This window comes from Roseomonas marmotae (assembly GCF_017654485.1).
GTDB lineage: Bacteria > Pseudomonadota > Alphaproteobacteria > Acetobacterales > Acetobacteraceae > Pseudoroseomonas > Pseudoroseomonas marmotae.
The window spans coordinates 1650781-1707482 of record NZ_CP061091.1 but is presented as its reverse complement, the minus strand read 5'-3'; the positions used below and the strand labels follow the sequence as shown (position 1 = coordinate 1707482).

Annotated in this window: 52 protein-coding genes and 1 tRNA gene (2 of these 53 only partly in view); 29 read left to right on the top strand and 24 right to left on the bottom strand. The window is 68.4% G+C overall.

Annotated elements, in window-relative coordinates; translation table 11 throughout:
- The 5 genes from IAI58_RS08075 to IAI58_RS08055 form a co-directional block, all read left to right on the top strand.
- On the top strand, positions 1-226 hold the final stretch of the coding sequence (locus IAI58_RS08075; RefSeq protein WP_207446632.1) for an ABC transporter ATP-binding protein. It extends 752 nt beyond the left edge of the window; 226 of the gene's 978 nt are visible here — the last part of the coding sequence; its start codon lies beyond the left edge, outside the window; its stop codon occupies positions 224-226.
- A gap of 39 nt (positions 227-265) precedes the next feature.
- The gene (locus tag IAI58_RS08070) at positions 266-1534 is read left to right on the top strand and encodes an ABC transporter substrate-binding protein (protein WP_207446633.1); all 1269 of its coding nucleotides are present in this window, start codon (positions 266-268) and stop codon (positions 1532-1534) included.
- Between the two features lie 10 nt (positions 1535-1544).
- Positions 1545-2396, top strand: coding sequence for an ABC transporter permease (locus IAI58_RS08065; protein ID WP_207446634.1), 852 nt, complete (start codon positions 1545-1547; stop codon positions 2394-2396).
- A 3-nt stretch (positions 2397-2399) separates the two neighbouring features.
- Positions 2400-3206 (top strand): ABC transporter permease, encoded by an 807-nt coding sequence (locus IAI58_RS08060; RefSeq protein ID WP_207446635.1) that lies wholly within the window; start codon positions 2400-2402, stop codon positions 3204-3206.
- Between the two features lie 116 nt (positions 3207-3322).
- Positions 3323-5116, top strand: coding sequence for a putative bifunctional diguanylate cyclase/phosphodiesterase (locus tag IAI58_RS08055; protein WP_207446637.1), 1794 nt, complete (start codon positions 3323-3325; stop codon positions 5114-5116).
- Here IAI58_RS08055 and IAI58_RS08050 read toward each other — a convergent pair.
- From IAI58_RS08050 to IAI58_RS08030, 5 genes are all read right to left on the bottom strand, one after another.
- Positions 5113-5658 carry a GNAT family N-acetyltransferase gene (locus IAI58_RS08050; protein ID WP_207446639.1) on the bottom strand — a complete coding sequence of 182 codons (546 nt, stop codon included), beginning with the start codon at positions 5656-5658 and terminating at the stop codon, positions 5113-5115. The two genes, IAI58_RS08055 and IAI58_RS08050, sit on opposite strands and share 4 nt — an antisense overlap.
- Positions 5658-7334 (bottom strand): energy-dependent translational throttle protein EttA, encoded by a 1677-nt coding sequence (gene ettA, locus IAI58_RS08045; protein ID WP_207446641.1) that lies wholly within the window; start codon positions 7332-7334, stop codon positions 5658-5660. The genes IAI58_RS08050 and ettA overlap by 1 nt, the downstream gene beginning before the upstream one ends.
- Positions 7335-7410: 76 nt before the next feature.
- Positions 7411-9030: a GGDEF domain-containing protein gene (locus IAI58_RS08040; protein ID WP_207446647.1), complete on the bottom strand. Its 1620-nt coding sequence runs from the start codon at positions 9028-9030 to the stop codon at positions 7411-7413.
- Between the two features lie 117 nt (positions 9031-9147).
- A tRNA-Ile gene (locus IAI58_RS08035) sits at positions 9148-9221 on the bottom strand.
- 59 nt (positions 9222-9280) lie between these two features.
- Positions 9281-10501 (bottom strand): E22 family MetX-like putative esterase, encoded by a 1221-nt coding sequence (locus IAI58_RS08030; protein WP_207446648.1) that lies wholly within the window; start codon positions 10499-10501, stop codon positions 9281-9283.
- Between the two features lie 174 nt (positions 10502-10675).
- On the opposite strand from IAI58_RS08030, the gene ppa reads away from it, so the two are divergent.
- From ppa to IAI58_RS08015, 3 genes are all read left to right on the top strand, one after another.
- Positions 10676-11197 (top strand): inorganic diphosphatase, encoded by a 522-nt coding sequence (ppa, locus tag IAI58_RS08025; RefSeq protein ID WP_207446649.1) that lies wholly within the window; start codon positions 10676-10678, stop codon positions 11195-11197.
- Positions 11198-11252: 55 nt separating this feature from the next.
- Positions 11253-12113, top strand: coding sequence for a hypothetical protein (locus IAI58_RS08020; protein ID WP_207446650.1), 861 nt, complete (start codon positions 11253-11255; stop codon positions 12111-12113).
- Positions 12114-12238: 125 nt separating this feature from the next.
- Positions 12239-13123, top strand: a complete 885-nt coding sequence (locus IAI58_RS08015; protein WP_207446651.1) for a hypothetical protein — start codon at positions 12239-12241, stop codon at positions 13121-13123.
- Here IAI58_RS08015 and IAI58_RS08010 read toward each other — a convergent pair.
- From IAI58_RS08010 to IAI58_RS07995, 4 genes are all read right to left on the bottom strand, one after another.
- Positions 13092-13667 carry a GNAT family N-acetyltransferase gene (locus IAI58_RS08010; RefSeq protein WP_237182934.1) on the bottom strand — a complete coding sequence of 192 codons (576 nt, stop codon included), beginning with the start codon at positions 13665-13667 and terminating at the stop codon, positions 13092-13094. The two genes, IAI58_RS08015 and IAI58_RS08010, sit on opposite strands and share 32 nt — an antisense overlap.
- Positions 13668-13683: 16 nt before the next feature.
- Positions 13684-15609 carry an RNA polymerase sigma factor RpoD gene (gene rpoD / locus IAI58_RS08005; RefSeq protein WP_207446652.1) on the bottom strand — a complete coding sequence of 642 codons (1926 nt, stop codon included), beginning with the start codon at positions 15607-15609 and terminating at the stop codon, positions 13684-13686.
- Between the two features lie 196 nt (positions 15610-15805).
- Positions 15806-17659, bottom strand: coding sequence for a DNA primase (dnaG, locus tag IAI58_RS08000; RefSeq protein WP_207446654.1), 1854 nt, complete (start codon positions 17657-17659; stop codon positions 15806-15808).
- Between the two features lie 32 nt (positions 17660-17691).
- Positions 17692-18150: a GatB/YqeY domain-containing protein gene (locus IAI58_RS07995; protein ID WP_207446656.1), complete on the bottom strand. Its 459-nt coding sequence runs from the start codon at positions 18148-18150 to the stop codon at positions 17692-17694.
- A gap of 161 nt (positions 18151-18311) precedes the next feature.
- Here IAI58_RS07995 and carA point away from each other — a divergent pair, with 161 nt between their 5' ends.
- The 5 genes from carA (at position 18312) to IAI58_RS07970 (ending at position 25628) form a co-directional block, all read left to right on the top strand.
- Positions 18312-19706 carry a glutamine-hydrolyzing carbamoyl-phosphate synthase small subunit gene (gene carA / locus IAI58_RS07990; RefSeq protein WP_207446658.1) on the top strand — a complete coding sequence of 465 codons (1395 nt, stop codon included), beginning with the start codon at positions 18312-18314 and terminating at the stop codon, positions 19704-19706.
- A gap of 32 nt (positions 19707-19738) precedes the next feature.
- Complete coding sequence (locus tag IAI58_RS07985) at positions 19739-20488, top strand: SDR family NAD(P)-dependent oxidoreductase (RefSeq protein ID WP_207446660.1); 750 nt, start codon at positions 19739-19741, stop codon at positions 20486-20488.
- 32 nt (positions 20489-20520) lie between these two features.
- Positions 20521-23766: a carbamoyl-phosphate synthase large subunit gene (gene carB, locus IAI58_RS07980; protein ID WP_207446662.1), complete on the top strand. Its 3246-nt coding sequence runs from the start codon at positions 20521-20523 to the stop codon at positions 23764-23766.
- A 138-nt stretch (positions 23767-23904) separates the two neighbouring features.
- Positions 23905-24378 carry a transcription elongation factor GreA gene (gene greA / locus IAI58_RS07975; protein ID WP_207446664.1) on the top strand — a complete coding sequence of 158 codons (474 nt, stop codon included), beginning with the start codon at positions 23905-23907 and terminating at the stop codon, positions 24376-24378.
- A complete protein-coding gene (locus tag IAI58_RS07970; RefSeq protein ID WP_207446666.1) occupies positions 24378-25628 on the top strand; it encodes a threonine ammonia-lyase in 1251 nt (416 codons plus the stop codon). The genes greA and IAI58_RS07970 overlap by 1 nt, the downstream gene beginning before the upstream one ends.
- A gap of 96 nt (positions 25629-25724) precedes the next feature.
- On the opposite strand, the gene IAI58_RS07965 is transcribed toward IAI58_RS07970, so the two are convergent.
- On the bottom strand, positions 25725-26195 hold the full coding sequence (locus IAI58_RS07965; RefSeq protein ID WP_207446668.1) for an Lrp/AsnC family transcriptional regulator: 471 nt from the start codon (positions 26193-26195) through the stop codon (positions 25725-25727).
- A gap of 140 nt (positions 26196-26335) precedes the next feature.
- Here IAI58_RS07965 and trxB point away from each other — a divergent pair, with 140 nt between their 5' ends.
- The 3 genes from trxB (at position 26336) to IAI58_RS07950 (ending at position 28705) form a co-directional block, all read left to right on the top strand.
- Positions 26336-27310: a thioredoxin-disulfide reductase gene (gene trxB / locus IAI58_RS07960; protein WP_207446670.1), complete on the top strand. Its 975-nt coding sequence runs from the start codon at positions 26336-26338 to the stop codon at positions 27308-27310.
- A gap of 6 nt (positions 27311-27316) precedes the next feature.
- Positions 27317-28216 (top strand): LysR family transcriptional regulator, encoded by a 900-nt coding sequence (locus tag IAI58_RS07955; protein ID WP_207446672.1) that lies wholly within the window; start codon positions 27317-27319, stop codon positions 28214-28216.
- A 336-nt stretch (positions 28217-28552) separates the two neighbouring features.
- The gene (locus IAI58_RS07950; RefSeq protein WP_207446674.1) at positions 28553-28705 is read left to right on the top strand and encodes a hypothetical protein; all 153 of its coding nucleotides are present in this window, start codon (positions 28553-28555) and stop codon (positions 28703-28705) included.
- A gap of 44 nt (positions 28706-28749) precedes the next feature.
- Here IAI58_RS07950 and IAI58_RS07945 read toward each other — a convergent pair whose 3' ends face one another.
- Complete coding sequence (locus IAI58_RS07945; protein ID WP_207446676.1) at positions 28750-28989, bottom strand: DUF2188 domain-containing protein; 240 nt, start codon at positions 28987-28989, stop codon at positions 28750-28752.
- A 101-nt stretch (positions 28990-29090) separates the two neighbouring features.
- On the opposite strand from IAI58_RS07945, the gene IAI58_RS07940 reads away from it, so the two are divergent.
- Both IAI58_RS07940 and IAI58_RS07935 read left to right on the top strand, forming a co-directional pair.
- A complete protein-coding gene (locus IAI58_RS07940) occupies positions 29091-29417 on the top strand; it encodes a multidrug DMT transporter permease (protein ID WP_207446678.1) in 327 nt (108 codons plus the stop codon).
- Between the two features lie 123 nt (positions 29418-29540).
- Complete coding sequence (locus IAI58_RS07935) at positions 29541-30275, top strand: PEP-CTERM sorting domain-containing protein (protein ID WP_207446680.1); 735 nt, start codon at positions 29541-29543, stop codon at positions 30273-30275.
- A 146-nt stretch (positions 30276-30421) separates the two neighbouring features.
- On the opposite strand, the gene IAI58_RS07930 is transcribed toward IAI58_RS07935, so the two are convergent.
- The 7 genes from IAI58_RS07930 to IAI58_RS07900 all read right to left on the bottom strand — a co-directional run bounded on the left by IAI58_RS07930 (position 30422) and on the right by IAI58_RS07900 (position 36356).
- Positions 30422-31009, bottom strand: a complete 588-nt coding sequence (locus IAI58_RS07930) for a type 1 glutamine amidotransferase domain-containing protein (protein WP_207446682.1) — start codon at positions 31007-31009, stop codon at positions 30422-30424.
- Between the two features lie 64 nt (positions 31010-31073).
- Complete coding sequence (locus IAI58_RS07925) at positions 31074-31574, bottom strand: DinB family protein (protein WP_207446684.1); 501 nt, start codon at positions 31572-31574, stop codon at positions 31074-31076.
- Positions 31571-32572 (bottom strand): GNAT family N-acetyltransferase, encoded by a 1002-nt coding sequence (locus IAI58_RS07920; protein WP_207446686.1) that lies wholly within the window; start codon positions 32570-32572, stop codon positions 31571-31573. Before IAI58_RS07920 ends, IAI58_RS07925 begins: the two co-directional genes overlap by 4 nt.
- Positions 32569-33771: a pyridoxal phosphate-dependent aminotransferase gene (locus IAI58_RS07915; RefSeq protein ID WP_207446689.1), complete on the bottom strand. Its 1203-nt coding sequence runs from the start codon at positions 33769-33771 to the stop codon at positions 32569-32571. Before IAI58_RS07915 ends, IAI58_RS07920 begins: the two co-directional genes overlap by 4 nt.
- Positions 33771-34226 carry a GNAT family N-acetyltransferase gene (locus IAI58_RS07910; RefSeq protein WP_207446691.1) on the bottom strand — a complete coding sequence of 152 codons (456 nt, stop codon included), beginning with the start codon at positions 34224-34226 and terminating at the stop codon, positions 33771-33773. The genes IAI58_RS07915 and IAI58_RS07910 overlap by 1 nt, the downstream gene beginning before the upstream one ends.
- A gap of 1 nt (position 34227) precedes the next feature.
- A complete protein-coding gene (locus tag IAI58_RS07905; protein ID WP_207446693.1) occupies positions 34228-35430 on the bottom strand; it encodes a pyridoxal phosphate-dependent aminotransferase in 1203 nt (400 codons plus the stop codon).
- Between the two features lie 113 nt (positions 35431-35543).
- Positions 35544-36356, bottom strand: a complete 813-nt coding sequence (locus IAI58_RS07900) for a DUF2189 domain-containing protein (RefSeq protein WP_207446695.1) — start codon at positions 36354-36356, stop codon at positions 35544-35546.
- A 320-nt stretch (positions 36357-36676) separates the two neighbouring features.
- Between IAI58_RS07900 and IAI58_RS07895 the strand changes: the two genes are divergently transcribed.
- The 6 genes from IAI58_RS07895 to IAI58_RS07870 are packed head-to-tail and all read left to right on the top strand — an operon-like array spanning position 36677 to position 46520.
- Positions 36677-37444: an IclR family transcriptional regulator gene (locus tag IAI58_RS07895; RefSeq protein ID WP_207446697.1), complete on the top strand. Its 768-nt coding sequence runs from the start codon at positions 36677-36679 to the stop codon at positions 37442-37444.
- A 15-nt stretch (positions 37445-37459) separates the two neighbouring features.
- Positions 37460-41287, top strand: a complete 3828-nt coding sequence (locus IAI58_RS07890) for a hydantoinase B/oxoprolinase family protein (protein WP_207446699.1) — start codon at positions 37460-37462, stop codon at positions 41285-41287.
- A 24-nt stretch (positions 41288-41311) separates the two neighbouring features.
- Complete coding sequence (locus tag IAI58_RS07885; protein WP_207446701.1) at positions 41312-42871, top strand: ABC transporter substrate-binding protein; 1560 nt, start codon at positions 41312-41314, stop codon at positions 42869-42871.
- A gap of 9 nt (positions 42872-42880) precedes the next feature.
- Complete coding sequence (locus IAI58_RS07880; RefSeq protein WP_207446703.1) at positions 42881-43888, top strand: ABC transporter permease; 1008 nt, start codon at positions 42881-42883, stop codon at positions 43886-43888.
- Complete coding sequence (locus IAI58_RS07875; RefSeq protein ID WP_207446705.1) at positions 43885-44757, top strand: ABC transporter permease; 873 nt, start codon at positions 43885-43887, stop codon at positions 44755-44757. The genes IAI58_RS07880 and IAI58_RS07875 overlap by 4 nt, the downstream gene beginning before the upstream one ends.
- Entirely contained in the window at positions 44757-46520 is a 1764-nt protein-coding gene (locus IAI58_RS07870; RefSeq protein ID WP_207446707.1) for an ABC transporter ATP-binding protein, read from the top strand. Before IAI58_RS07875 ends, IAI58_RS07870 begins: the two co-directional genes overlap by 1 nt.
- On the opposite strand, the gene IAI58_RS07865 is transcribed toward IAI58_RS07870, so the two are convergent.
- The 6 genes from IAI58_RS07865 to IAI58_RS07840 are packed head-to-tail and all read right to left on the bottom strand — an operon-like array spanning position 46512 to position 51395.
- The gene (locus tag IAI58_RS07865) at positions 46512-47006 is read right to left on the bottom strand and encodes a hypothetical protein (protein ID WP_207446708.1); all 495 of its coding nucleotides are present in this window, start codon (positions 47004-47006) and stop codon (positions 46512-46514) included. The two genes, IAI58_RS07870 and IAI58_RS07865, sit on opposite strands and share 9 nt — an antisense overlap.
- Complete coding sequence (locus IAI58_RS07860) at positions 47003-47524, bottom strand: hypothetical protein (protein WP_237182933.1); 522 nt, start codon at positions 47522-47524, stop codon at positions 47003-47005. Before IAI58_RS07860 ends, IAI58_RS07865 begins: the two co-directional genes overlap by 4 nt.
- A gap of 56 nt (positions 47525-47580) precedes the next feature.
- Positions 47581-48375, bottom strand: a complete 795-nt coding sequence (locus IAI58_RS07855) for an ABC transporter permease (RefSeq protein WP_336512705.1) — start codon at positions 48373-48375, stop codon at positions 47581-47583.
- Complete coding sequence (locus IAI58_RS07850; protein WP_207446709.1) at positions 48372-49220, bottom strand: ABC transporter permease; 849 nt, start codon at positions 49218-49220, stop codon at positions 48372-48374. Before IAI58_RS07850 ends, IAI58_RS07855 begins: the two co-directional genes overlap by 4 nt.
- Before the next feature lie 2 nt (positions 49221-49222).
- Positions 49223-50284, bottom strand: a complete 1062-nt coding sequence (locus IAI58_RS07845) for an ABC transporter ATP-binding protein (RefSeq protein WP_207446710.1) — start codon at positions 50282-50284, stop codon at positions 49223-49225.
- A gap of 1 nt (position 50285) precedes the next feature.
- Positions 50286-51395 (bottom strand): polyamine ABC transporter substrate-binding protein, encoded by a 1110-nt coding sequence (locus tag IAI58_RS07840; RefSeq protein WP_207446711.1) that lies wholly within the window; start codon positions 51393-51395, stop codon positions 50286-50288.
- Positions 51396-51670: 275 nt separating this feature from the next.
- On the opposite strand from IAI58_RS07840, the gene IAI58_RS07835 reads away from it, so the two are divergent.
- The 5 genes from IAI58_RS07835 to IAI58_RS07815 all read left to right on the top strand — a co-directional run.
- Positions 51671-52324 carry a hypothetical protein gene (locus IAI58_RS07835; RefSeq protein WP_207446712.1) on the top strand — a complete coding sequence of 218 codons (654 nt, stop codon included), beginning with the start codon at positions 51671-51673 and terminating at the stop codon, positions 52322-52324.
- 55 nt (positions 52325-52379) lie between these two features.
- Positions 52380-54827 (top strand): glycosyl hydrolase family 28-related protein, encoded by a 2448-nt coding sequence (locus tag IAI58_RS07830; RefSeq protein WP_207446713.1) that lies wholly within the window; start codon positions 52380-52382, stop codon positions 54825-54827.
- Between the two features lie 47 nt (positions 54828-54874).
- A complete protein-coding gene (locus IAI58_RS07825; RefSeq protein ID WP_207446715.1) occupies positions 54875-56071 on the top strand; it encodes a phage head spike fiber domain-containing protein in 1197 nt (398 codons plus the stop codon).
- Positions 56072-56100: 29 nt separating this feature from the next.
- Positions 56101-56475: a phage tail fiber protein gene (locus IAI58_RS07820; protein ID WP_207446717.1), complete on the top strand. Its 375-nt coding sequence runs from the start codon at positions 56101-56103 to the stop codon at positions 56473-56475.
- Between the two features lie 73 nt (positions 56476-56548).
- Positions 56549-56702, top strand: the 5' portion of a protein-coding gene (locus tag IAI58_RS07815; protein ID WP_207446719.1) for a hypothetical protein. It continues 29 nt past the right edge of the window; the window shows 154 of its 183 coding nt (coding positions 1-154); it begins with the start codon at positions 56549-56551; the stop codon falls past the right edge of the window.

The window sequence follows — 56702 nt, the reverse complement described above, 5'->3', positions numbered from 1 at the left end:
CCGCACCGACCGCTGCCGCCTCGGCGGCGGCCGGCTGGCCGGGCATGTCGCCGCTATCGAATACCAGGGCGCCGCCGTGCGCGTGGTGCTGGCCGCTCAGGATGGCCAGACCGCCGAGGCCATGCTGCCCGACGCCGTGTTCCACGCCGCACCGGTCAGCCCCGGCGTGGCCGCGACCCTGGGATGGGACGCCGCCGACGCGCACCCCCTGCCCCAGGCCAACTGACTTTCGATGCTGCCTGACGACAACAGAAGGACTGAGGATATGAGCAAGACGACCCTCACCCGTCGCGGCGTGCTGGCGCTGGGTGGCGCCGCCTTGGGCAGCGGTGCCGTCACCGGCTTCCCCACCATCTGGGCACAGAACATCAAGGATGTGACGCTGCGCCAGATCGGCACCGGCGTCTCCGGCCTCAACCCGATCGCCGAGCAGGTGAAGAAGGATCTGGGCTTCACGCTGCAGTTGACGGTGACGGATACCGATGCCGTGGCGCAGCGCGCGGCCACGCAGGCGCGCAGCTTCGATATCGCGGATATCGAGTATTTCAGCATTAAGAAGGTCTATCCGACCGGCGCGATGCAGCCGATCGACACCACGCGCATCAAGCTGATGGACAAGATCGTGCCGGTCTTCACCACCGGCAGGCTGACGGCGGACAGCGAGATGGGCCAGGGCACCTCGCCCTTCTCCGTCGGCTTCGTCGAGAGCAGGGACGCCAAGGGCTTCGCCGGCAGGCGCACCGAACTGATGACGCTGATGCCCACGGTCTACAACGCTGACACGCTGGGCATCCGCCCGGATCTGGTGGGGCGCCCGATCACCCATTGGAAGGACCTGATCGACCCGGCCTTCAAGGGGAAGGCCAGCATCCTGAACATCCCGGGCATCGGCATCATGGATGCGGCCATGGTGGCCGAGAGCGCCGGCATCATCCAATACGGCGACAAGGGCAACATGACCCGCGCCGAGATCGACAAGACCATCGCCTTCCTGATCGAGCAGAAGCGCGCCGGGCAGTTCCGCGCCTTCTGGAAAAGCTTCGACGAGAGCGTGAACCTGATGGCCTCGGGCGAGGTGATCATCCAATCCATGTGGTCGCCGGCCGTGGCGGCGGTGCGCTCGCGCGGCGTGCCCTGCGTCTACCAGCCGCTGGCCGAGGGCTACCGCGCCTGGGGCTCCGGCCTCGGGCTGATGCGGCACCTGACCGGGCTGCAGCTCGATGCCGCCTATGAATACATGAACTGGTATCTCTCCGGCTGGTGCGGCGCCTTCCTCAACCGCCAGGGCTACTACTCGGCGGTGTTGGAGACGGCGAAGGCGAATATGTCCGAGAATGAGTGGGGCTATTGGATGGAAGGCAGGCCGGCCACCGGCGACATCCTCTCCCCCGACGGCAAGGTGATGGAAAGGGCCGGTGCGGTGCGCGACGGCGGCGGCTTCGAGGAGCGGATGGGCAAGGTGGTCTGCTGGAATTCCGTCATGACGGAGGACCGCTACCTCGTCACGAAGTGGAACGAGTTCATCGCCGCCTGAGGACCAACGGATGCGCCGCTCTGCGCTTTTCTCCTGGCTGCAGGCGGCGCCCCTGGCGCTGGTGCTGGCCATCTTCCTGGTCCTGCCGATGGCGATGATCGTCGTCGTCAGCTTCTACGACTACAGCGCCTTCGCCCTGATCCCGGATTTCGTCCTGACCAACTACGAGGAAGCCTTCGGCTCCGCCGTCACCTGGCGGACCTATGGCAAGACGCTGTGGTATGCTGGAACAGTCTGGACCATCACCTTCGCCATCGGCTTCTGGCTGGCCTACTACCTGGCCTTCGTCGTCCAGGGCGAGATGACACGCATGGTGCTCTTCATGCTCTGCACCGTGCCTTTCTGGACCAGCAATCTGATCCGCATGATCGCCTGGGTCCCCTTCCTCGGCCGCAACGGGCTGATGAACCAGGCGCTGATCAGCATGGGCGCGATCGACCAGCCGCTGGAATTCCTGCTCTTCTCAGACTTCGCCGTCGTGCTGGCCTTCGTGCATCTCTACACGCTCTTCATGGTGGTGCCGATCTTCAACACCATGATGCGGATCGACCGGCGGCTGCTGGAGGCGGCGCGCGACGCCGGCGCCGGCTTCTGGCAGACGCTCTGGGTGGTGATCCTGCCGCTCTGCAAACCCGGCATCGGCATCGGCAGCATCTTCGTCATCGTGCTGGTGATGGGCGACTTCGCCACCGTGCGCCTGATGAGCGGCGGGCAGAGCGCCTCGGTCGGGCTGATGATCAGCAACCAGATCGGGCTGATGCAATATCCCGCGGCCGCCGCCAATGCGGTGGGCCTGCTGGTGATGGTGCTGCTGCTGATGGCCGCGATCCTGCGCGCCATCGACATCCGCAAGGAGTTGTGATCCGTGCCTGGACGCCTCGGGCGCATCCTGCTGACGCTGCTCTTCGCCGCCTTCCTCGCCTTCCTTTACGGGCCGACGCTCACCATCACCATCCTCTCCTTCCAGGGACCGGATGGCGGGCTGACCTTCCCGATGAACGGCGTCTCCCTGCACTGGTTCGGGCGGCTTTTCGCCACGCAGGCGGTCGGCGATATCGGCGCGTCGTTGAAGCGATCCCTCGGGCTGGCGGCGATGGTCACGATCTCCACCGTGCTGATCTCGCTGGCTGCCGGCATGGCCTTCCGCCACCGCTTCCCCGGCGGCGGCGCGCTCTTCTACCTGACGCTGGCCAGCCTGATCGTGCCCTCCATCCTGGTCAGCCTGGGCGTGGGGCTTCTCTTCACGCTGATGGAATGGGAGCCGTCCTGGTATTCCTCGGCCTTCGGCGCGCAGCTGACCTGGACGCTGCCCTTTGGCCTCCTGATCGTCCTCGCCGTCTTCAACCGCTTCGATCGCTCCTGGGAAGAAGCGGCGCGCGACCTCGGCGCGACGCCGTGGCAAGGGTTTCTTTACGTTGTCCTGCCCATCATCGCGCCCGGCGTGGTGGGGATCGCCCTGTTCGGCTTCACCCTCTCCTTCGACGAATTCGCCCGCACCTTGCTGACCGCGGGTTCGGGCAACACCCTGCCGCTGGAGATCCTGGGGATGACCACCACCGTTACCAACCCGGTGCTCTACGCGCTGGGCACGGCCTCCACTGCCCTTTCCTTCGCCGTCATCGGCGGTGCCATGCTGGGGGTTCGGAGTTTGCGCCTGAGGCGAAACCGGTGAAACCTACTCGCCGCGCATCGCCTGGGAATGATACATCGTCGCGTTCTTATTTATAAATAAGGGCGGCGCGTGGCGGTATCGAAGGGTCGGACGTAATGCTCGGGCGGCTAGCCACCTTGGTACGGAATGGATGGGCCAAGGAGGCCCAGGCCGGGCGCGACAGCGACCGCCTGTTCCGCCTGCTGGCCGAGAATGCCAGCGACATGATCGTGCTCCTCGCACTCGACGGGACGCGCACCTACGTCTCCCCCGCCTGCCGCACCATCCTCGGCTATGAGCCCGAGGAGATCATGGGCGTCTCCACCTTCGTCTATGTGCACCCCGACGACCTGGAACCGGTGCGGGAGCGGATGCGCGCGGTGGCCGAAGGGCACGGCGACCGCCGGGGCGTGAACCGCATCATCCGCTCCGATGGCCGGACCGCCTGGGTCGAGTCGAGCCTGCGGCTGGTGCGCGACCCCGTGACCGGCGAACCGCGCGAGATCGTCGCGGTCGTGCGCGACATCACCCAGCAGAAGCTGAACGAGGCGCGGGTTGAGCAGCTTGCCAGCACCGATGAACTGACCGGCCTGCCAAATCGTCGCGCTTTCCTGGCAGGAGTGGAGGCGATGCTGGCGAAGGGCGCGCGTTGCGCCCTGCTCTTCATCGATCTCGATAACTTCAAGCCTATCAACGATATCCATGGCCATTCCGCCGGCGACGCGGTGCTGACCGTGGTCGCCTCCCGCCTGCGGCAGGAAGCCCCGGCCGGGGCCATGGTGGCGCGGCTGGGCGGCGATGAATTCGCCATTCTGCTGGCCGATGGCCACCTGGCGGCCGAGCTGGCCGAGCATATCCTGCAGGTGATGGCCGCCCCCGTGGTGACCGAGGATCTGGTCGCCGAGATCGGCGCCAGCATCGGCATCTCCCGCTGCCCGGAACAGGGCCATGACAGCCAGAACCTGCTGCGCACCGCCGATATGGCGATGGACCATGCCAAGCGCGCCGGCCCTGGCCGCTACTTCTTCTTCGCCAGCGAGATGGAAGAGGAGCTGCGCGAGAAGACCGTCTTCAAGGTGCGGCTGCGGCAGGCGATCACGGCGGGCGAGATCATCCCCTATTACCAGCCGCTGGTGGATCTGCGCAGCCGGCGGCTGATCGGGCTGGAAGTCCTGGCGCGCTGGAAGCATCCGGACCGGGGGGTGCTGCCGCCCTCGGAATTCATTACCCATGCCGAGCTTGGCGGGCTGATCTCGCCGCTCTTCAACGACCTGCTGCGCCAGGCCTGCCACGACGCCACCCAGTGGCCGGACGGGCTGAAGATCGCCGTCAACATGTCACCGCTGCAACTGCAGGATGCCGCCCTCTCCGGGACCGTGCTGAACATCCTGTCCGAGACCGGGCTCAGCCCGCTGCGGCTGGAGCTGGAGGTGACGGAGACCGGCATCGTCCATGACCTCGGCACCGCCAAGCGGCTGCTGGGAATGCTGCGGGAGGCCGGCATCCGCGTGGCGCTGGACGATTTCGGCACCGGCTATGCCAGCCTGCGGATGGTGAAGGAACTGGCGGTGGACCGGCTCAAGATCGACCGCAGCTTCGTCGTCGCCCTGGCCTCGGCGCCGGAGAGCGGGCGCTATGTCTCCGCCATCATCGGGCTGGCGCGGGCGCTGGGTCTGGGCACCACGGCGGAGGGGATCGAGGACGCCAGCACCATGCGGCGAATCGCCTCCATGGGTTGCGATCTCGGCCAGGGCTATTTCTTCGGCCGCCCCCACCCGGCATCCGAGTTGGGGCCCTGGCTGCGCGACGCGGCAGAAGGGCTGCCGGCGGTGCCAGAGGCCGAGATCGTCAACCCATCCTCGGCACAGATCCCCGCCAGTGCCGGAGCGGCGGCCGGGCGAGCATCCCCACCCGGCCGGGTCCTGTTCTAGGCCCGCTGCCGCGCCAACGGCGGCCGCAGGCTTTCATAGACGCGCATCGGGTATTCCTGATGCATGTAGTGGTCGCATTCGCGCAGGCCGAGGTCGGTCAGCACGGCGCGGGACGCCAGGTTGCTCTCCCGCGCCACGGCGATGATGCGCGAGAGCCCGGCTGCATGGCCGAATTCCAGCACCGCCCGCGCGGCTTCCCGCGCGTAGCCCTTGCCGCGCGACCATGGCCAGAGCGAGAAGCGCAGCGCGATGCCGCGCCCATCCGGCCGTTCCATCAAGCCGACGATACCCAGGAAGGCGTCATCCTCCGCCCGGTGCACCGCCCAGGTGCCGTAGCCACGCACGGCCCAGAAGGCCATGTCGTCCTGCAATTCCTCAGCCGTGCGCGCCGCGCTGCGGGTGCCGTGCAGCATCAGCCCGAAGGCGGCCTCATCCCCCTTCAGACGGATGAGGTCGTCCAGATGCGCGGGGCAGACGGGGCGCAGGACCAGCCGGTCCGTGCGCACCACATGGGGGGCATCGCCCCCCCAGCCACCGTCCATCACCGGGTCAGGGGGCGGTACTTGATCCGGTGCGGCTGATCGGCAGCCGCGCCCAGGCGGCGGCGTCGGTCGGCTTCATAGGCCTGGTAGTTGCCTTCGAACCACTCGACATGGCTCTCGCCCTCGAAGGCCATGATATGCGTCGCCAGCCGGTCGAGGAACCAGCGATCATGCGAGATGATCACGGCGCAGCCGGCGAAGTCCTGCAGCGCCTCTTCCAGCGCGCGCAGGGTATCGACGTCCAGGTCGTTGGTCGGCTCATCGAGCAGGATGACGTTGTGCGGCTCGCGCAGCATCTTCGCCAGGTGCAGGCGGTTACGCTCACCGCCCGAGAGCACGCCCACCGGCTTCTGCTGGTCCCCGCCCTTGAAGTTGAAGGCGGCGGCATAGGCGCGCGACGGCACCGCCCGCTTGCCCATCATGATCATGTCCTGCCCGTCGGAGATTTCCTGCCAGACGGTGCGCTTGTCATCCAGCGTGTCGCGGGACTGGTCCACGTAACCCAGGCTGACGGTCTCGCCGATCTTCAGCGTGCCGCCGTCCGGCTGCTCCTTGCCCGTGATCATCTTGAACAGCGTGGACTTGCCGGCGCCGTTGGGGCCGATGACGCCGACGATGCCGCCGGGCGGCAGCTTGAAGGACAGGCCGTCGATCAGCAGATTGTTGCCGAAGCCCTTCCGCAGGTCGGTGGCCTCGATGACCGTGTTGCCCAGGCGCGGCGCGGGCGGGATCTGGATCTCGGTCGGGTCGGGTGCGCGCTCCTGGCTCTTGGCCAGCAGCTCCTCATAGGCCTGGATACGCGCCTTGCTCTTGGCCTGGCGCGCGGCCGGGCTGCGGCCGATCCATTCCTGCTCCTCGGCCAGCTGGCGCTGGCGGGTGCTCTCCTCCTTCTCCTCCTGCTGCAAGCGCTTGCGCTTGGCATTCAGGTAGGCGGAGTAGTTGCCCTCGTAGGGAATGCCGCGGCCGCGGTCGACTTCCAGGATCCAGTTGGTGACATTGTCCAGGAAGTAGCGGTCATGGGTGACGACCAGCACCGCGCCCTCATAGTCGCGCAGCGTCTTTTCCAGCCAGGAGACGCTCTCGGCATCCAGGTGGTTGGTCGGCTCGTCGAGCAGCAGCAGGTCGGGCTTCTCCAGCAGCAGCTTGACCAGCGCCACGCGGCGGCGCTCGCCGCCCGAGAGGTTGGTCACCGAGCTCTCTGCCGGCGGGGCGCGCAGGGCGTCCAGCGCGATGTCGATCTTGCGCTCCAGGTCCCAGCCGTCGGCGGCGTCGATCTTCTCCTGCAGCTCGGCCTGCTCGGCCAGGAGGGTATTCATCTCCTCCTCGCTCATCTCCTCGGCGAACTTCATCGAGATCTCGTTGAAGCGCTCCAGGTCCGTCTTCAGCGTGCCGAAGGCGTCCATGACATTCTCGCCGACCGTCTTCTCGGGGTCGAGATGCGGCTCCTGGCTCAGGTAGCCCACCCGCACGCCCTCGGCCGCCCAGGCCTCGCCGCCGAACTCCTTGTCCTGCCCGGCCATGATGCGCATCAGCGTCGACTTACCGGCGCCGTTGGGCCCGAGCACGCCGATCTTCGCGGTGTTCAGGAAGGAAAGGGTGATGCCTTTGAAGATCTCACGCCCGCCCGGATAGGACTTGGTGAGGTCTTTCATCACGTAAACGTACTGAGGGGCCATGGCGCGACACTATTCCGGCGAGAGGTTCGGCCCCGGTTCTAGCCACCGGGGCGCCCTACGCCAAGCGTAAGCGGGTTCAGGCGGCGGCCGGGTCATTCCCCCTCGCCTCGTGCACCTGATCGCGGCCGGCATTCTTGGCGGCATAGAGGGCACCATCGGCCCGCAGCAGCAGACTGTTCAGCCCCTCCCCCGGCTGCCGGACGGCGATGCCGAAGCTGGCGGACAGGTAGTGGCCAGGCAAGGCGAAGCCGGGCCGCACCTCCCGCAGCACCTGGCGCAGCCGCTCGGCCAGGGCCAGGGCGCCGGCGCGGTCCACGCCAGGCAGGGCGATGGCGAATTCCTCGCCTCCCAGACGGCCGAGGAGATCCTCCGCCCGCAGCGCCTCCTGGCAACGCCGGGCGACCGCGCGCAGCACGGCGTCGCCACCGGCATGGCCGGCGCAGTCATTGATGGCCTTGAAATGGTCGAGATCGAAGGTGATCAGCGAGAACGGCCTGCCCTGGCCCCGTGATGCCACCAGCGCCCGCTCCGCCTGTTCCAGGAAGCCTCGGCGGTTGGCGATCCCTGTCAGCGCATCCGTCCCGACCAGCCGCCGGAGCTGCTCCGTTCGCTCGGCCACCCGGTATTCCAGGGTCCGATTGGCGTCGGCCAGGGCCCATTCAGCCTCCCGCCGCTCACTCACCAATGCCATCAGGGTCAGCACGTTCATGGCGCAGAGCACGATCAACATGCTGGCCGACTGCATCGGATTGGCCACGCCCGGACCCTGGAAGGGTCCGAGGCCCGCGACCGTGCCGGCCGAGGCGATGACGCAGAGGATGGTCAGCAGCGTATAGGCCGCGCGCAGCGAGATCCGCAGCGCGACCCAGGAAAGCGGCACCGCCAGCAGAAAGACCAGCTGCGCGGAAGGCAGGCGGTCCGGCAGATTGATGGAAAAGACCAGCACGGCCAGCCCCGCCGTGGCCAGCCAGACGGCGCCATCCAGGAACAGCATCCCCTGGGCACCGCCGGCGGCACGGCCGGGCGCCGGCGGCACCCGCTCCAGCCCCAGCCAAAGCGCCAGGGAGGGAGCGAAATAGAAGGTGCCGCCGGCATCGCAGAGCACCCAGCCGGCCCAGGTGCCCCAGGCATCCTGCCAGGGCAGGCCGCCCAGGCTCAGCAGGGAAAGCGTGCCGATGCTGGCGGTGAGCAGGGCATGCAGCAGCACCAGCCCGATGATGAAGGCCACTACGCCGCTGAAGCGCGTGAACAGGCCTGTGGCCGGGCGCAGCCGGCGCGTCAGCATGGCGCCCGCCAGCGGCCCCAGGGCATTGCCCAGGGAAATAGCCGCCGCCACCGTGGGCGGGGCCTCGAAAGCCAGCGCATTGACCAGGAAGGAGCCGAGGAAGACACCCGGCAGGAGGCGCGCGCCCCCCATCATGCTGGCCGTCGCCGCCAGCCCGGCCGGCAGCCAGATGGGAGCGGGGAAGAGGCCGAAGGCGGCGAAGAACCGGCCGACGGCACAACCAAGCACCAGATAGGCCAGCAGGACCGAGAGATTCGCCATACCCCAGAAGAACAGGCTGCGGCCACGGCACCAGGCTGGCAGCCAGGGCTCGGCGCCTGTTTCTCGCCTCAGCCAGAGAGGCCATGCGTCACGGCCCGCTGCCCGGGTCGGAGCGATGGCATCCAGATTCTGATGGATGGCTGAAGGCATGCGGCACCCCGACCTGCCGCCAGTCCCGGCGGTGGGCCGCAATTTCCGTGATGCATCGTTGTGTTGCAAGCACGATCACGGAATCCGGAGCGCCTTGCACGCCTGTGCCGTTCCCCCTGCGCCCGGCAGGACTTGAACCCGCAACCAAGCCGTTATGAGCGGCCCGCTCTAACCAATTGAGCTACAGGCGCCAGGAGGATCATCCGATAGCTAGACCGGCGGGAAGGAATCCGCCAGGGGGGGGAGCGGCTCAACGGGCCAGCAGGCCGCGGATGGCATCTTCCCCCTGCCCGAGGCCGCTCACCCCCTCCAGATGGCCGAGCCTTCCCTTCAGTTCCACCAGTTCCACCGGCTGGTCCATGCCGCGCAGCGCCTCCGCCAGCTCCCGCGCATATTCCACCGGGAAAACCCGGTCCCCGGCGGCGGGCATGATCAGCCATTTCGCCCGGGTGCGGGCCAGGGCGGCGTCCCGGTCGGTATATTCGTTCAGGAAGAGCTGGTTGGCGCGCGTCAGATAGAGGAAGGAATTCGCGTCCGAGAGCCTGGCGCGGGCGGCGGCGGCATCCTCCAGCCATTGCTCGACGGCGAACCGGTCCTGGATGCGGCGGGAGGGGTCCTGGCCCTCCGCGGGGCGGCGGCCAAACTCCCGTGCCCAACCCCGGTCGCGCGAATGCAGGGTGACGATGCGGAGCGCCTCCGCCAATCCCTGCAAGGGAGGCTGGCGTCCCTGGGCGTAGTAGTCGCCATTGCGCCAGTTGGGGTCCATGCGGATCGGCGCCTCCCAGACATCCAGCCAGCCCAGCATCCAGGCATCCATCTCGCCGGTCGTGACGGCGGCCATGACACGGTCCACCAGCCCGGGATAGGCGCAGGCCCATTCGATGGCCTGCAACGCTCCCATGCTGGCACCGGCCACCAGGGCCAGCTTCCGCACCCCCAGGCTTTCCAGCAGCAGCTTCTGCACATCCACGAAGTCGCGGATGGAGACCACCGGGAATTCCATGCCGTAGGGCCGCCCCGTGGCCGGATTGACCGAGGCGGGTCCGGTGGTGGTGGTGCGGGGGTCGCGCGCGTTCAGATTGGCCAGGGTGTCGGATGACACGACGAAGTACCGGTCGGTATCGATCGGCTTCCCCGGGCCGATGATGTCGTTCCAGTAGCCCGGCGCCTCCCCCGCAGCGTAACGGCCGAAGGCATGGCTGGTGCCGGTGAAGAAGTGGGTGATCAACACCGCGTTGTCGCCGGCCGCGTTCAGCGTGCCGGCCGTCTGGTAGCCCACGCGGCCAGTGGGCAGGGCGGCGCCGCCGCGGGTGCGGTAGTTCTGGAACTCGAAGATCTTCTTCTCGACGATCAGCTCCGGCGTGGCCGGCGTCGCGGGGCTGGCGCCGGGCCGGGGGGACTGTGCCCGCGCCCACGGCGCCAGGAGGCTGGTCAGGGCGGTCGCGGCCAAGAAGCTCCGGCGCGTGGTCATGCGGCTCCACTCCCCCTCGGGCGGCGCTGGCGGCGCGCGCCTTTTCCGCCACATGGTGCCCTGGCCCGCTTCCGGCCGGCAAGAGTGCTGCCGAATAGACGCCCGCCGCGCCCCCTGCTACAGCGCCTCCACCCAGCTTCCGTACGACTGCAACAACTTGGATGGGCCACCCAGATGGACATTTCGAAGCTCTCCACCGGCAAGAACCCGCCTTACGACATCAATGTCGTCATCGAGATCCCGCAGGGGTCGCAGGTGAAGTATGAGCTGGACAAGGACAGCGGCGCCGTCGTGGTCGATCGCTTCCTCTTCACCCCGATGGCCTATCCGGCGGCTTATGGCTTCGTCCCCGGCACCCTGGCCGATGACGGCGACCCCTCGGACGCGCTGGTGCTGGCGCCCGCCCCGATCGTGCCCGGCGCAGTGATCCGCTGCCGCCCGATCGGCGTTCTCTTCATGGAGGACGAGAGCGGCCAGGACGAGAAGCTGGTCTGCGTGCCGCATGACAAGCTGCATACCGCCTATACCGATGTGAAGGACGTGTCGGATCTGCCGAAGATCATCCGCGACGCCATCGAGCATTTCTTCACCCGCTATAAGGACCTGGAGCCCGGCAAGTGGGTGAAGGTGCGGAACTGGGGCAATGCCGAAGAGGCGGCGAAGATCCTGGAGCAGCAGATCGCCGCGGCCAAGTAACGCCGCAACAGGGGCGGGGCGCCGACCCCGCCCGGTTTGATCGGGGAGGCTGACCATGCTGCTGCTGAAGCCGGAGCAGGACATCGTCCTGGGCCAGTCAGCCGACCCCAAGCGTTATTTCCCGATGCTCCGCAGCACCTCCCGCATCAACCGGGAATTCTGCCGGCGGCAGGACATTCTGTATCTCTGCCATTACGGGGTCGTCCGGGGCTTCCACCCCTGGCACGCCTCCTACAACCGGGTCTTCACCCTCAACCAGCTGCTCGATCTCGGCTTCACCGGCTGGTATCTGCATCTGGATGCCGATGCCTGGGTGCATGACACCGGCTTCAACCTGCGCGACTACCTGGCCGGCATCGCCGATAAATCCCTCGTCTTCGCCCCAGGCGCCACCGACCGGGTCTGGGACGTCAATAACGGCGTCTTCCTAGCCAATCTGGCGCACCCCGACACCCAGGAAGTGCTGCGCACCTGGAAGCAGGAGATCGAGGCCATCTCGCCCGAACGGATGCGCCGGGCGACGGACTGGGCGCAGATTCCCGAGGACCAGCAGCTGCTGCACACCGTGCTGCGGCGGGACGAATTCCGCCTCTGCGCGCATCTGCACCATGAGCACTTCAGCTTCATGAACGGCCCCGAGGCCAGCTTCATCCGCCAGTTGCTGCGCTCCCATCAGCGCGACCCGGTGAAGCGGCTGGACACCATCCAGCTGCAGGTGGAGACGGCGATGGCCGCGCAGGGCCTGCCGGCGGAAGAGCCCGTGACGACCTTCTGCAACCTGGCCCGGGCGCTGGACCTGCCCCTGCCCCTGGATGCCGCCGGCATCCGCGCCATCATGGCGGACAAGGCCAGCCTGGCCGCCTTCCTGCGGCAGGCGCTGGGCGAGGATGACACGCCTTCCATCCCGGCGGCCTGAGACCGGGGCTCAAGGGCGGCACTTCCGCGAATTCCCCAGGCAAGGCTTACCGCAGCAACGTGAACTGAAGCTGGGCGCTGGACGGGATATTCATCTCTCCGCCTGACCTCGGGGAACCGGACGCGATGCGTGCACTGAAGCCTGAACGGGATATCGTCCTGATCCAGTCAGCCGACCCGGTGAACTACTTCTTCATGTTGCGCAGCACGGCCCGGATCAACCGGGAATTCTGCCTCCAGCACGATATCGACTACACCTGCCACCAGGGCATCATCCGCGGCTTCCATCCCTGGCAGGCCTGCTACAACCGCATCTTCCTGATCAACAACCTGCTCGATCTGGGCTTTACCGGCTGGTACCTGCATCTGGACGCCGATGCCTGGGTGCATGATGTCGGCTTCGACATCCGCGCTTATCTGGCCGATTGCCGGGACCATTCCTTCGTCTTCGCCCTGAGCGCCAGCAAGCTGAGTTGGGAGGTGAATGACGGCATCTTCCTCGCCAATCTCGCGCATCCCGACACGCGGGATGTGATGCGCGCCTGGAAGGAAGCGGCCGAGGCGATCCCGGAGGACCGGCTCCGCCAGGCCACGAACTGGTATGAGCATGGCACGCCCGGTGACCAGCAGTTGCTGCAGGCCATCCTGCGGAAGGATGACGCCCGGCTCTCCGCCCATATCCGGCACGAGCCCATCAGCTTCATGAACGCCCCGACCTCCAGGGTCTTCCGGCAGCTTCTGCGCGCCCAGCAGCGCGACCAGGGGCTGCGCCTGGACGAGATCCAGATGCGCGTGGGCGATGCGCTGCGGCAACGGCGCCTGCCCGTGGCGGAACGGGTCACCACCTTCTGCTATCTGGCGCGCCTGCTGGGCCTGCCGATACCGCCCCAGGTGGCGGAAATCCGCAGGATCATGGCCACGAAGGAGAATTTCGCTGCCTTCTTCGGGCCGGTGCTAGCCAGGACCGAGGCGCCGCCCCCTACCCCGCCAGCAGCCGCTCCGGCACCTTGAGGCCGAGGCGCACCGGCACCGGCCAGATCTCCCGCACCCGCCGCGTCTCGGTGAAGCCGGCGGCCCGGTAGTTTGGCAGGGCGCGCGGATGGTCGGCGGTGCAGGTATTCACCGTCAGCAGCCGCGTGCCGCGCGCCCAGCCCTGGTCGATGGCGTGGCGGAGGAAACCGGCGCCCATGCCGCGCCCGACGGCATGGGGCAGCAGGCCGAAATAGGCGATATTGGTCTGCCCGCTGCCCCGCCGCTCCAGCTCATAGAAGCCCGCCGGCGCGCCGCCATGGTAGAGCACATGGATGCTGACGGCAGGGTCGGCCAGGACATTGGCGATCTCGGCATCGCCGACGGTGCGGCGCAGCCACCAGACGTAATCCTGCCCCACCGTATTATAGAGGTAGCGGTAGAAGGGTACGGTGCAGCCCGCCACGACCTCTACATGGGCATCCGCCGGCAGGGCCGGCGCCGGGCCGGCGGGGGGACGCTCCATTCGCAGGAAGGTCACCTCCACCGCCACGCGGATCGCGGGCTCCACCAGCGAGAGCTTCACCGCCCCTACCCCTGCCTCAGTTGTCGAGGAAGCTGCGCAGCTTACGGCTGCGGCTCGGGTGTTTGAGCTTCCGCAGCGCCTTGGCCTCGATCTGGCGGATACGCTCGCGCGTCACGTTGAACTGCTGGCCGACCTCTTCCAGCGTGTGGTCGGTGTTCATGCCGATGCCGAAGCGCATGCGCAGCACGCGCTCCTCGCGCGGGGTCAGGCTGGACAGCACGCGCGTGGTGGCTTCCCGCAGGTTGTTCTGGATGGCTGCATCCAGCGGGATGATGGCGTTCTTGTCCTCGATGAAGTCGCCGAGGTGGCTGTCCTCCTCGTCGCCGATCGGCGTCTCCAGGGAGATCGGCTCCTTGGCGATCTTGAGGACCTTGCGCACCTTCTCCAGCGGCATGCCGAGCTTCTCGGCCAGTTCCTCCGGCTGCGGCTCCCGGCCGATCTCGTGCAGCATCTGGCGCGAGGTGCGGACCAGCTTGTTGATCGTCTCGATCATGTGGACGGGGATGCGGATGGTCCGCGCCTGGTCCGCGATGCTGCGGGTGATGGCCTGGCGGATCCACCAGGTGGCATAGGTCGAGAACTTGTAGCCGCGGCGGTACTCGAACTTATCGACCGCCTTCATCAGCCCGATATTGCCTTCCTGGATCAGGTCCAGGAACTGCAACCCGCGGTTGGTGTATTTCTTGGCGATGGAGATCACGAGGCGCAGATTGGCCTCGATCATCTCCTTTTTCGCCTGGGTCATGTCACGCTCGCCACGGCTGACCATGGCATAGACCCGCTTGAACTCGCCCACCGGCAGGCCGGTCAGGGCCGCCGTCTCGCCGATCCGGGCACGGATGGCCTCAGCCTCGTCGCGGGAGCGTTCGACGAAGTTCTTCCAGGCCTTGCCCGGCAGGGTAGAAACGCGCGCCATCCAGGCGGGGTCGATCTCGGCGCCGCGCCAGTGGTTCAGGAAGTCGTCGCGCTTGACCTTGCTGGCCTCGGCCAGACGCAGCACCTGGCCCTCGAAGCCGGTGATGCGGCGGTTCAGGCCCTTGAGCTGGTCCACCAGCTCCTCGATCCGGTTGTTGTGGAGATGGATCTTCTCCACCAGCGCCACCAGCTCGGCCCGCTGCCGGGCGTATTCCTGCTCGGCCTTGGCGGCCAGTTCGCCGCCGGCCGTATAGGCCTCCATCCGCTGCGTCTGCAGCTTCCGGAGCTTGCCGTAGAGGCCCTCGATCTCCTCGAAGGTCGCCAGGGCCTCGGGCTTCAGCTTCTCTTCCAGCGCGGAAAGCGAGAGGCCCATACCCTCGCCTTCCTCGCCTTCCTCGAATTCCTCGGTCTCGGGCGGGGGGGCGTCGCCACCCTCGGCGGCGGCGGTCGCCTCAAGGTCGATCACGTCGCGCAGCAGCATGCGGCCGTCCTTGACGGCTTCATGCCAGCCCAGGATCGCCTGCAAGGTCAGCGGGCTCTCGCAGAGGCCGCCGATCATGGCGTCGCGCCCGGCCTCGATGCGCTTGGCGATGGCGATCTCGCCCTCGCGGGAGAGCAGCTCGACGCTGCCCATCTCGCGCAGATACATGCGGACGGGGTCGTCGGTACGCCCGAGGGTTTCCTCGTTGACGTTGCCGCCTTCCGATTCCTCTTCCTCTTCCTCCTCGGCCCCTTCGGCCTTGGCGGCGGGGCGGGCGGCGGCGCCATCGCCCTCCTCGGCCTCCTCGGCCTCCACCACGTTGATGCCGAGCTCGCTCAGCATCGCCATGGTGTCCTCGATCAGTTCGGAGGACACCTGCTCGGAGGGTAGAGCGGCGTTCAGCTCGTCATAGGTGACGTAGCCTCGTTCCTTCCCGCGGGCGACCAGCTTCTTGACGGCTGCAGAGAGGGTATCGAGCAGGGCCCCTTCCACCGCCTCGTCGCGGTTCTCGACCGTCTCGGTGCCGCCCGCCGCCTTGCTTGCCATGCCGTCCGCTCCGTCAGATGCCGCCGCACATGCCACCCGAGGCTGCCGCCACTCACGGCAAGGGGTGACGCACCTTGCTGGTCCTATTCTGCCCTGCCCCCGTCCTGACGGGCCCCCGGGCGTCGCACACCACCTTCGCGCCATAACCGCCCGCGCCCCCGCAGCACAAGAGCCGGCGGCGGCCAAAGCAGGACGGTCATGGACTCGCGTCGGTTTCGCCGCCTTCGTCCCCCATCTCGCCCCTCCGCTGCGCCATCAGCGCCTCGGTCAGCCGGAGCATGCGGTTGTATGCGGGCACGTCGTTGGAGGCGATCCAGTCCTGCCGGGCCCTTTGCAGATCCTCCTGCAAAGCGTCCTCCCCCCGCAGAAAACCGAAGAAATGCCACCATGCCTGGGCCACGGACTGCGGCTGCGCCTCGGCCGCGAGCAGCCGCCGAAGCCCCGGGCACTGCAGCGCCCAGGCCAGGGCCTCGGGCGCGCTCGCCTGGAGGTGGGCGTTCAGCGCCACCGGGTCAAGCTGCTCGGCCACCGCGCGCCAGTCCAGGATACCCTGGCGGAGCCGCGCCGCCTCCTCCTCCGCCGGCAGTTCCAGTTGCAGCAGCGCCTCCTCCACCTCCGGCAGCAGCCAGGGATGGGCCAGGGTCAGCGCCAGCAGGCACCGCAGCCGCTCCCGCTCCGTATGCCCCGCGTCGATGGCGGGGCGCGGCAGGTTCAGCACCGGCGCGGGCGGGCGGCCCTTCTTCCAGTCGCCGCCGCTCCGCATGGCCGGGCGCTGCGGCGGCGGGCGCCGGCCGGATTCGAAGAACCGGTCCAGCAGCATGCGGCGGTATTCGGAAGCCAGGGCCTTGTCGGAAATCCTGGCGGCAGCGTCTTCCAGGGCATGGCGCAGGCCGGCGCGGGCCTCCGGCGTCGTGCCGCCATGCTCGGCGGCCAGCATGTCATAGAGTACGCCGCTCAATGGTCGGGCGGCTTCCAGCAGGCTGCCGAAGGCCCCCGGCCCGCCCTTGCGGATGAGGGAATCCGGGTCCTCCCCAGGCGGCAGGGTGACGAAGGAGAGCGTCCGCTCCGTGGAGAGCAGCGGCAGCGCCACCTCCGTCGCCACGCGGGCGGCGGCGCGGGTGCCGGCGGCATCGCCATCGAAGCAGAGCACGGGGTCCGGCACGACGCGCCAGAGCTCCTCGAGCTGCTCCTCCGTCAGCGCCGTGCCCAGCGGCGCCACCGCGCCCGTGAAGCCGGCCTGATGCAGCGCGATGACATCGGTATAGCCCTCGGCCACCACCACCCGGCTCTTGCCCCGGAAGGCGGCGTCACGGGCAATATCGATGCCATAGAGGTTGCGGCGCTTGGAGAAGAGCGCGGTCTCCGGCCCGTTGACGTATTTCGGCTGACCGTCGCCCAGCGTCCGCCCACCGAAGGAGACCATGCGCCCGCGCCGGTCCCGGATGGGGAACATGACGCGGTTGAAGAAGAGGTCGGTGGGCGGCCCGCCATCCTCGCCGCCGCGCATCAGCCCGGCCTCGACCAGCTGGCGCAGCTCGATGCCCAGCGGCTTCAGGTCGGCCGCCAGGGCGCCGCGCCCGCCCCCGGACCAGCCTAGGCCGAAGCGGCGGATGGTCTCCTCGCTCAGTCCCCGGCGCAGCAGGTAGTCCAGCCCCGCACGGCCTTCAGGCAGCCGCAGCCGGCGCTGGAAGGCCTCGGCGGCGGCTTCCAGCACGGCATGCAGGTCACGCGCGCGGGCCTCGCGCTGCGCCTGCTGCGGCGTCGCCTTGGGCACTTCCAGCCCGGCCTCGGCCGCCAGGCGCTCCACCGCCTCGGGGAAGCTCGCCCCCTCCGCCTGCATGACGAAGGCGATGGCATCGCCATGCGCGCCACAGCCAAAGCAGTGGTAGTGGTCGTCGTAGATATAGAAGGAAGGCGTCTTCTCCCCATGAAAGGGGCAGCAGGCCTTCCATTGCCGGCCGGAGCGCGTGACCCTGGTCTTGCGGCCGATCAGCGCCGGCAGCGGGGTCCGGGCGCGAAGCTCTTCGAGAAAGTTGGGGGGCAGCGCCATGACAGGGTCTTAGCGCGCCGCCCCTGCCAAAGTTAAGCGCCCAGCTTCGCCTTCACCAGCGGGCCAGCCTTGGCCATGTCCATGGTGGCGGCATGCTTCGCGCGCAGCACGGCCATCACCTTGCCCATCTCCTTGATGCTGCTGGCGCCTGTTTCGGCCACGGCGGCGTCGACGGCGGCCTGCATGGCGGCATCGTCCATCTGCTGCGGCAGGAATTCCTCGATCACCGCGATCTCGGCCTCTTCCTTCGCGGCCAGTTCCGGGCGGTTGCCCTGGCGGTACATTTCCACGCTTTCCCGGCGGGACTTCACCATGCTGCGGAGCATGGCGACGATCTGCTCCTCCGGCACCTGCTCCACCCCGCTGGGGCGGGCGGCGATATCGGTGTCCTTCAGCTTGGCCATGACCATGCGGATGGTCGAGGTCCGCGCGGAGTCACCGGCCTTCATCGAGGCCTTCATCTCCTCCAGGAAACGGGCGCGCAGGGACATGGGGCTCTCCTCGAACAGGGCTAGCGGCACAAAAACAGGCGGTGCGGCATGGAATGGGCGGTATAAGGCGGCCCGGTGCGGAAGAGCCAGCGGGAAGAAAATTCCCAGACACCCATATCTGCGCTGTTGCCCTGGGAAAGAAATTCCCAGATAACCCGCACATGCGGTCCGTGGAAGATATCCTTACCCTGATTGGCGGCGCCGACGCCGCCGCCCAGCGCTGCGGCATCGGCACCGAGGCCGTGCGGAAATGGCGCCAGTCCCGCGCCATCCCCGCCAAGCACTGGCCCGCCATCATCGCCGCCACCGGCCTGAGCCTGGCGGATATGCCCCAGGGCTCCCCCCTGCCCGCCCCCACCAGCCCCGAAGCGGAGAGCCCGATGAGCCCTGAGCACCAAGCCGCCGAGCAGCCGCCCGCCGGCGCCACCGCCGCGCTGGTGCTGGGCGATGGCTCTGTCTTCTGGGGCATCGGCTTCGGCGCCCAGACGACCAATGTCGGTGAGGTCTGCTTCAACACGGGCATGACCGGCTACCAGGAGACGCTGACCGACCCCTCCTATGCCGGGCAGATCATCACCTTCACCTTCCCGCATATCGGCAATGTCGGCGCCAATCCCGAGGATAGCGAGAGCATCACCCCCGCCGCCCGCGGCCTGGTGGTGAAGCTGGACCTGACGGAGCCCGCCAATTACCGCGCCACCCGCCACCTCGACGACTGGCTGAAGAGCAACGGCATCCCCGGCATCGCCGGCGTGGATACCCGCGCCCTGACCCTGCGAATCCGCGACGGCGGCGCGCCGAATGGCGTGCTGGCCTTCCCCGCCGACGGCAAGTTCGACCTGCCGGCCCTGAAGGCCCGGGCCGCCGGCTGGCCGGGGCTGGAGGGGATGGACCTGGCGAAGGAAGTCTCCTGCCGCCAGTCCTACCAGTGGACCGAGGGACTCTGGGCCTGGGGCCAGGGCTTCGAGAAGAACCCCATCCGCAAGCACAAGGTCGTGGCCGTCGATTTCGGCGCTAAGCGCAACATCCTGCGCTGCCTGGCCGATGCGGGCTGCGACGTGACCGTGGTGCCCGCCACCGCCACGGCCGAGGACATCCTCTCCCACAACCCGGACGGCGTGTTCCTGTCCAACGGCCCCGGCGACCCGGCGGCGACCGGCACCTATGCCGTGCCCGCCATCCGTGGGGTGCTGGACTCCGGCAAGCCCGTCTTCGGCATCTGCCTCGGTCACCAGCTGCTGGCGCTCGCCCTGGGCGCGAAGACCTATAAGCTGGAGCGCGGCCATCGCGGCGCCAACCAGCCGGTGCAGGACCTGACAACCGGCAAGGTGGAGATCACCAGCCAGAACCACGGCTTCGCGGTGGATGAGGCCAGCCTGCCCGCCGGCGTGACGGTGACGCACAAGTCGCTCTTCGATGGCTCCAACGAGGGCATCGCCGCGTCCGACCGCCCCGCCTTCTCCGTCCAGTACCACCCGGAGGCCAGCCCCGGCCCCTCCGACAGCCACTATCTCTTCCACCGCTTCGTGGAGATGATCGAGGCGCAGAAGGGCTGATCCACGGCCCTTCCCGGGGAAGAGGAACGGACATGTTCGATCTGAGCGGACGCGTGGCGGTGGTCACGGGCGGCAATGGCGGCATCGGCCTGGGCATGGCGCGTGGCCTGGCCGCCGCCGGCGCCTGGGTGGCCGTGGTCGGCCGCAATGCCGAGAAGAACAAGGCCGCCGTGGCTGAGTTGGGCGACGATGCCTTCGCCATCCAGGCCGACCTGACCGAGGCCGGCGCCGCCGACCGCGTGGTGGCGCAGGTGGTGGAACAGGCCGGTGGCGTGGATATCTTGGTCAACAATGCCGGCACCAATATCCGCCGGTTGCCGCAGGATGTGACGGACGAGGACTGGCACGCCGTGATGGATGCCAACCTCACCAGCGCCATGCGGATGACCCGCGCGGCCTATCCGCATCTCAAGGCCAATGGACGCGGACGGGTCATTTCCATCGGCTCGATGATGTCGATCTTCGGCCTGCCACTCTCCCCCGCCTATGGCGCCAGCAAGGGTGGCATCGTGCAGTACACGCGCTCCCTCGCCGTGGCCTGGGGGCCGGACGGCATCACCGCCAATGCCATCCTGCCGGGCTGGATCGAGACCGAACTGACGGCTGGCGCCAAGCGCGACATGCCTGAGCTGAACGACCGCGTGCTCTCCCGCACGCCGCAGAAGCGGTGGGGCCTGCCCGCCGACTTCGCCGGCATCGCGGCCTTCCTGGCCAGCGATGCCGCTGCCTTCATCACCGGCACCGCCATCCCCGTGGACGGCGGCATGTCGGTGCACGGCTGACACAGACCGATAAAGACAGGGTCCCCTCCCCGATGCCCAAGCGTACAGACATCAAGTCCATCCTGATCATCGGGGCCGGCCCCATCGTCATCGGTCAGGCCTGCGAGTTCGACTATTCCGGCGCGCAGGCCTGCAAGGCGCTGCGGGCGGAGGGCTACCGGGTCATCCTGGTGAACTCCAACCCCGCCACCATCATGACCGACCCCGGCCTGGCGGATGCGACCTATATCGAGCCGATCACGGTGGAGATGGTCGAGAAGATCATCGCCAAGGAGCGGCCGGACGCGCTGCTGCCCACCATGGGCGGCCAGACCGCGCTGAACACCTCGCTGAAGCTGGCAGAGGCCGGCGTGCTGGAGAAGTACGGCTGCGAGCTGATCGGCGCCAAGGCCGAGGTGATCGACAAGGCCGAGGACCGGCTGAAGTTCCGCGATGCCATGACCAAGATCGGCATCGAGAGCCCGCGCAGCCACATCGCCCACACGATGGAAGAGGCACGCGCCGGCCTGGAGCTGGTGAAGCTGCCCTGCGTCATCCGCCCCTCCTTCACCCTGGGCGGCACGGGCGGCGGCATCGCCTATAACAAGGAGGAGTTCGAGCAGATCGTCTCCGCCGGCCTCTCGGCCTCGATGACCAACGAGGTCCTGATCGAGGAATCCGTGCTGGGCTGGAAGGAATTCGAGATGGAAGTGGTCCGCGACAGCGCGGATAACTGCATCATCGTCTGCTCCATCGAGAACCTGGACCCGATGGGCGTGCACACGGGTGATTCCGTGACGGTCGCCCCGGCGCTGACGCTGACCGACAAAGAATACCAGCGCATGCGCGATGCCTCCATCGCCTGCCTGCGCGAGATCGGCGTCGATACCGGCGGCTCCAACGTCCAGTTCGGCATCAATCCCGCCGATGGCCGCATGGTGGTCATCGAGATGAACCCGCGCGTCTCCCGCTCTTCCGCGCTGGCGTCGAAGGCCACGGGCTTCCCGATCGCCAAGATCGCCGCGAAGCTGGCCGTGGGCTATACGCTGGACGAGCTGAAGAACGACATCACCATGGTGACGCCGGCCGCCTTCGAGCCAACGATCGACTATGTGGTCGTGAAGATCCCGCGCTTCACCTTCGAGAAGTTCCCCGGCACGCCTGCGACGCTGACGACCTCCATGAAGTCGGTGGGTGAGGCCATGGCCATCGGCCGCTCCTTCAACGAGGCGTTGCAGAAGGGCCTGCGCTCGCTGGAAACCGGCCTTTCCGGCCTGGACGATATCGAGCAGCCGGGCGATGGCTCCAAGGAAGCGCATATCGCGTCGCTGGCCACGCCGAAGCCGGACCGCGTGCTGAACGTAGCGCAGGCCTTCCGCGCCGGGCTGACCGTTGAAGAAATCCACCAGGCCTGCAAGTTCGAGCCCTGGTTCCTGCGCGAGATCGAGAAGATCGTGAAGGCCGAGGAAGGCGTGCGCGCCAATGGCCTGCCGGCGGATGCCAATGGCCTGCGCCGCCTGAAGGCGATGGGCTTCTCTGACAAGCGCCTCGCCGCGCTCTCCGGCAAGTCCGAGGCCGAGGTGACGGCACTGCGCCAGACGCTCTCCGTGCTGCCGGTGTTCAAGCGCATCGACACCTGCGCGGGCGAGTTCGCCTCCGATACGCCCTATATGTACTCGACCTACGAGGGCGGCTTCGGCGTGCCGGAATGCGAGGCGCGGCCGACGGACAAGAAGAAGGTCATCATCCTCGGCGGCGGCCCGAACCGCATCGGCCAGGGCATCGAGTTCGACTATTGCTGCGTCCATGCCTGCTACGCGCTGCGCGAGGCGGGGTTCGAGACCATCATGGTCAACTGCAATCCCGAGACGGTCTCCACCGACTACGACACCTCCGACCGCCTGTATTTCGAGCCGCTGACGGCCGAGGACGTGATCTCCCTGATCCGCAAGGAGCAGGAGAAGGGCGAGGTGCTCGGCTGCATCGTGCAGTATGGCGGCCAGACGCCGCTGAAGCTCTCCCAGGCGCTGCACAAGGCCGGCATCCCCATCCTCGGCACCAGCGCCGAGGCCATCGACATCGCCGAGGACCGCGAGCGCTTCCAGCAGCTGCTGAAGGGCCTGGGCCTGAAGCAGCCGCAGAACGGCATCGTCCGCACGCTGGATGAAGCGCTCGTGGAAGCCGAGCGCATCGGCTATCCCGTGGTGGTGCGCCCCTCCTACGTGCTGGGCGGCCGGGCGATGGAAATCGCCTACAACAAGGAACAGCTCCTGCGCTTCGGGCTGGAGGCCGTGAAGGTCTCGGGCGAGAACCCGATCCTGATCGACCAGTATCTGCAGGACGCCATCGAGGTGGATGTGGACTGCATCGCCGATGAGGCGGGCGAGGTCTATGTCGCCGGCGTCATGGAGCATATCGAGGAAGCAGGCATCCATTCCGGCGACAGCGCCTGCTCCCTGCCGCCCTATTCCCTGCCGCCCGCCATCATCACCGAGTTGAAGGCGGAAACTGAGGCGATGGCCAAGGCCCTGAAGGTCAAGGGCCTGATGAACGTGCAGTATGCGGTGAAGGACGGCGAGATCTTCGTGCTGGAGGTGAATCCGCGTGCTTCCCGCACGGTGCCCTTCGTCGCCAAGGCCACGGGCATCCCGGTCGCCAAGATCGGCGCCCGCGTTATGGCCGGCGCGAAGCTCTCCGAGTTCAAGCTGGATGATGAGGCGATCAGCCGCCACGTCGCGGTCAAGGAGGCGGTCTTCCCCTTCAACCGCTTCCCGAATGTCGATGTCATCCTGGGCCCGGAGATGAAGTCCACCGGCGAGGTGATGGGCCTCGACACCTCCTTCGAGCGTGCCTTCGCGAAGTCCCAGCTCGGCGCCGGCGTGAAGCTGCCGGAGGCCGGTGGCGCCTTCATCTCGGTGAAGGACAGCGACAAGAACACGGTGGTGCAGCTCGGGCGCCGGCTGGCCGATATGGGCTTCACCCTGCTGGCCACCCGGGGCACCGCCGCCAGGCTGCGGGATGCCGGGCTGCCGGTGACGGTGGTGAACAAGGTGATGGAAGGCCGGCCGCATTGCGTGGACGCCATCCGCAACGGCGAGATCCAGCTGGTGATCAACACCACCGGCTCCGGCGCCGCCGTGACGGACAGCTTCGACATCCGCCGGGGCGCCCTGACCACGGGGGTGCCGCACTACACCACCATGGCCGGCGCCCGGGCCGCGGTGCATGCCATTGCGGCCCTGAAGGCCGGAACCCTTGATGTGTTGCCGGTCCAGGCCTACTTTCCCCCTTCGTTCTGAACGGGTGGGGCCGCTTTCCCAACAGGGAAAGCGGCCCTAACCCCCTCTAACCCCTACCCTACCGGAGGTCCCGGCCTGGCATCATGCCGGCACCGGGGCAGACGGTGGGGCCATTGTGTATGTCAGGAAGGGCCCGCCGTGCAGAAGTTCCCCATGACCGCCGAAGGTTTTGCCCGGCTCGAGGAAGAGCTGCGCCAGCTGAAGGCCGAGGAACGCCCGGCCGTGATCCGCGCGATCGCGGAGGCGCGCGCTCATGGCGATCTCTCCGAGAATGCCGAGTATCATGCGGCACGGGAGCGTCAGTCCTTCATCGAGGGCCGCATCGCCGAGCTCGAGACCATCGTCCCGGCCAGCGAGATCATCGACGTCTCCAAATTCTCCGGCGATCAGGTGAAGTTCGGCGCCTATGTGACCATCGTCGACGATGAGACGGAGGAAGAGAAATCCTACCGCATCGTCGGCGCCTATGAGGCCGACATGAAGAACGGCTCCGTCTCCATGTCCTCTCCCCTGGCCAAGGCGCTGCTGGGCAAGAAGGTGGGCGACACGGTCGAGGTGCCGGCCCCCGGCGGGGCCCGCGCCTACGAGATCACCGCGGTGCGCTTCAACTGATGACCCGGCCGGTGGTGGACCCGGTTGGCCTGCCCGCCATCGGGCTGCCGCCGGTCGGACTGGCCGAGGTGCGCGCTGCCGCCGCCCGCATCCAGGGCGCGGTGCTGCGCACGCCGACCATTCCTTCCCATGCCGTGGGACGGGCCGTGGGGGCGGAAGTCTGGCTGAAGCTGGACAATCTCCAGGCCACCGGCGCCTTCAAGGAGCGCGGCGCCGCGAACCGCCTGGCGCTGCTCTCGGCGCGGGAACGCGCGGCCGGCGTCATCGCCATGTCCGCCGGCAACCATGCCCAGGCGGTGGCGCGCCATGCCTCGCTGCTGGGCATAGCCGCCACCATCGTCATGCCGAGATTCACTCCCTCCACCAAGGTGACACGCACCGAGGGCTGGGGCGCGCGCGTTGTGCTGCATGGCGAGACGCTGGCCGAGGCCGCCGCCCATGCGCATGACCTGGCGCTGCGCGAGGGGCTGACCTTCATCCACCCCTATGACGACGTGGGCGTCATCGCCGGCCAGGGCACCATGGCCCTGGAGATGGTCGAGGACGTGCCGGAGCTGGACACGCTGGTCTTCCCGGTCGGCGGCGGCGGGCTGCTGGCCGGCTGCGCCGCCGCTCTGGCCGAGCTGAACCCGGCGCTGCGCGTCTTCGGCGTGGAGGTCGAGGGCTATCCCGCCATGGCGCAGCGCCTCTCCGGGCGGCCGGTGGCCGTGGGCGGCCCCACCATCGCCGAGGGCATCGCCGTGCGGGATGTGGGCGAGACCCCCTATGCCATGCTGAGGCGCCTGGGCATCGAGGTGCTGGTGGTGCCGGAGCGCGCGGTGGAACAGGGCATCGCCCTGCTCGCCGAAAGCGCCAAGGTCGTGGCCGAGGGCGCCGGGGCGGCCGGTGTCGCCGCGTTGCTGACCCATCCCGGGCGCTTCAGCGGCCGGCGCGTCGGCACCACGGTCTGCGGCGGCAATATCGATGCCCGCGCGCTGTCCAATGTGCTGCTGCGGCAGTTGCTGCGCGATGGCCGCATCCTGCGGCTGCATTTCGATATCCCGGACCGGCCGGGCATGCTCTCCGACATTTCGAAGCGCATCGCCGATGCGGGCGGGAATGTCATCGAGGTCAAGCACCAGCAGCTCTTCGGCGCGCCCACCGTGCAATCGACCGAGCTGGAGCTGATGATCGAGGTGCGCGACTCCGCCCAGGGCAATGCCATCATCGCCGCCCTGGAAGCCGGACAATACGTGGTGCGGCGGGTCTGAGAACCCGCCCGCCCGGGGCGGCCCCCGGCGGCCCCGGCTCAAGGAATTCGCTCTAAGTCTTTGTTGCAGTCGAATTCCGCCCTGTTCGGGGGCGCCTTAAAGCGGCACCCCCGGCATCTGCTTCGCGGTATGGATCGTCTGCAAGGTCTGCACGCGGGAGACGGCGGCATGTGCCGTCAGGCGCTGGGTCAGCGAATTCTCATGCGCCGTATCGCGCGCGACCAGCCGCAGCAGGAAGTCGCCGCCGCCACGGATCATGTGGCATTCCCGCACCTCCGGCCAGGTCTTCACCTCCTCCTGGAAGGCTTCGAGCATGGCCTGCTTCTGGCTCTCCAGCCCCACCAGCGCGAAGAAGGTGATGGGCCAGCCGAGCGCCACCGGGTCAACCTCGGCGTGATAGCCGCGGATGATGCCCCCTTCCTCCAGCCGCCGCACCCGGCGCAGGCACGGCGGGGCCGAAAGCTCGACGCGGCGCGCCAGCTCCACATTGGTCATGCGGCCGTCGCTCTGTAGCTCAGAGAGAATCTGGCGGTCGACCGCGTCAAGGTTATCTATAGAATCGGGCATCAATTGAACCGTTGGTTGCTCGCGCGGCGTGTGTAGCGCAATATCCTTGCATAGCTCCCCGTATTCAAGGCATCCGGGTTGCGGTCAGCACTGATCTTGCCGATATCTTGAGCCTTGCGTGAGTTATCAGGATCAAGACCTTGCCCGAACTGCACCGTACCCGTCTGTTGATCCTTGGCGCCGGCCCCGCCGGGTACACGGCGGCGATCTATGCCGCGCGTGCCGGGCTACAGCCACTGGTTGTCGCCGGCATGCAACCGGGAGGCCAGCTGACCATCACGACCGATGTGGAGAATTTCCCCGGCTTCGCCGCCCCCGTCCAGGGGCCCTGGCTGATGGAACAGATGCGCGAGCAGGCCGAGCATGTCGGCGCCAGCATCCAGTATGACCTCATCACCTCTGTCGATCTCTCCCGCCGCCCCTTCCGCGCCGTGGGCGACTCGGGCGACACCTATGAGGCCGAGGCGGTCGTGATCGCCACCGGCGCGCAGGCTCGCTGGCTGGGCATTCCGGGCGAGAAGGAGCTTTCGGGCTTCGGCGTCTCCGCCTGCGCCACCTGCGACGGCTTCTTCTACCGCGGTAAGGATGTCGCGGTGATCGGCGGCGGCAACTCGGCGGTCGAGGAAGCGCTCTACCTTTCCAACCTGGCGAAGAGCGTGACGCTGATCCACCGCAGGGACACGCTGCGCGCCGAGCGTATCCTGCAGAAGCGCCTGCTGGCCAAGACGAATGTCACCGTGCGCTGGAATACGCTGACGGAGGAGGTGCTGGCCCAAACCGGCGGCCGCACCCCCGTGGCACGCGGGCTGCTGCTGCGTGACGCGATCACCGGCGAGCGGTCGGAACTGGCGGTCGATGGCGTCTTCGTCGCCATCGGCCATTCCCCGGCCACCAGCCTTTTCACGGGGCAGTTGGCGATGGATGCGGAGGGCTATCTGGTGACCGAGCCTGATTCGACGCGCACGAGCGTGGAAGGTGTCTTCGCCGCCGGCGATGTGCAGGACCGTGTGTTCCGGCAGGCGGTGACCGCCGCCGGCACCGGCTGCATGGCGGCGCTGGAGGCCGAGAAGTTCCTCGCCGTCAGCGAGGACCAATCCCAGGCGCAGGCCGCCTGAACCGCCATGCCGCTCGATTGGGACAAGCTCCGGGTTTTCCATGCCGTCGCCGAGGCCGGCTCCTTCACCCATGCGGGTGAGTCGCTGAACCTCAGCCAGTCCGCCGTCTCGCGCCAGATCCAGGCGCTGGAAGAGGCGCTGCAGGTGCCCCTCTTCCACCGCCACGCGCGCGGACTGATCCTGACGGAACAGGGCGAGTCCCTGAACCGGACGGTGCGCGAGGTCTTCGCCAAACTGGCCATGACCGAGGCCCTGCTGACCGAGAGCCGCGAGCGCGCGGCCGGCCGGCTCAAGGTGACCACCACGACGGGCTTCGGCACCACATGGCTCGCGCCCCGGCTGCGGAAGTTCATGACGCAGCACCCGGATGTGACCGTCACCCTGCTGCTGGATGATTCCGACCTGGATCTGGCGATGCGCGAGGCCGATGTGGCCATCCGCATGCACCCGCCGAAGCAGCCGGACCTGATCCAGCGCCACATCGCCACCTTCGGGTACAGGATCGTCGCCTCGGCCGACTACCTGAAGGGTGCCGGCATGCCGCAGCGGCCCGAGGATCTCGATGGCGGGCACCGGCTGATCGTCTATGGCGACTACCGGCCGCCGGTGGAGAGCATCAACTGGCTGGTGGAGGCCGGGCGTCGCCCTGGCAGCCCGCGCCGGGCGGCGGTGGAGGTGAACAGCCTGCCCGCCATCCTCAATGCCGTGCGGGCCGGCCTCGGGCTGGCCGCCATGCCGGATTATATGGACGACGAACTCATCGGGCTGACCCATGTCCTGCCGGATCTGAAGTCCCCCCGGATCGATGCCTATTTCGTCTATCCGGAGGAGATGCGGCACTCCAAGAGGGTCGGCGTCTTCCGCGACTTCCTGGTGGCGGAGTTACAGGCGTCGAACGCTTCCTAAGCTTAGGCTTATGCACCCATCGCATATCCGACCACAGATATTGGCCGGAGACGCATATCGGAGCCTTGGCGTATCGTTCCGTCACCGGCGACTGGCCGGGAAGGGTTTCGACCCTTTCGTCTCCCAGACGTGAAGCCTCCCTGAATGACTGGCCTGGAAAACTCTGTTTTCCGGGCCTTCTTTTTGGCCGCACCCCGCTGTTGCATCCTGGCCACAGAACTGCCGGAGAGAACCCATAACGGAACTCTCACGACCGTCCCGTGTTGAATGGGGGACAACGAAGGAGCGCCGCGGCGCGGTTGCGGAATGCAGGTTCAGGCCAGGAAAGAATCGAAGGTGATGAAGCGTTACGGTCGGCTAGTCACGGTAGAGCAGCGGGCGTTGGATCAATGGACGCAACGCGCCCTGCAGGAGCGCTACGGCCGGACCATGGATGATCCGCTCCCGGATGAGCTGCTCGCCCTTATCCAGCAGTTCCCGGAACACTGATGCTCCGGGCACGGCCCTGTCGGCCCTGCCCGCTCCGTACCAGGCTATTCGCTGACAGATGTTTCCGGCCGGTCGTCGCCCCTGGCGGTTTCGACATGCCACAGGCCTTCCTGGTCCTGATACTCGATCACCTCCGTCTCATCGCCCTGCTGCTGCTTTTCGGCGGCATCCCTCGCGGCGGCGGCCGCTTGGTCGTGCGTCCGGTAGGTCTCCGAAAAGACATCCCCGACCTTGTACGCCCAGCCGCCATCGTGCTGGACCACGTGATAGACGAGCTTGGCCATGGCATGTTTCCTCCTGCCTGCAGGAGATGAACGGGCTGTGACCCCGGCGGTTTCCCGGCGGTGACTTGGCAAGTGCCGCGGCAAAGGCTACCGCCGGAGATATGGACACCTTCGTTCCCGCCCTGGTGCTGCTCTCTGGCGCTGCCTTCATCCATTCGCGTTCGAATGTGCCGGAGCTACGTCCGGCCTCGGAAAAGGCCGACCTGATCTGGAGCTGGCTTTCCCGCTTCGCTTTCATGCTCTGGCTGGGCCTGCTGGTCTGGGGAACGCAGATGCGCCCCCTGAAGGAGGTGCTCCTGGGCCTCGGCCTGTCGCTGCTCTTCAACCTGATGCTGGCCCTGCGCGGCCCGCGCCCGGTCTGGCCGGGGCTGTCGATGAGCATGGGCGTGGCCGGCGTCGCCATGGGCATCTACCGGTTGCTGCAATAGGCGAAGACCGCGCGCCTCTCTGAGGGCCCACCTTCGATCAACCCCTATCGATTTGCTTCCCTAATCATTCCCTTACCCAAATAAAATCATTGCGGAAGGATAACTTTCCGAAGGGACAATTAGATGCCTTTGCCAAAAATGGCTCTTCTAGCCACCGCAGCAAGCGTCTTGATGTTAGGGGGCGCCGGCACCGCGGATGCCGTTCTGATTTCGGGAACCTCTGACCTATGGTTGGCCGGCATGCCGGACGGCTCAACAGCGAGTTCCGGAGACACCGCACCAGGAGAATCGCCGGTTCTCATTCCGGGCCTCGCACTGGCGGGGGGCACGATTCTCAACTTTGCCGCCACCGGCAGCGTCAGCAACACTCCCACGCCATCCGGTTTATCACCCGATGGCGGGCTGTTCACCTCCCACAGCGCCGGCGCCCTGAACGGCATCGCCACCCTGACAGCCCCGTTCAATTCGTTGATTGGCGTATTCCTCGATGCGGCACAGCCGAATCTTTCGCCCCCGCCGGATGGCCTCAACTTCGCGGCCCTGGGGATCGACTTCGGCAGCCTGGCACCCGCTCTGAAACAACCCTTTTTCATCGGGGATGGGCTGACCGGAACAGGGACCGGAGCAACTCAGGATTTCATTGTACCCGAAGCCGCGACCCGCCTTTTTCTTGGCACCATGGACGCCTTCGGCTGGTTCAACAATTCTGGCTCTTTCGACGTGACGGTGAGCATCCGGGATGGCACGCCAACCCCAACGCCGACTCCGGTGCCAGAGCCCGGAACCCTGGCATTGTTCACAGGTGCTTTGGCCGCGCTTGCCCTCCTGTATCGCCACGGTCTGCCAAAGGGCACGTAGAGGCGATTGCATGGGTTCAGCCGCCGCGCCTCAGGCGCGGGGCCAAACAGGTCGTGCGGAAGGCAAGCTGACGAGAGCGAGCGGGCGGGCCCCGGAACATGCGATGGAGGGAGCCAAAAGCTCCCTCCTGCCGGCCACCGTACGCCTCAGGCGGCCCGGCGGTCTCCATGGTTACCCTCGCCCACTTCCTCGACGATCTTGGCCACGAAGGCATCCAGATCCTTGGGCGAGCGGCTGGTGACGATGCCCTTGTCGGTCACCACCTCCTGGTCCACCCAGGTCGCGCCCGCGTTCTTCATGTCGGTCTTGATGGAGGCGAAGGACGTCAGCTTCCGCCCCTTGGCGAGGCCGGCCTCGGCCAGCAGCCAGGGCCCGTGGCAGATGGCGGCAACCACCTTGCCCTTGGCCGCGAAATCCTGCACTAGCGCCACCGCCTGCGGCTCCATGCGGAGCTTGTCCGGGTTGATCTGGCCGCCCGGCAACACGATGGCGTCGTAGTCCTGCGCGCTCACCTCGGCGAGCTTGCGGTCCACCTTGACCTTCCGGCCCCAGCCGGGCCTCTCCGCCGCTCCGTCCCAGCCCGTGATATGGCCGGGTTCCATCGTCTTCTCCGGTGCCGCGACCTCGACGGTCGCGCCCTTGGCGCGGAGCTGCTCCACCGGCACCAGCAATTCGGATTGTTCGAAGCCATCGGTCGCGAGGACCAGGATGCGAGCCTGTCGGATATCCGTCATGTCCGCTTTCCTCTGTTGTGGGAGACAGGACAGGAACGACCTGGCAGCCACAAGGTTTTGCGGGTCAGGGCAGCACGAAAGGCAGGTCCGTGGCGCCGGTATCCGCGCCGGCCCGGGTCAGCAGGGCATGGGCCTGGCCGCGATGGTGGTTCTGGTGCAGGAACAGATGCGTGACCGCCATCGCCATGGGCCGCTCCATCTCCCGCCCCGCCGCCTGGCTGTACCAGCGCAGCGTGCCGGCGAGCGTCGGCTCGTCCACCCCGGCGGCCCAGGCCGTGATGCGCGCGTCCGTGGCGATGCGGGCCTCCCGCAGCGCCTCGAACTCCGCGATCATCTCCGGGCCCTCGGCCAGCCCCGCTGGCGGCGGCGGACCACCGTCGAAGCGCGCCATCCAGGCCATGTCGCCCCAGAGCAGATGGCACAGGGTCCGGTGCAGGGAGCCGAAGAAGGCCCCCTCATCCCGCCGCCGCACCGCATCCGGCAGCTGGGCGGCGGCAGCATAGAAGCGGCGGTTCATCTCGGCGTTGTAGGACGCCATCATCCGGCACCAGGCCGGGGTGATCATGACTGCGGCGTCTTGTAGAAGATGAGGGTGTCGTGCAGCCGGCCCTCGGCATCGGCGGCGAAGCCGGGGATGCGCCCGGCCTCCTGCCAGCCCAGGGCGCGGTACAGCGCCTCCCCGCCATCGCCGGCGCGGGTATCCAGCGTCAGCAGGCTGCGGCCGATGCCGCGCGCCGCCTGCTCCGCCCGCTGCATCAGCGCGCGGCCGATGCCACGGCGGCAGAATTCCGGATGCACCAGAAGCTTGGCCAGTTCCGCCCGGTGCCGCTGGTTGGACGGCGTGGCGAGGTCCAGTTGCACCGTGCCGGCCATGACGCCGTCCACCCAGGCCACCAGCAGCAGCCGGTTGCCCATGGCGACATCGCCGGAGACCTTGCGCCAGAAGCCACGCGCCGTCTCCGCCGGCAGCGGCGGCAGGTAGGATACGCTGGCCCCCGCATCCACGCAGGCCACCAGGATATCCGCCAGGCGTCGCTCCGCGCTGGCGGCGGCGGCGGCGTCCAGCGCCTCCACCACCACGCCGCGCACCGGCTTGGCGTAACGGAACTCCAGGGATTTCGAGATGTCGTCGAGGATGCGGATGGAGCCGGCGCGCACGAAGCCACGCTTCTCATAGAAACGATGCGCCGCGTCGAAGCGGGTATCGGTCCAGAGCACCAGCCGCTCGGCGCCGGCTTCCTTGGCATGGGCCTCGGCGCCGCCGAGCAGGCGATGCGCCAGGCCGGTGCCGCGCTGCCCCTTCTCGACATACATCTTGCAGATTTCCCAGGCGCGGTCGGAGCCCAGCGGCCGGGTGGCGACCATGCCGACCACCCTGCCCTCCTCCTCCGCCACCCAGACGGTGCCGCCCGCCTTGGCGAAATAGGTGGCGAGCGCGCGCAGCTCCGGCACCTCCCCATCCACATCCAGGATGCAGTTGGGGTATTCGGCCCAGGCGTCCCCGATCAGGCGGATATAGCTGGCCTCGTCCTCGTCCCGCCCGGGACGGATGACCGCCGTCACGCCAGGCCCTTGCAGAAGTCCTGGATCTGGATGCAGGCCTCGCGCAGGCTCTCGGTATCCGTGGCATAGGAGATGCGGAGATAGGGGCTCATGCCATAGGCCGCGCCATGCACGGCCGCCACCAGCTTCTCCTCCAGCAGCGCCATGACGAAATCCGCATCCGTCTCGATCCTGCGCCCGCCGGCCGTGGTCTTGCCAAGGCAGCCGGCGATGTTGGGATAGACGTAGAAGGCGCCCTCGGGCTTGTGGCAGACGATGCCGGGGGCCTGGTTCAGCATCTCCACCACCAGGTCGCGCCGGGCGCGATAGACCTCGGCGCGTTCCTTCACCAGATCCTGCGGCCCCTCCAGCGCCGCCAGCGCGGCCGCCTGGGTGATGCCGCTGACGCCGCTGGTCACCTGCCCCTGCATGTTCACCATCGCCTTGATGACTGCCTTGGGGCCGCCGGCGAAGCCGACGCGCCAGCCCGTCATGGCATAGGTCTTGGAGACGCCATTGGCGGTGATGGTGCGGTCCTTCAGCCGGGGCTCCACCTCGGCGATGGTGCAGAACCCAAAGCCGTCGAAGACCAGATGCTCATACATGTCATCGGTCAGGATCCAGACATCGGGGTGGCGCAGCATCACCTCGGCCAGCGCCTTCATCTCCTCCCGCGAGCAGGCGGCGCCCGTCGGGTTGTTCGGGAAATTCAGCATCAGCATCTTGGTGCGCGGCGTGACGGCCGCTTCCAGATCCTCGGGCCGCAGCTTGAAGCCGTTGTTCTGGGGGCAGTTGACGAAGGTCGGCTTGCCACCGGCAAGTTTCACCATGTCCGCATAGCTGGCCCAGTAGGGCACGGGGATCAGCACCTCGTCGCCCGGGTCGATGGTGGCGAGGAGGGCGTTCATCAGCACCTGCTTGCCGCCATTGCAGACGCAGATCTCGTCCAGCGCGTAGTCCAGGCCGTTCTCCCGCGCGAACTTGGCCTGGATGGCCTTCCGCAGCGCCAGGCTGCCGTCCTGCGGCGGGTACTTGGTGTCGCCGCGCAGCGCCGCCTGATGCGCCGCCTCCACCGCGTGCGGGGGCGTGGGGAAATCGGGCTCGCCCACCGCCAGGCTGATCACCTCCTTGCCCTCGGCCTTCAGGGCGCGGGCGCGGGTGCTCATCGCCACGATGGGGGAGACGGTGACGTCCTTCAGGCGTTCGGCAAGGGCAGGCATCAGCTGTTCGACTCCGGTGGTGCGGCGGGCAGGATGTAGAGCCAGTCATAATCCTGCTCGGCGCCGCGCACAAAGCCGGCCCGCTCATAGAAGCGCATGGCGGGGCTCTGCTTCAGCACTTCCAGATGCACGGGCAGGCCCTCGGCCTCGGCCACCAGCAGGGCCAGGATGGCGCTGCCCAGCCCCTGGCCCTGGCAGGAAGGTTCCAGGAAGAAGGCGGAGATCTCGGCATGATCGGCATGCCGGCGGAAGCCGATGCAGCCGATGGTGGCGCCATCGCGCTCGATGACGCGGATGCCGCCAGCATCGAAGGCCGCGCGGGCATTGCGCCGCCGCCGCTCCGGGTCCCAGCGCCCGATCCGCTCGAGATGCGGGCGCATGGTGCGGGCGGAGAGGTCGTGCAGCGCCTCGAAATCCGCTTCCGCCGCGGGGCGGAAGCGAACTCCTTTCAGCATGTCACTTCAGGCCGGCGCAGAAGCGCTGGATGCGCGTGCAGGCCTCGATCAGCGAGGCGTCGTCCGTCGCATAGCTGATGCGGAAATGGCCGGGGAACATGAAGGCCGAGCCATGCACGGCGGCCACGCCCTCATCCTCCAGCAGCGCGGTGACGAAATCCTCGTCCGTCTCGATCGTCTTGCCGGAGGCCGTGGTCTTGCCCAGGCAGCCATGGATGGAGGGGAAGACGTAGAAGGCACCCTCGGGCGTGATGCAATGGACGCCAGGGGCCTTGTTGAGCAGGCCGACGACGAGGTCGCGGCGCCTCTCATAGACCTTGCGCATCTCCTCGACCGATTCCTGCGGGCCGTTCAGGGCCTCGACGGCGGCGGCCTGGGAGACGGAGGAGGTGTTGGAGGTGGACTGGCTCTGCAGCTTGTCCATGGCCTTGGCCAGCGCCAGCGGGGCACCGGCGAAGCCGATGCGCCAGCCCGTCATGGCCCAGGCCTTGGAGCAGCCGTTCATGGTGATGGTGCGGTCCTTCAGGCGCGGCTCCACCTCCACCATCGTCTTGGACTTGAAGCCGCCATAGACCAGCTTCTCGTAGATGTCGTCGGTGAAGACCCAGACCTGCGGGTGGCGCAGCAGCACTTCGGCCAGCCCCTTCAGCTCGGCCTCGGAATAGGCGGCGCCGGTCGGGTTGGACGGGTTGTTCAGGATGATCCACTTGGTCTTGGGCGTGATCGCCGCCTCAAGCTGCTCGGGCGTGATCTTGAAGCCCTGGTTCTGCCCGGCGGGCACGATGACCGGCTTGCCCTCGGCCAGCGAGACGATGTCGGGGTAGGAGACCCAGCAGGGGGCGGGGATGACCACCTCGTCCCCGGAGTCGATCGTGGCCAGCATGGCGTTGAAGATCACCTGCTTGCCGCCGGTGGAGACGACGATCTCCTCCGGCTTGTAGTCCAGGCCATGCTCACGCTTGAAATAGCCCGCCGCGGCCTCGCGCAGCACCTTGGTGCCGGAGACGTCGGTATAGCGCGTCTCGCCCGCCTGGATGGCGCGGATGGCCGCATCCTTGACGTTCTGCGGCGTGTCGAAGTCGGGCTCACCGGCCGAGAGGCTGATGACGTTCTGTCCCGCTGCCTTCAGGGCACGCGCCTTCGCCGTGATGGCGATGGTCTGGGACGGGGCGATGCGGTCGAGCCGCTCGGCGGTGAGTTTCATGAGTAGGAGCGATCCAGGACGGAGGACGCCGGAACCTACCCCCCTGCCCGGCGCGCGACAACCCGCCGCGCGCCCTGCCCTGCCATGCCGCCGGCAGCCAGGGCCAAGGTGTCCTAGCGCGGCATCACGGCGCGGTAGAGATGCCAGGTGGCATGGCCCAGCACCGGCACCGCCACCGCCAGCCCGACGAAGAGCGGGATGCAGGACACCGCCAGGATCAGCGCCACCATCAGCCCCCAGAGCAGCATGGGTCCTGGGTTGGCCGCCACCGCCGCGATGGAGGCCCGCACCGCCGCTGCGGCGCCGACCGGCCTGTCCAGCAGCAGCGGAAAGGAGATGACCGTCAGCGCCAGCACCGCCACAGCGAAGAGCAGCCCGGCGAGGTTGCCGAGCAGGATCAGCCGCCAGCCCTGCCCGGTGCCGAAAACCTGGCTCAGGAAGCCCCAGACATCCGTGGCCAGCGGCATGCCGGCGAAGCTGGCCTCGAAGATGGCGCGGGCCGTGAAGAGCCAGGCGACGAAGATGGCCAGCAGCATCGCCCCCAGCACGAGGATGGAGAAGATGGAGGGCGAGCGGAGCACGTCGAAGGCATTCACCCAACTCACCGGCAGCCCGGCCTCCCGCCGCCGGCTCAGCTCATAGACCCCGATCGCCGCCACCGGCCCCACCAGCGCGAAGCCGGAGAGCAGCGGCCAGATGATGGGCATCATCTCCCGCCCCGCCGCCGCCGTGGCCGCCACTATGCCGATGATGGGATAGATGATGGCCAGGAAGACCAGCTGCGTGGGGCTGGCCATGAAATCCTGCCAGCCGAGGGAGAGCGCGCGCCAGACGGCATCGGTGCCGATGCGGCGGATGGGCGGCATGCCGGCGGCGGCCCGGGGCGGCATCGGCAGGTCGCTGGAAGAGGCGTGGTATCGGGACATCGGAGCCTCCCTGTGCCAGCCCATGGCGGGCTGGCCGCGATGCGGTTGCGAAGGGCCCGCGAGGCTGAGCCGGACGGTTCGAACCTTGCGCCTGACAAGCGGGCCAGCCACGGCCCTGACTCTGCGCCCGGCAACGGGGAAGCCGTTAACAATTTTCCGGTAAGCTCAAAAAATAAGCAGATCACCGTCAATTCTGCGCCTTTCTTGCTCAGGACAGGCTTCTGGCGATGACGAATTTGCGAAAGGCCGCTTGAAACCCGGCCCCGCGAAAGGCATCGTTGCCTGAAATCGGAACCATGGTTCCATTTTTCGGGATTCAGATGGCCACGCTCGCCAACGCCGCCGATGTGCTGCGCTGCTTCACGCCAGAGAGGCTGGAGCTGACATTGACCGACGTCGTGGCCCTGCTGGGCACACCGAAGAGCAGCACCTCCCGCTTGCTGCGGGCGATGCGGGATGCGGGCTTCCTGGAAATGGCGCCCGGCTCCCGCCGCTACCGTCCGGGCATCATGATCTTCGAGCTGGGCACGACCTATCGCCGCGCCTCCACCCTGCTCGCGCGGGCGGATGAGGCGGTGGGCCGCCTGTCCCGCCGCTTCGGCCATACCGGCTATGTCTCGGTGCTGGATGGCGCGGATGTGGTGGGTGTCGCGCATCACGAGGGCAGCAGCACGCTGCGCGTCGGCACGCCCATCGGCCGGCGCCTGGCCGCCTTCTCCAGTTCCACCGGCCGTTCGCTCCTGGCCCGCCGCGGGGATGCCGAGGTGCGCGCCCTGCATCCCGAGCCGCTGCGCCCCGCCAGCCCCCATTCGCCGCGCGACATGAACGCGCTGCTGGCCCTGCTCGCCGAAGTGCGGCACCAGGGCTACGCCATCTCGCTGGAGGAGGCCAATCCCGGCGTCGGCGGCCTCGCCGTCGCGGTGGGAGAGCGCGCCACCGGCGAGGAGGTCAGCCTCAACCTTGTCTATCCCGTCGCCACCGTCTCCGTCTCGGAGCGGCAGGCCATGCTCCATGCCCTGCTGGCGGAAGCCACCGAGATCGCCACCCTGGTGGACGATCCCTGGCTCGCCGCCCGCAGGGCCGCCTGAAGGAAGTTTGTGAATATGGCTCAGCCCACCTCACGCTGGCGGATCGGCTTCGACATCGGTGGCACCTTCACCGATTTCATCCTCTATGACGGGCAGGAAGGCAGCGTGCGGCTGCACAAGCGCCTGACCACGCCGCACGACCCCTCCGCCGCCGCGCTGCTGGGGCTGGAGGAGCTGGTGGCCATGGGGGGCATCGGCCTGGGCGACGTGGGCGAGATCATCCACGGTACCACGCTGGTCACCAATGCCGTCATCGAGCGCAAGGGCGCCAAGGTCGGCCTGATCACCACCGAGGGCTTCCGCGACATCCTGGAGATGGGCACGGAGCAGCGCTACGACATCTACGACCTCTTCCTCGGCTTCCCCGAGCCACTGGTCTCCCGCGACCTGCGCCTGGAAGTGGCCGAGCGCATGGACCGCGACGGCAATACCATCACCGCGCTGGACGAGGATGGCGTGCGCCGCGCCCTGCGCGCCCTGCTGGAAGCGGGCTGCGAGGCCGTCGGCGTCTGCCTGCTGAACGCCTACCGCAACCCCGCGCATGAGCAGGCCATCGGCCGCATCGCCCGCGCCGAATTCCCGGAGCTGGCCGTCTCCCTCTCCGCCGAGGTCGTGGCGGAGCTGTGGGAATACCAGCGCGCGGTGACCACCTGCGCCAATGCCTATGTGCAGCCGCTGATGGACCGCTACCTGAAGCGGCTGGAGCGTGAGCTGGCCGCGCGCGGCTTCACCGGCGCGCTGCGGCTGATGCATTCCGCCGGCGGCCTGGTCTCGCCCGAGACGGCGCGTGCCTTCCCCATCCGCCTGCTGGAATCCGGCCCCGCCGGTGGCGGGCTGGCGACCGCGCTCTTCGGTGAACTGGCGGGCAAGAAGGACGTCATCTCCTTCGACATGGGCGGCACCACCGCCAAGGCCTGCATGGTCGAGGACGGGCGGATCGAGATCGCGCCCATGCTGGAAGCCGGGCGCGTGCACCGCTTCAGCAAGGGCTCCGGCCTTCCGATCAAGGCGCCCGTCATCGACATGATCGAGATCGGCGCGGGCGGCGGCTCCATCGCCGCCATCGACGAGGTGGGGCTGCTGAAGGTCGGCCCGCATTCCGCCGGCTCCGACCCCGGCCCCGCCTGCTACGGCATGGGCGGCACGAAGCCGACCGTGACGGATGCGAACCTCATCCTCGGCTACTACGACCCCGCCTTCTTCCTGGGCGGGCGCATGAAGCTGGACATGGCGGCCTGCGAGGCCGCGGTGGAAAGCGTCGCCAGGCCGCTGAACATGTCCGTGCCCGAGGCCGCCTGGGGCATCCACAAGGTGGTGGTGGAAAGCATGGCCGCCGCCGCCCGAGTGCATCTGGTTGAGAAGGGCAAGGACCCCCGCCGCTACGCCATGGTGGGCTTCGGCGGCGCCGGCCCGGCCCATGCCGCCGACGTGGCGCGCGTGCTGGGCGTGAAGGAGGTCATCATCCCGCCGGCCTCCGGCGCCGCCTCCGCGCTTGGCTTCCTGGCCGCGCCGCTCTCCTTCGAATCCGTCCGCTCGCTGCCCGTGGAGTTCTCGCCCGGCTTCGATGCCGCGCGCGTCAACGCGCTGCTGGATGAGATGGAGGCCGAGAACCGCAAGCACCTGCTGGCCGCCGGCGTGAAGCCGGAGGACATCCGGGTGGAGCGGAGCGCCGATATGCGCCTGGTCGGCCAGATGCACGACATCGCCGTGCCGCTGCCCGGCGGGGCCATCGGCCAGGACAGCCTGGAGGCCATCCGCGCCGCCTTCGTGAAGGCCTATGCCGCCCGCTATACCTCGGTCTACGAGGGCGCGCGGATGGAGGCGATCAACTTCCGCCTCCGCGTCGTCGGGCCCGCGCCGACCCTCTCCCTCAGCGGTGCCGCGGGCGGTGCGGATGCCGCCAAGGCCATCAAGGGCACCCGCCGCGCCTGGTTCGAGGGCGGCTGGCACGAGGCCACCGTCTATGACCGCTATGCCCTGGCCGCCGGCCACAGCCTGCAGGGCCCCGCGATCATCGAGGAACGGGAATCCACCACCATCGTCCCGCCGGGCGACAGCGTGACGGTGGATGCCAGCCTGAACCTGCGCATCGCTATCGCCGCCGCCGCGCAGGCCGATGAGAGCATCACCGCCGACATGCCGCTGGAACAGGCGGTGGCGCGGATCGAGGCCGACCCGATCGCGCTGGAGATCATGTGGTCCCGCCTGATCACGGTGGTGGAGGAGATGTGGCTGACGGTCTGCCGCACCGCCTTCTCCCTCGTCATCTCCGAGAGCCAGGACTTCGCGACGGAGCTGCTGGACCCGGAGGGCGAGACCCTGGCGCATTCCCCGCGCGCCATGCCGGTCTTCAACCTGACCCTGCCGCTGGCCGTGAAGGCGCTGCTGGAACGCTACCCGGCCGAGACCCTGCAGCCCGGCGACGTGCTGATCACCAACGACCCCTGGCTCTGCGCCGGGCATCTCTTCGACATCGCCGTCGTCACGCCGGTCTTCCTGGATGGCAAGGTCGTCGGCCTGATGGGCACGGTGGGCCATGTCTCCGACATCGGCGGCACCAAGGACTCCCTGCGGGCGCGTGAGATCTACGAGGAAGGCTTCCAGATCCCGCCGATGAAGCTGGTGGAGGCCGGCAAGCCCAACGAGAGCCTGATGCGGCTGCTGGCGGAGAATGTCCGCAACCCCGAGCAGGTGCTGGGCGACATCCACTCCTTCGTCGCCGCCAATGCGCTGGGCGCCGAGCGCCTGCTGGCCTTCATGGCGGATTACGGCATGCGCGACCTGCGCGCCCTGGCCGCCGTGGTGCAGGGGCGGTCGGAGAAGGCGATGCGCGACGCCATCGCCGCCCTGCCGGATGGCGAATACAACAGCACCATCTGGAACAACCCGCTGGGCCAGAAGCTGGAATACCCGCTGAAGCTGACCGTCCATGGCGACGAGATCGCGCTGGATTTCGAGGGCGCGCCGCCGCAGCTGCCACAGGGCGGGCTGAACTCCACCCTGAACTACACGCGGGCGCACGCCACCTATCCGCTGAAATGCATGCTGACGCCCAATGTGCGCGGCAATGCCGGCTGCTACCGCCCCTTCACCGTGAAGGCGCCGGAAGGTTCCATCCTGAACCCGAAGCGCCCGGCCTCGGTGAATATCCGCACGCGCACCGGCTGGTACCTCGCGCCCAATATCTTCCGCGCCCTGGCCGACGCGGCGCCGGGGCAGGTGCAGGCCAATACCGGCCTGCCGATGGCCGCCAATATCTATGGCCAGGACCAGGACGGCCGCACCTATTCCGACCTGCTCTTCGTGGGCGGCGGCCAGGGCGCCTCGGCCCGGGGCGATGGCAAGAGCGGGCTGCTCTGGCCGACCTCGGCCGCCAATACCTCGATCGAGCTCTTCGAGGCGCGCGTGCCGGTGGTGGTGCTGGAGAAGTCCTACCTCTGTGACTCCGGTGGCGCGGGCAAGCATCGCGGCGGCCTCGGCCAGCGGGTGCGCGTGCGCAAGCTGAAGGATGATGGCCTGCCCACGCTGGTCTCGGTCTATCCCGAAGGCGTCGGCAACCCGATCGAGGGCCTCTTCGGCGGCAAGGCAGGCGGCGAGGCGCGCGGCCGCGTGGTGGACAGCGAGGGGCGCGAGATCCTGGATTGCGGCACCGGCGCGCTGGTGCAGATCGAGACCCCTGACCAGGTCGTCGAAATCACCCTGGCGGGCGGTTCCGGCTATGGCGACCCGTCCCAGCGCGACCCTGCCGCGCTGGCGCGCGACGTGCAACTGGGCATGGTCTCGGCGGAAGGTGCCGCCCGTGACTATGCTGTCCGCCTCCCTGAAGCGGCCGCCTCGGCCTGAACCCGATTGTTGGAGCGTAGAGCCATGCTGACGACGACACGACGCGGTGTGATGGCGGGCGGTGCCGCCCTGCTGGCCGGGATGGCCGGCATGCGGCCTGCCGAGGCGCAGGCCCGCCGCATCCTGGTGATGACCAGCAACCAGGACATCCCGAACTTCGACCCGCATCTGGCCAGCGGCTATTCCACCGCCATGGCCATGCGGAACGTCTATGACTCGCTGGTACGGGTGGAAGGCAACCCGCCCAGGCCCGTGCCGCATCTGGCGCAGTCCTGGACCATGTCGGAGGACGGTCGCGAATACGTCTTCAAGCTGGACCCGGCGGCGAAGTTCCACGACGGCAGCCCGGTCGACGCGGCGGCGGTGAAGTATTCCATCGAGCGCCTGCTGCGCCTCAACCGTGGCAATGCCTGGATGGTCGCCGGCATCGTGGACCCTGCGGGGATCGAAGCCGTGGACGCGCAGACCGTCCGCGTGAAGCTGCTGACGCCCTTCGTACCCTTCCTCTCCGTCCTGCCCTGGGTCTGGATCGTGAATCCGAAGCAGGTGGAGGCCAATAAGGGCGCGGACGACGGCCAGACCTGGCTGCGCTCCAACATCGCGGGCTCCGGCGCCTTCAACATCACCCGCGCCGAGGCCGGCAACCTCTACCAGTTCGAGCGCGTGGCCGATGGCTGGCGGAAGGGCGGCGGCAACCTGACCGGCGCCATCTGGAAGATCACGCGGGAGACCGCGACGCAGCGCCTGATGGTGCAGCGTGGCGAGGCGCAGATCGCCGTGGACCTGACCAGCGAGGACATGGATGCGCTGAAGGGCCGCCCTGGCGTCAACCTGATCCTGGAGCCGGAATACCGGACCTTCCAGATCAAGATGAACTCGAAGCATGGCCCGCTGGCGGACAGGAACCTCCGCAAGGCCATCGCCTATGCCTTCAACTACCAGGGCATGCTGGATGTCAGCGGCTACGCCGAGCTGATGAAGGGCCCGCTGCCCGACAGCATCGACGGCTTCGACAAGGAGCTGCCGATCTACCGCACGGACCTGGAGAAGGCGAAGGAGTTCCTGGCCAAGTCCAGGAGCCCGAATGGCGGCATCAAGCTGACGCTCGCGCATGTCTCCGGACTGGAGCAGCAGCGGCGCTGGGCGCTGGTGATGCTGGACAGCCTGCGCGCGCTGAATATCGAGCTGGACATCAAGCCGATGATCTGGCCCGACATGGTCGCCGCCTGCCGCTCGCCGGAGACGGTGCCGGACTTCTTCATGGTCTACCAGACCGCCAATTACGGCGATGCCGACAACCTGGCCTATGCGGGCTTCCATTCCTCCCGCAACGGCAACTGGCAGAACCCGGTCTATTCCAACCCCGAGGTCGATGCCGTGCTGGAGCAGGCGCGCGCCGAGGCGGATCCGGAGAAGCGCCGCGAGCTGTACAAGAAGTTCCAGCGCATCGTGCTGGACGACAGCCCGGATATCTTCGGCGTGCTGGAGATGCGGAAGCTGGCGATGCGGAACAACGTGAAGGGCTTCACCTTCACCCCGGTGGCCTCCAACGCCATCGAGCTTTTCCCGCTCTCGCTGGGCTGATCGCGTCCCATGCTGGGCTATATCCTCCGCCGCATCCTGCTGCTGGTGCCGGTGCTGCTGGGCCTGTCGCTGCTGGTCTTCGCCATCGCCCGGTTGCTGCCGGGCGACCCGGTGGCCCTGGCGGCGGGGCCGAATGCGACGGCGGCGGATGTGGCCTCGGTGGCGCGCGAGTTCGGGCTGGACCAGCCCCTGCCCCTTCAATACTGGAACTACCTGACCGGCATCCTGCACGGCGATTTCGGCGTCTCCATCTTTACCCGCCGCCCGGTGGCGGAGGATCTGGCCGCCTTCCTGCCGGCGACGCTGGAACTGGTGCTGGCGGCGATGTTCATGGCCATCGGCCTGGGCATTCCGCTGGGGCTGATGGCGGCGGTCTTCCGCAACAAATGGCCGGATTTCCTGTCGCGCACCGTTTCGCTCGGCGCGATCTCCATGCCGCGCTTCTTCCTGGGGCTGATGTTCCAGCTCTTCTTCGCGATGTGGCTGGGCTGGCTGCCGCTGTCCGGCCGCTTCCCGCTGATCGAGGAACCGCCGCCCACCGTCACTGGGTTGCTGACGGTGGATGCCGTGCTCTCCGGCCAGTTCCATGCGCTGGGCATCGCGCTTTCGCACCTGGCGCTGCCGGCGATTGCCATGGCGCTCTCGCCGCTGGCCACCATCATGCGGATGATGCGCGCCTCCACCATCGAGGTGCTGCAACAGGATTACGTGCTGACGGAACGCGCGCTGGGCCTGTCGCAGCGGCTGATCCTGTTCAAATACGTGCTGAAGAACGCGATCTCCGCGACCCTGACCGTCATCGGCCTGTATTTCGGCTGGCTGCTGGGCGGCACCGTGCTGGTGGAGACCGTCTTCGACTGGCCGGGCATCGGGCTCTACGCCACCCAGGCCGTGCTGACGCAGGACTTCATGCCGATCATCGGCGTCACGCTCTGCATCGGCGCCATCTTCGTGACCGTCAATCTGGTGGTGGACATGCTCTACGGCCTGCTGAACCCGAAGGTCCGCTACCAGTGAGCGCCACCACCCATCCCCGCGTCGAAAGCTGGCGGCGCGGTTTCTACCGCTTCCGCCAGAGCTGGGTCTCTGTTCTCGGCCTCCTCATCGTGCTGGTGCTGCTGGTGCTGGCCATCGGCGGCGCGCATCTGACGCCTTATCCGCAGCATATCCTGGGCGTGGTGGATACCAGCTCCCGCCTGCAACCGCCTTCCACGTCCTATTGGTTCGGCACCAACGAACTGGGGCAGGATGTCTTCTCGCTGGTGGTGGCGGGCACGCGCATCTCGCTGTTGGCGGGCATGGCGGTGGTGATCGTGGGCGCCGCCTTCGGCGTCTTCGTCGGCGCCCTGGCCGGCTTCTTCGGCGGCTGGGTCGATGAGGTGCTGATGCGCATCGCCGACCTGAAGCTGACCATCCCCGGGCTGATCCTGGCCATGGCCGTCGCCGCCGCGCTGGGGCCGGGGATCGTCAACATGATCTTCGCCATCGCGCTCTCCTGGTGGCCTGGCTATGCGCGGCTGGTGCGGGGCGAGGTGATGGCGAAGCGGGAGGAAACCTTCGTGCTCGCCTCCCGCGCCATGGGTGCGGGCACGGGGCGGCTGCTGTGGCGGCATATCCTGCCCAACATCGTCTCGCCGATCATCGTGAAGATGTCGCTGGACATGGGCTTCGCCATCCTCACCGTGGCATCCCTCGGCTTCATCGGCATCGGCGTGAAGCCGCCGACGCCGGAATGGGGTTCGCTGCTTTCCGTCGCGCGGGTGAACATGCCGGATTACTGGTGGACGGCCATCTTCCCCGGCCTCGCCATCTTCCTGGCCGTCTTCGGCTTCAACCTGCTCGGCGATGGCCTGCGCGACCTGCTGGACCCGAAGGCGCGCCGCTGATGAGTGACGATACCCTGCTGGAGATCAAGGACCTCCACCTCGCCATGCGCTCCTTCGAGGGCGAGGTGCAGGTCCTCAACGGCGTCTCCTTCGCCGTGAAGCGCGGCGAGATCTGGGGCATCGTGGGCGAAACGGGCTCGGGCAAGTCACTCACCGGCCTCTCCGTCTCCCGCCTCGTGCCGACACCACCGGGGCGCTACCTGGGGGGCAGCGTGCGCTTCCAGGGGCGCGACATGCTCGCCCAGACGGAAGAGACGATGCGGAGCCTGCGCGGCCGCCGCATCGGCATGATCTTCCAGGACCCCACCACCAACCTGAACCCCACCTTCCGCATCGGCACCCAGCTGGTGGACGTGGCGCTGCACGCGGCGCGGCAGGACCCTGATTTGCTGGGCCTCGTGCCCGGCGCCTCCCGCCGCGCCATGCGGACTGCGGCGGAGAAGCACGCCGTCGCCATGCTGGAGAAGGTCGGCATCCCCAATGCCGCCGCGCGGGTGAATGATTATCCGCACCAGTTCTCCGGTGGCATGAAGCAGCGCGTGCTGATCGCCATGGCGCTGATCGGCCGGCCGGACCTGTTGATCGCGGATGAGCCGACCACCGCGCTGGATGTTTCCGTACAGGCGCAGATCCTGCGGCTGATCCATGGGCTGGTGGAGGAGCACAATCTCGGCGTGCTCTTCATCACGCATAACCTGGGCGTGGTGGCGCAGCTCTGCACCCATGTCGCCGTGATGTATGCCGGCGCCATCGTGGAATCCGGCCCGGTGCGGGAGGTGCTGAAGCACCCGCAACACGACTATACGCGCGGGCTGCTGGCTTCCGTACCCAAGCCCAGCATGAAGCGCGGCGAGCTGCGCGGCCTGGCAGGCGGCGCGCTGGCCGCCGAGCCCCTGGCGCCACCGCCGCCCCGCCCGGCGCCGGGCGGCACCATCCTCTCCATCGAGAATGTGGTGAAGGAATTCCCCGGCGCCCGGCGCGGCTTCTTCGACCGCGCGCCGCCGGTGAAGGCGCTCCAGGATGTCAGCCTCAATGTCCGCAAGGGCGAGAGCTTCGGGCTGGTCGGTGAGTCAGGTTCCGGCAAGACCACCCTTACCCGCTGCATCCTGCAACTGGAGAAGGTGAGTTCCGGCCGCATCGTCTATGACGGCATCGACCTGACGGCGCAGACGCCGCAGCAGATGCAGGCGCTGCGCGCGCGCATCCAGATCGTGTTCCAGGACCCCTATGCCTCGCTGAACCCGCGCATGACGGTGCGGGACATCATCGCGGAGCCGATGGAGATCCATCACGACAAGATCGCGCTCTCGCCCCGCCAGCGCACCGACCGCGCGGCGGAGCTGTTGCAGCAGGTCGGCCTGACCACGGCCCACCTGAACCGCTACCCGCATGAATTCTCCGGCGGGCAGCGGCAACGCATCGGCATCGCCCGCGCCCTGGCGCCGAAGCCGGATTTCCTCATTCTCGATGAACCGACCAGCGCGTTGGATGTCTCGGTGCAGGCGCAGGTGTTGAACCTGCTGCACGACCTGCAATCGCGCCTGGGGCTGACCTATTTCTTCATCAGCCACGACCTCGGCGTCATCCGCTATATCTGCGACCGCGTGGCGCTGATCCACCATGGCAGGCTGGTGGAGCAAGGTGAGACGGAAGAGGTCTTCACCGCCCCGCAGAGCGACTACGCCAAGATGCTGCTGGCGGCGATGCCGGACCCTGACCCCGATCTCTCGCCCCTGCGGCAGCGGGAGGCGGCGCTACTGTAGCACGCCCCAGCGTTCCACCGCCGGCTCAGCCATAGCCCATTTCCAGCCCGTGTCCTGCCGGCAGACCATGGCGATGATGGTGGCGCGCTCCTCGCCCTCGCCCGTGCCGACCGCGACCTCGCGACACTGGGCCAGCGGGGTATCGATCAGCCGCAGCACCTGCACCGTGCCCTCGGCATCGCCATAGCCGAAGGGCAGCGCGTGCTCGACCTTCCAGTTCACGACCTCGCCGGGCACGATGGCGCCGGCCGTGGCGGCGATGCTGTCCTGCTCGCCGCTCCGCACCCTGCGCAACACGTATTCAATGGTTGCATCGGTCGCGGCGCGGATGCCGACACCCACCGCATAGCCCACCGCGGCATTGCCGGTGGCGATGCCCGCCGTGACGCCGGAGAGACCGCCAACGATACCGCCTGCGGCGTCGCATCCCGCCAGCGGCAGGGCGGCCAGCAGCACGGCGGCCGCGCGCCGCGCGGCGGGGGTCACTGCAAGGCTCCCCAGCGCTCCGTGGCCGGCTCGGCATTGGCCCATTTCCAGGTCTCGCCATTGCGGCAGATGGCGGCAGTATAGAAGGCCTTGTGCGGCCGCAGCTCGCCATCGATCTCCTGCTCGTCGCCCTCGACCGAGAAGAGGATTTCCCGGCATTGCAGGCCGATGCCGCCGATATCGCGCACCACCGTCACCCGGCCCTCGCGGTTGGGCAGCATCGGCACGTCGTGGCGTACGGACCAGGTGCCCACCTGCCCCAGCTTCAGTGACCCGGCGGCATTGGCGATGCTGTCCTGCTCGATCCTCTGGGCTCGACGCTCGGTGTACTGCAGGCCGGCCCGGGCCAGGGAGCGGACGCCGATACCGATTCCGGCGGTGACCGCCCCGTTATCCGTAATGGCCTCCGAGAGCGAGGCACCCGCGATACCGGCCAGATCTGCCGTGCCCTCGCGCCGCAAGGACTGGCAGCCACCCAGCACCAGCAGGGCCAGCATCACAGCAGGTACGGTTCTCACGGCAGCGTCTGATCCCCCCGTCTCCTGGCTAGCATGCGGCCCGATTCACCCGCGCCTCACAACTCCGTTCGCCGCAGCGCCAGCCAGGCGCCCAGCACCGCGACGCAGGCCACGCCGAGGATGACGACGGCCAGGGCGTTCACCTCCGGCGTCAGCCCCAGCCGCAGCATGGAGAAGACCAGCATGGGCAGGGTAGTCCCGGCGGGGCCGGAGACGAAGCTGGCCACCACCACATCGTCCAGCGACAGGGTGAAGGCCAGCAGCCAGCCCGCCACCATGCTCGGCGCCATCAGCGGCAGGGTGACGGTGCGGAAGGCCACCCAGGGCGTGGCGCCCAGGTCCAGCGCCGCATCCTCCAACGCCGCGTCCATCCCCGTCAGCCGGGCCTGCACCACCACGGCCACATAGGCCATGCCGGTGGTGGCATGGGCCAGCAGCACGGTGGTGGCGCCGCGCTCGGCGGGCCAGCCGGTCCAGCCCTGCAGCAGCACGAAGCCCAGCAGCAGGGAGAGGCCGGTCACCACCTCCGGCAGCACGAGCGGCGCGCCGGCCAGCGCGCCGAACAGCGCCCGCCCGGCGAAGGGGCCGCGCCGCGCCAGTACCCAGCCGGTGGCGCCGCCCAGCAGCATCGCCAGGGTCGCCGCCCCAGCCGCCACCCGCAGGGAGAGCCAGGCGGCCTCCCGCATCCGCTCGTTCTCCGCCAACACGGTGAACCAGCGCAGGCTGAAGCCGCCCCACTGGAAGGGGATGCGGCTGTCGCTGAAGGCATAGAAGGCCAGCAGCAGCACCGGCAGCCAGAGGAAGGCGAGGCCCAGCCACAGCCCGCTCCGCCGCATGTATCCCGTGCTCACTTCCGGGCCTCCAGCCGCTGGAACAGGCGGATGGGCAGGATCAGCGCCAGCAGCAGCGCCACCGCCAGCGCCGAAGCCACCGGCCAGTCCCGGTTCTGGAAGAATTCCTGCCAGAGCACCCGCCCCACCAGCTGGGCATCCGGCGGCCCCAGCAACTCCGGGATGACGTATTCGCCGGCGGCGGGGATGAAGACCAGCAGGAAGGCCGCCAGCGCCCCCGGCGCCGCCAGCGGCAGCGTCACGGTCAGGAAGACCACCCAGGGCCGCGCGCCCAGGTCGCCCGCCGCATCCTCCAGCGTCCGGTCGAGGCGGGAGAGGCTGGCATAGAGCGGCAGCACCGCGAAGGGCAGGTACGCATGCACCATGCCCAGGAACATCGCGGTATCCGAATAGAGCAGCGGCAGCGGCGCATCGATCCAGCCGAGGGAGCGCAGCACGCCATTCACCCAGCCCTGGTCCCGCAGGATGCCCGTCCAGGCGCCGATGCGCGGCATGAAGCCGGTCCAGAAGGGCAGCAGCACCGCCATCAGCAGCGGCATCCGCCAGCGCCGCGCCGCGCGAGCGATGCCAAGCGCCATGGGAAAGCCCAGCAGCAGGCAGAGCGCCGCCGTGACTCCCGCGACCCGCAGCGAGCGCAGGAAGGCGGAGAGGTAATAGTCATCCTCCAGCAGCAGTCCGAAGGCGTCCCAGTTCGGCTGCCAGCCCCCGGCAGCGGTATAGGGCAGCACAAAGGGTGGCACGCCGCTACCAGACTGCGAGATGGCCAGCACCAGCACCAGCACCAGTGGCGCGGCCACGAAGCCCAGCAGCCAGAGCGCGGGCACCAGAAGCGGAATCCGGCGCATGGTCAGCCGGCCAGCGGCACCAGCGCCGCCGCCTCCCAGTGCAGCCGCAGGGGCGTGCCGGGCGGCGGCGGCGGGCCATCCTCCTCGGCATGGCTGACGCGCAGCAGGGCGCCGCCGGCGGCACGCACCAGCAGCAGGCTGTCATCGCCCCGGAAGGCTACCTCCTCCACCACGCCCTCGGTGGTATTGGGCGCCGCCGCTCCGGCGCCGACCCGTGGCGCGGCCAGGATGCGCTCGGGCCGCAGGGCCAGGGCAGTGGTGCCAGCGGGCAGCGGCGCAGCCGGGCGCAGCGTGGCGGCCAGCCCCGGGCAGCCCAGTCCGCCCTGCCCGTCCAGCGTGCCTTCCAGCACATTGGCCGCGCCCAGGAAGGTGGCGACGAAGCGCGTGGCTGGCCGCTCATAGACCTCGCGCGGCGCGCCGAGCTGCACCAGCCGCCCCTGTTCCAGCACCGCCACGCGGTCGGCCAGTGCCAGCGCCTCCTGCTGGTCATGCGTCACCATGATGAAGCTGGCCCCGGTGCGCCGCTGCAAGGCGCGCAGCTCGAAGCCCGTGCGCTCCCGCAGATTGGCATCCAGCGCGCCCAGCGGCTCATCCAGCAGCAGCAGGCGCGGGCGCTTCACCAGCGCGCGGGCCAGCGCCACGCGCTGCCGCTGCCCGCCGGACAGACGGTGCGGCATACGTGTGGCGAAATCACCGAGGCCCACCATCTCCAGCGCCTCCGCCACACGCCTGTCGCGCTCGGCGCGGGGCGTGCCTTCCCGCTTCAGCCCATAGGCAACATTGCCGCGCACCGAGAGATGCGGAAACAGCGCATAGGACTGGAACATCATGTTCAGCGGGCGCGCATATGGCGGCATGGCCGTCAGGTCGCGGCCGTCCAGCAGGATATGCCCGGCATCCGGCGTCTCGAACCCCGCCACCAGCCGCAGCAGGGTGGACTTGCCGGAGCCCGACCCGCCCAGCAGCGCCAGGAACTCCCCGGCCTCGACCCTGAGGTCCAGGCCCTCCAGCGCCGGAATCCTGCCGAAATGCTTCGACAGGCCGGTGATCTCCAGCAGGCTCAACTCAGCGCCCGGCCTTGAAGCGGTTCCAGCTGCGGCTGCGGGCGCGCTCGGCGGCGGCGGGCAGCGCCTGGGCGGTGAAGGTATTGGCCACCATATCCGCCGTTGGATAGACATTGGGGTCTTCGCGCACGGCCTTGTCCACCAGCGGCGTCGCGGCCGGAAGGCCGTTGGGGTAGCGCACGTGGTTGGTGATGCCGGCCATCACTTCCGGCTGCAGCAGGAAGTTGATGAAGGCATGCGCTTCCTCCGGATGCGGCGCATCGGCGGGGATGGCCAGCATGTCCACCCAGAGCTGCGCGCCCTCCTTCGGCTGGATGTAGCCCAGTTCGACGCCACGCCCCGCCTCCCGCGCCCGGGCCTGTGCCTGGATGGTGTCGCCGGAATAGGTCAGCGCCACGCAGTATTCGCCCGTGGCCAGGGAATCCATGATGTTGCTGCTGGCGGTGATGGCGCGGACATAGGGGCGGATGGCCAGCAGCGCCTGCTCCGCCGCGCGCAGGTCGGCGGCATCGGTGCTGTTGGGGTCGCGTCCGGCCCAGCGCAGCACGCTGGGCAGCACATCCGTGGCGGAGTCCATCACGGCGATGCCGCAGCGGGCCAGCCGCTGCGCATTCTCCGGCTTCATCAGCAGGTCCAGGCTGTCCAGCGGCGCATCGGGCGCCAGGGCGCGCACGCGGTCGGGGCGAATGGCCAGCCCCACGGTGCCATAGAGATAGATGGCGCCGAAGCGGTTGCCAGGATCGCTGCTCGCCACCTGCTTCAACAGCGTGGGGTCCTGGTTATCCCAGTTCGGAAGCTTGCTGCGGTCCAGCGGCAGCAAGGCGCCGGCGCGGGCCAGCCGCGCGAAGGTGGGTTCGCTGGTCGGCACGATGACATCATAGCCGGAGCGCCCCGCGGAGAGTTTGCCCTCCAGCGTCTCCAGGCTGTCGAAGACGTCGTAGCGGATGCGGATGCCCGTCTCCTGCTCGAACCGCGCCACCGCATAAGGGTCGATGTAATCCGACCAGTTGTACACGTTCAGCCTCCGCTCCGGCTGCGCGGCGGCGGGATACACCGCCCCGGCCAGGAGAGCGACGGTGCAGAGCGAGGCGGCGAGGAGGCGACGGAGCATCTCGGGCGATCCCTGGCGGCAATTCAAGTCGCCAAACTAACGGTGAAAGGAAGTGAGACTCAATCCGCCACGCCACCCAACGTCCTATATAGGATTTTTTTCTTGACTAACGGCTGATATTCCTGTTTATTCCGGCCCGTCAACGGGCGAACTGCGCCCTGACCGCCTCCCCCCCTCACATAGCCTCTGCCCGCGCCAGCCTGCCCGCACTGCCCGCGGGCGGGTCGTCCGCGCGTGCCCCAGCCCGGCCGACCGGCCCGTCCCAGGAGACGCGCATGCCCTTCGACGCCCGCAACCTGACACCGCTCGACTCCGCAGGCGGCTTCACGATGTGGCTCTACACCACGACGGATACCCGCGCCGCCACGCTGGCCCCCGGATACTTCGCCTCCGCCGCGGACAAGCTGCTGCCCGGCCACCTGATCCTGCTGCAATCGGCCGATGCGCTCAGCCTGATCCCCGTGCGCAGCAACGGCGCGGTGGGCAATGGCCTGGTGCTGGATGCCTCGGCGCCGCCCGTGCGCCTCACCGTTGCCGCCGCACTCTCCATGATCTTCGGCCTGAGGGTCAGCGCGGTGCAGACGCGGGCCGTGGCGCTCGATCCCGTGCCGGGCGGCCTCTACATCGGCCGCAGCTTCACGGTCACCGCCCGCGTCACCGGATCGGTGGCGACGCTCCTCTTCTCCATCCTCAACGCTGCCGGCCAGGTCGTCGCTGGGCCCATCTCGGCCAGCGCGCTCTCCGGCTCGGCCACGGCCACTTTCACGGCCCCGGCCGAGGGGTCTGGCTATCGCATCCGCGTCCAGGATGCCGATGAACCGCTGGTGACGCAGACCTCCGCCAGCTTCGTCGTCACCCCGCCCTTCGCGCTGCTGACCGAGTCTGGCGGCGCGCTGCTGCTGCAGGAGGGTGGCGAGATGCTGGTCTGAGCGGCCCCTTCCTCCGCGCCGCCGCTGTCCCTCTCCCCGAAGGAACCCCGCCCCGATGCAGAGTTTGAAGATCTCCGAACTGCCTTCCGCCGCCACCCTGGCCGATGCCGATATCGCGCCGCTGGTGCAAGGCAGCGCCGCCCTGGCCGAGACGCGCCGCACCACCTTCGGCGCCATGCGCCGCGCCATGCTGACCGACCGCGCCCTGCATGTGCGCGACTATGGCGCGGTGGGCAACGGCACCACCGACGACACCGCGGCCATCCAGGCCGCCATCAACGCGGCGGCGGCGCAGGGCGGCGGCGTGGTGCTGCTGGGCCCGCGCCGCTACCTGGTGGCGGCGGCCGATCTGACGGTGAAGGAAGGCGTCTTCCTGCGCGGGCGCAGCAGCAGCGGCGGCTGGCGGCTGAATGGCGATTTCTCCACCGTCAACCACGCCATCCTGCTGGATTCCGCGCGCACTATCCGCATCCAGCGCAATGGCGGGCTGGACGGGCTGGCGGTGCTGCGCCGGGGCCTGACGGCACCCACCACCCTGCGGGAAGGGCTGGACGCGGCGGCCACCTTCGACGGCACGGCCATCACGGTCGGCAATGGCAGCGGCGGCAACAGCGCCGGCAATGGCGCCGATGTCACGCTCTGCGGACTGCTGATCCTGGGCTTCCACTGGGGCATCTACAGCCACGGCAACGCGCGGCTGCGTGTCAGGGACGTGCTGGGCGACGCGCGCAACGGCCTCTTCCTCGGCAATGCCTTCGATGTCTGCCGCATCAGCGAGGTCAACTGGCATCCGTTGGTCACCACCTCCCGCATCTGGTCCAACACGCGCATCGCCATCGCCGATGTCACCGACAACGGCGCCGGCCGCTTCCGCGTCACGCTGGCCGGCGAGCACAGCCTGAGAACCGGCGACCTGCTGAACATCGCTGAGGTTCGCAACAGCGGCATGCCCGGCCTCTACGGCCGCTGGACCGTGACGGTGGTGGACGCGACGCGCATCGACCTCAATGGCTCCACCTACGCGCCGGGCTGGAACTCGGGTGGCGCGGCCTATATCCAGCCAAACCGTCGGCTCGGCACCGCCTTCGCCATCAACAATGCCGACATGGCCACCTTCCAGAACTGCTTTGAGTATGGCCATGAGATCGGCTTCGACGTGCAGACGGATGTGCATGCCTGCGGCTTCGTCAATTGCGGCGCCGATGGCTGGGTGGATGCGGCGGACCCCACCACCATCGGCATCCGCATCTCCGGCACCGCGCAGCGCAACAAGTTCATCGGCGGATTCCTCTCCTCCAAGGGCGTCTCGGTCCAGCTCTCCACCACCGGCACCGAGCAGCAGGAGATCATCGGCGTCGATGTCACCGGCGGCGCGCGGCGCATCGCGGAAATCCTGAGCGGGCAGCTCTCCTTCGTCGGCTGCGACTTCACTGGCGCGGCCGGGACCGGCAACCAGAACATCGCTGCCATCCACATGGCGGAAGCCGCGGGCAACCTGATCGTCACGGGCTGCGACACCCGCCCCGTCACCTTCACCGCCGACAGCGCGGCGGCCATGAAGCGCATCATCCAGGCCGCCAACCGCACGGGCACCGGAAGCACGAACCGCCTGGCCGCCGGGCGGGTGGAGATCGCCTCGGTGGCCGATAACGCGGCGATCGAGACACGGCTCTCGGCCGACAGCGACGGCGCGGTGAACATCCACCGGCGCGGTGGCAACGGCGCGCAGCTCCGGCTCTTCAACAGCGCGGACCGGCCGGCGGCCGCCTTCACCCTCTCCGGCACTGAGCTGAATTTTGCTGGTGATCCCGGCAATAATCCCAATGCGGCGCTGAGCCTGGGCGGCACGGGCATGACGCAGCCGCAGACGCTGCGCCTGCGCCGCCTCTCCGCCAGCCCGGTTGCCGCCGACCGCCTGGCGGTGCTGGAGGCCACCGGCAACAACAGCGCCGCCAGCGAGCAGGTCTTCGCGCGCGTCGCCGCCGTGGCCGAGACGGTCACCAGCGGCGGCGAGGCCGGCGCGCTGGTCTTCGAGACCCGCGCCGCCGGAACGGTGGCCGAGCGCCTCCGCATCGCCTCCAACGGCACCGCCACGCTGGCTGGCCCGCTGGTGCTGCCGGGCAACCCGACGGCGAATCTGCAAGCTGCCACCAAGCAGTATGTGGACGGGCAGTTCACCGAGCGGCGCCTGGCCACCGTGGTGCTCTCCGGCGCCACGCCGCTCACCCATGCCGCCCATAACGCGCGCATGCTGATCGCCAATCCCGGCGCCGGCCTGTCGCTGAGCTGGGCAAATACGCTGGACGGCTTCTCCTGCATCGTCGTGAACCGGACGGGGGCGGACCTCGCGCTGTCGCTCTCCGGCTTCACCGTCAATACGGCGCCCAGCAACGCGGATGGCTTCGCGAAGATCCGCGCGGGCGGCGTGGCCTCGCTGCTGGTCTATTCACCCGATGGCGGCACCACCCGGGTCTGCCACCTCAGCGGCGCGGGGGCGCCCTGATGAACCATGCCTTCGGCCTCACGCAAGCGACGGCGGATAGCGGTGCCTTGCGTACCCTCGGACCCGACCACCTCGGCCGGGCCACCATCACCCGTGCCGGCGCGGCCCTGGCGCTGGACGCCGGCGGCATCTACCGCAGCCTCGGCGCCGACACGCCCCGCTTCGTCGGCACGGACCGCCGGCTGCTGGTGGAGGGCGCGCAGACCAACCTCCTCCGCAACCCCAGGGCGGAAGGCGCGATAGCCGGCGCACCCGGAACGCCGCCGACCTACTGGAGCATCACCCCCACCGCCGGCATGTCGCGGGAGATCGGAACCGGCGCCGGCCGGGGTGTGCCGCTGCTGGAGGTCGGCTGCCGGGGGATGCCGGCCACATCGGGTTATTTCAGCATCCTGCTGGAGCCGGTTGGCGGCATTCCATGCGCCCTGGGACAAGTCTTTACCTTCGCCGCCGATATCCGCCTGTCTGCCGGCAGCCTGCCCGCCGGCGCCAATTACCGGATCAGGCTGCAGGAACGGGGCGGTGCTTCCTCTCCGGCGACGGATCAAGCCTTCATACCCACAGGCTCCTGGCAGCGGGTGGCCGTCACCCGGACCATCGGCATATCCGGCACGACCAGCATCGTACCCTCCATTCTGCCCTATTTCGTGACGGAGCAGGGCGTGACCGACATGACCTTGCAGATGGCGCTGCCGCAGGTCGAGATCGGACCGATTGCCACTTCTCCGGTGCTGCCGGCGAGTGGCAGCCCGGCTGCCGGCAGCCGGGCTGCCGACCTGCCGGTCTGGACCCCTGCGGGCGGGCTGCGCGACCGGGGGACGGTGGTGGTCCGCGCCATGCTGCCGCAGCCCGCGCCCTTCGGCGCCTCGCAGGGGCTCTGGCAGATCGACGACGGCACGGACCAGAACCGCATCCAGCTCCGCAACACCTCCGCCGGCAGCGCCATCACCGGCGTGGTGGAGGCCGCGGGCGCGACGCTCGCCACGCTGAGCCCCGGCAACATGACGCGCGGCGTGCCCTTCCGCGCCGCCTTCGCCTGGGCCCCCGGCAGCCAGGCGCTCTGCATCACCGGCGGCACGGTGCAGACCGCCAGCGCCGCCATCCCGGCGGGGCTGGCGCGCATGATGATCGGCCACGGCTCCACGCAGCTCAACCGCGCCGCGAATGGCGAGGTCGAGTGGCTGGACTACTACCCCAGCCGCCTGCCGGACGACCTGCTTCAGGCCCTGGCCAACGCCGCCTGAACGACGCCTCCTTCGAAAGGAACACAGCAATGCCCGTCCTGACCGATTACGCCCGCAACCTGCTGTCACGCGCCCTCAGCGCCCGCGGCCCTTCCCTGCCCACCGCCGTCTACGCGGCGCTGGGCACCGGCGGCACCGTGGCCGCGGGACTGTCCGGCGAGCCCGCCGGCAATGGCTACGCGCGGCAGAAGGTGATCTTCACCGGCACGGGTACGCAGCAGAACGCGGAGGCGCTGCGCTTCGTCTTCACAGGCAGCGCCGGCACCGTGACGCATATCGGCCTCTACGACGCCGCCGCCGGCGGCAATGCGCTGGCCTTCGGCCCGCTGACGCAGAACGCGCCGGTCACGGGCGCCGGCACCGTCACCATCGCCGCCGGCACGCTGACGCTCAGCGCCGAGTAGCGCCGCCCCGCCGGCCGCCTTCCCCCCTCCCGGCGGCCGGCGCCTTCCTCCCTTCCTCCGCAAGGATGCAACGATGCGCTTTCTCCTCGACCGTCTGGCCGAGCCGGGCACGCTGCGCTCGCTCGCCGTCATGGTCTTCGCCCTCAAGGGCATCGCGCCGGATCAGGGCGCGATTCAGGGCTTCGTCGATATCTCCATCCTGCTGCTGGGCGGCATCTCCGCCATCA

Coding starts and splice junctions, on each gene's coding strand:
- IAI58_RS08070 (WP_207446633.1), top strand. CDS start 266: ATGAGCAAGACGACCCTCACCCGTCGCGGCGTGCTGGCGCTGGGTGGC.
- IAI58_RS08065 (WP_207446634.1), top strand. CDS start 1,545: ATGCGCCGCTCTGCGCTTTTCTCCTGGCTGCAGGCGGCGCCCCTGGCG.
- IAI58_RS08050 (WP_207446639.1), bottom strand. CDS start 5,658: ATGGACGGTGGCTGGGGGGGCGATGCCCCCCATGTGGTGCGCACGGAC.
- ettA (WP_207446641.1), bottom strand. CDS start 7,334: ATGGCCCCTCAGTACGTTTACGTGATGAAAGACCTCACCAAGTCCTAT.
- IAI58_RS08040 (WP_207446647.1), bottom strand. CDS start 9,030: ATGCCTTCAGCCATCCATCAGAATCTGGATGCCATCGCTCCGACCCGG.
- IAI58_RS08030 (WP_207446648.1), bottom strand. CDS start 10,501: ATGACCACGCGCCGGAGCTTCTTGGCCGCGACCGCCCTGACCAGCCTC.
- ppa (WP_207446649.1), top strand. CDS start 10,676: ATGGACATTTCGAAGCTCTCCACCGGCAAGAACCCGCCTTACGACATC.
- IAI58_RS08020 (WP_207446650.1), top strand. CDS start 11,253: ATGCTGCTGCTGAAGCCGGAGCAGGACATCGTCCTGGGCCAGTCAGCC.
- IAI58_RS08015 (WP_207446651.1), top strand. CDS start 12,239: ATGCGTGCACTGAAGCCTGAACGGGATATCGTCCTGATCCAGTCAGCC.
- rpoD (WP_207446652.1), bottom strand. CDS start 15,609: ATGGCAAGCAAGGCGGCGGGCGGCACCGAGACGGTCGAGAACCGCGAC.
- dnaG (WP_207446654.1), bottom strand. CDS start 17,659: ATGGCGCTGCCCCCCAACTTTCTCGAAGAGCTTCGCGCCCGGACCCCG.
- IAI58_RS07995 (WP_207446656.1), bottom strand. CDS start 18,150: ATGTCCCTGCGCGCCCGTTTCCTGGAGGAGATGAAGGCCTCGATGAAG.
- carA (WP_207446658.1), top strand. CDS start 18,312: ATGCGGTCCGTGGAAGATATCCTTACCCTGATTGGCGGCGCCGACGCC.
- IAI58_RS07985 (WP_207446660.1), top strand. CDS start 19,739: ATGTTCGATCTGAGCGGACGCGTGGCGGTGGTCACGGGCGGCAATGGC.
- carB (WP_207446662.1), top strand. CDS start 20,521: ATGCCCAAGCGTACAGACATCAAGTCCATCCTGATCATCGGGGCCGGC.
- IAI58_RS07970 (WP_207446666.1), top strand. CDS start 24,378: ATGACCCGGCCGGTGGTGGACCCGGTTGGCCTGCCCGCCATCGGGCTG.
- IAI58_RS07965 (WP_207446668.1), bottom strand. CDS start 26,195: ATGCCCGATTCTATAGATAACCTTGACGCGGTCGACCGCCAGATTCTC.
- IAI58_RS07955 (WP_207446672.1), top strand. CDS start 27,317: ATGCCGCTCGATTGGGACAAGCTCCGGGTTTTCCATGCCGTCGCCGAG.
- IAI58_RS07945 (WP_207446676.1), bottom strand. CDS start 28,989: ATGGCCAAGCTCGTCTATCACGTGGTCCAGCACGATGGCGGCTGGGCG.
- IAI58_RS07940 (WP_207446678.1), top strand. CDS start 29,091: ATGGACACCTTCGTTCCCGCCCTGGTGCTGCTCTCTGGCGCTGCCTTC.
- IAI58_RS07935 (WP_207446680.1), top strand. CDS start 29,541: ATGCCTTTGCCAAAAATGGCTCTTCTAGCCACCGCAGCAAGCGTCTTG.
- IAI58_RS07930 (WP_207446682.1), bottom strand. CDS start 31,009: ATGACGGATATCCGACAGGCTCGCATCCTGGTCCTCGCGACCGATGGC.
- IAI58_RS07925 (WP_207446684.1), bottom strand. CDS start 31,574: ATGATCACCCCGGCCTGGTGCCGGATGATGGCGTCCTACAACGCCGAG.
- IAI58_RS07915 (WP_207446689.1), bottom strand. CDS start 33,771: ATGCCTGCCCTTGCCGAACGCCTGAAGGACGTCACCGTCTCCCCCATC.
- IAI58_RS07910 (WP_207446691.1), bottom strand. CDS start 34,226: ATGCTGAAAGGAGTTCGCTTCCGCCCCGCGGCGGAAGCGGATTTCGAG.
- IAI58_RS07905 (WP_207446693.1), bottom strand. CDS start 35,430: ATGAAACTCACCGCCGAGCGGCTCGACCGCATCGCCCCGTCCCAGACC.
- IAI58_RS07900 (WP_207446695.1), bottom strand. CDS start 36,356: ATGTCCCGATACCACGCCTCTTCCAGCGACCTGCCGATGCCGCCCCGG.
- IAI58_RS07895 (WP_207446697.1), top strand. CDS start 36,677: ATGGCCACGCTCGCCAACGCCGCCGATGTGCTGCGCTGCTTCACGCCA.
- IAI58_RS07890 (WP_207446699.1), top strand. CDS start 37,460: ATGGCTCAGCCCACCTCACGCTGGCGGATCGGCTTCGACATCGGTGGC.
- IAI58_RS07885 (WP_207446701.1), top strand. CDS start 41,312: ATGCTGACGACGACACGACGCGGTGTGATGGCGGGCGGTGCCGCCCTG.
- IAI58_RS07880 (WP_207446703.1), top strand. CDS start 42,881: ATGCTGGGCTATATCCTCCGCCGCATCCTGCTGCTGGTGCCGGTGCTG.
- IAI58_RS07870 (WP_207446707.1), top strand. CDS start 44,757: ATGAGTGACGATACCCTGCTGGAGATCAAGGACCTCCACCTCGCCATG.
- IAI58_RS07850 (WP_207446709.1), bottom strand. CDS start 49,220: ATGCGCCGGATTCCGCTTCTGGTGCCCGCGCTCTGGCTGCTGGGCTTC.
- IAI58_RS07840 (WP_207446711.1), bottom strand. CDS start 51,395: ATGCTCCGTCGCCTCCTCGCCGCCTCGCTCTGCACCGTCGCTCTCCTG.
- IAI58_RS07835 (WP_207446712.1), top strand. CDS start 51,671: ATGCCCTTCGACGCCCGCAACCTGACACCGCTCGACTCCGCAGGCGGC.
- IAI58_RS07830 (WP_207446713.1), top strand. CDS start 52,380: ATGCAGAGTTTGAAGATCTCCGAACTGCCTTCCGCCGCCACCCTGGCC.
- IAI58_RS07820 (WP_207446717.1), top strand. CDS start 56,101: ATGCCCGTCCTGACCGATTACGCCCGCAACCTGCTGTCACGCGCCCTC.